This window comes from Streptococcus sp. 27098_8_113 (genome assembly GCF_041432545.1).
Classification (GTDB): domain Bacteria; phylum Bacillota; class Bacilli; order Lactobacillales; family Streptococcaceae; genus Streptococcus.
Window position 1 is genome coordinate 57,672 of record NZ_JAPVZU010000006.1, and the last position, 42,399, is coordinate 100,070.

Annotated in this window: 41 protein-coding genes and 1 tRNA gene (1 of these 42 cut by a window edge); 34 read left to right on the forward strand and 8 right to left on the reverse strand. The window is 41.2% G+C overall.

Features of this window, described 5'->3' with window-relative positions; all coding sequences use genetic code 11:
- From O3644_RS04965 to O3644_RS05070, 22 genes are all read left to right on the forward strand, one after another.
- Nucleotides 1-828, forward strand: the 3' end of a protein-coding gene (locus tag O3644_RS04965) for a polysaccharide biosynthesis protein (protein WP_371595215.1). Its footprint begins 981 nt before the window's first position; 828 of the gene's 1,809 nt are visible here — the last part of the coding sequence; the start codon falls outside the window, past its left edge; its stop codon occupies nt 826-828.
- A gap of 8 nt (nt 829-836) precedes the next feature.
- Complete coding sequence (locus tag O3644_RS04970) at nt 837-1,529, forward strand: sugar transferase (RefSeq protein WP_048791598.1); 693 nt, start codon at nt 837-839, stop codon at nt 1,527-1,529.
- 14 nt (nt 1,530-1,543) lie between these two features.
- Complete coding sequence (locus tag O3644_RS04975) at nt 1,544-2,758, forward strand: DegT/DnrJ/EryC1/StrS aminotransferase family protein (RefSeq protein WP_048791599.1); 1,215 nt, start codon at nt 1,544-1,546, stop codon at nt 2,756-2,758.
- Nucleotides 2,759-2,769: 11 nt separating this feature from the next.
- Complete coding sequence (locus O3644_RS04980; RefSeq protein WP_048791600.1) at nt 2,770-3,522, forward strand: glycosyltransferase family 2 protein; 753 nt, start codon at nt 2,770-2,772, stop codon at nt 3,520-3,522.
- A gap of 11 nt (nt 3,523-3,533) precedes the next feature.
- The gene (locus tag O3644_RS04985; protein ID WP_048791601.1) at nt 3,534-4,640 is read left to right on the forward strand and encodes a glycosyltransferase; all 1,107 of its coding nucleotides are present in this window, start codon (nt 3,534-3,536) and stop codon (nt 4,638-4,640) included.
- Between the two features lie 12 nt (nt 4,641-4,652).
- On the forward strand, nt 4,653-5,855 hold the full coding sequence (locus tag O3644_RS04990; RefSeq protein WP_048791602.1) for a hypothetical protein: 1,203 nt from the start codon (nt 4,653-4,655) through the stop codon (nt 5,853-5,855).
- A gap of 41 nt (nt 5,856-5,896) precedes the next feature.
- Nucleotides 5,897-6,928, forward strand: coding sequence for a polysaccharide pyruvyl transferase family protein (locus O3644_RS04995; RefSeq protein WP_048791603.1), 1,032 nt, complete (start codon nt 5,897-5,899; stop codon nt 6,926-6,928).
- Nucleotides 6,929-6,936: 8 nt separating this feature from the next.
- Nucleotides 6,937-7,851, forward strand: coding sequence for a glycosyltransferase family 2 protein (locus tag O3644_RS05000; protein ID WP_048791604.1), 915 nt, complete (start codon nt 6,937-6,939; stop codon nt 7,849-7,851).
- A 24-nt stretch (nt 7,852-7,875) separates the two neighbouring features.
- Nucleotides 7,876-9,264, forward strand: a complete 1,389-nt coding sequence (locus O3644_RS05005) for a flippase (RefSeq protein WP_371595216.1) — start codon at nt 7,876-7,878, stop codon at nt 9,262-9,264.
- A gap of 40 nt (nt 9,265-9,304) precedes the next feature.
- Nucleotides 9,305-10,543, forward strand: a complete 1,239-nt coding sequence (locus tag O3644_RS05010; RefSeq protein ID WP_048791606.1) for a nucleotide sugar dehydrogenase — start codon at nt 9,305-9,307, stop codon at nt 10,541-10,543.
- Between the two features lie 181 nt (nt 10,544-10,724).
- A complete protein-coding gene (gene comW / locus O3644_RS05015; RefSeq protein WP_371595227.1) occupies nt 10,725-10,952 on the forward strand; it encodes a sigma(X)-activator ComW in 228 nt (75 codons plus the stop codon).
- A 242-nt stretch (nt 10,953-11,194) separates the two neighbouring features.
- Nucleotides 11,195-12,463 (forward strand): CapA family protein, encoded by a 1,269-nt coding sequence (locus O3644_RS05020; protein WP_371595217.1) that lies wholly within the window; start codon nt 11,195-11,197, stop codon nt 12,461-12,463.
- A 134-nt stretch (nt 12,464-12,597) separates the two neighbouring features.
- Nucleotides 12,598-12,969, forward strand: a complete 372-nt coding sequence (locus O3644_RS05025; RefSeq protein WP_048791608.1) for a DUF1033 family protein — start codon at nt 12,598-12,600, stop codon at nt 12,967-12,969.
- A gap of 85 nt (nt 12,970-13,054) precedes the next feature.
- Complete coding sequence (gene comGA, locus O3644_RS05030) at nt 13,055-13,996, forward strand: competence type IV pilus ATPase ComGA (protein WP_048791609.1); 942 nt, start codon at nt 13,055-13,057, stop codon at nt 13,994-13,996.
- Entirely contained in the window at nt 13,944-14,960 is a 1,017-nt protein-coding gene (gene comGB / locus O3644_RS05035) for a competence type IV pilus assembly protein ComGB (protein ID WP_048791610.1), read from the forward strand. The genes comGA and comGB overlap by 53 nt, the downstream gene beginning before the upstream one ends.
- Entirely contained in the window at nt 14,957-15,274 is a 318-nt protein-coding gene (comGC, locus tag O3644_RS05040; protein WP_048791611.1) for a competence type IV pilus major pilin ComGC, read from the forward strand. Before comGB ends, comGC begins: the two co-directional genes overlap by 4 nt.
- Nucleotides 15,234-15,668, forward strand: coding sequence for a competence type IV pilus minor pilin ComGD (gene comGD / locus O3644_RS05045; RefSeq protein WP_048791612.1), 435 nt, complete (start codon nt 15,234-15,236; stop codon nt 15,666-15,668). Before comGC ends, comGD begins: the two co-directional genes overlap by 41 nt.
- A complete protein-coding gene (gene comGE / locus O3644_RS05050) occupies nt 15,634-15,927 on the forward strand; it encodes a competence type IV pilus minor pilin ComGE (protein WP_193389924.1) in 294 nt (97 codons plus the stop codon). Before comGD ends, comGE begins: the two co-directional genes overlap by 35 nt.
- A complete protein-coding gene (gene comGF / locus O3644_RS05055; protein ID WP_048791614.1) occupies nt 15,911-16,348 on the forward strand; it encodes a competence type IV pilus minor pilin ComGF in 438 nt (145 codons plus the stop codon). The genes comGE and comGF overlap by 17 nt, the downstream gene beginning before the upstream one ends.
- A complete protein-coding gene (gene comGG, locus O3644_RS05060) occupies nt 16,329-16,727 on the forward strand; it encodes a competence type IV pilus minor pilin ComGG (RefSeq protein WP_371595218.1) in 399 nt (132 codons plus the stop codon). The genes comGF and comGG overlap by 20 nt, the downstream gene beginning before the upstream one ends.
- Nucleotides 16,728-16,807: 80 nt before the next feature.
- Complete coding sequence (locus tag O3644_RS05065; protein WP_371595219.1) at nt 16,808-17,773, forward strand: class I SAM-dependent methyltransferase; 966 nt, start codon at nt 16,808-16,810, stop codon at nt 17,771-17,773.
- A 35-nt stretch (nt 17,774-17,808) separates the two neighbouring features.
- Nucleotides 17,809-19,002 (forward strand): acetate kinase, encoded by a 1,194-nt coding sequence (locus O3644_RS05070; RefSeq protein ID WP_048766290.1) that lies wholly within the window; start codon nt 17,809-17,811, stop codon nt 19,000-19,002.
- Between the two features lie 323 nt (nt 19,003-19,325).
- Here O3644_RS05070 and O3644_RS05075 read toward each other — a convergent pair whose 3' ends face one another.
- Nucleotides 19,326-20,216, reverse strand: a complete 891-nt coding sequence (locus O3644_RS05075; protein WP_048766293.1) for an RluA family pseudouridine synthase — start codon at nt 20,214-20,216, stop codon at nt 19,326-19,328.
- Between the two features lie 151 nt (nt 20,217-20,367).
- On the opposite strand from O3644_RS05075, the gene pbp2a reads away from it, so the two are divergent.
- The 4 genes from pbp2a (at nt 20,368) to nusG (ending at nt 23,823) form a co-directional block, all read left to right on the forward strand.
- Nucleotides 20,368-22,590 (forward strand): penicillin-binding protein PBP2A, encoded by a 2,223-nt coding sequence (gene pbp2a, locus O3644_RS05080; RefSeq protein ID WP_048766295.1) that lies wholly within the window; start codon nt 20,368-20,370, stop codon nt 22,588-22,590.
- A gap of 60 nt (nt 22,591-22,650) precedes the next feature.
- Complete coding sequence (rpmG, locus tag O3644_RS05085; protein WP_015605910.1) at nt 22,651-22,803, forward strand: 50S ribosomal protein L33; 153 nt, start codon at nt 22,651-22,653, stop codon at nt 22,801-22,803.
- 9 nt (nt 22,804-22,812) lie between these two features.
- Complete coding sequence (gene secE, locus O3644_RS05090) at nt 22,813-22,992, forward strand: preprotein translocase subunit SecE (protein WP_005592084.1); 180 nt, start codon at nt 22,813-22,815, stop codon at nt 22,990-22,992.
- 294 nt (nt 22,993-23,286) lie between these two features.
- Nucleotides 23,287-23,823, forward strand: a complete 537-nt coding sequence (gene nusG, locus O3644_RS05095; RefSeq protein WP_005591544.1) for a transcription termination/antitermination protein NusG — start codon at nt 23,287-23,289, stop codon at nt 23,821-23,823.
- 356 nt (nt 23,824-24,179) lie between these two features.
- Here nusG and O3644_RS05100 read toward each other — a convergent pair.
- Nucleotides 24,180-24,250 (reverse strand) — tRNA-Cys (locus O3644_RS05100).
- Nucleotides 24,251-24,525: 275 nt separating this feature from the next.
- On the opposite strand from O3644_RS05100, the gene rpsB reads away from it, so the two are divergent.
- Nucleotides 24,526-25,308: a 30S ribosomal protein S2 gene (gene rpsB / locus O3644_RS05105; protein ID WP_015605907.1), complete on the forward strand. Its 783-nt coding sequence runs from the start codon at nt 24,526-24,528 to the stop codon at nt 25,306-25,308.
- 81 nt (nt 25,309-25,389) lie between these two features.
- Entirely contained in the window at nt 25,390-26,433 is a 1,044-nt protein-coding gene (gene tsf / locus O3644_RS05110; protein WP_005591546.1) for a translation elongation factor Ts, read from the forward strand.
- An 83-nt stretch (nt 26,434-26,516) separates the two neighbouring features.
- Here the strand turns inward: tsf and O3644_RS05115 are convergent, their stop codons facing one another.
- Together O3644_RS05115 and leuS are read right to left on the reverse strand one after the other, a co-directional pair.
- Nucleotides 26,517-27,206: a VIT family protein gene (locus O3644_RS05115; RefSeq protein ID WP_045500318.1), complete on the reverse strand. Its 690-nt coding sequence runs from the start codon at nt 27,204-27,206 to the stop codon at nt 26,517-26,519.
- A gap of 179 nt (nt 27,207-27,385) precedes the next feature.
- The gene (leuS, locus tag O3644_RS05120; protein WP_048766170.1) at nt 27,386-29,887 is read right to left on the reverse strand and encodes a leucine--tRNA ligase; all 2,502 of its coding nucleotides are present in this window, start codon (nt 29,885-29,887) and stop codon (nt 27,386-27,388) included.
- Between the two features lie 180 nt (nt 29,888-30,067).
- On the opposite strand from leuS, the gene O3644_RS05125 reads away from it, so the two are divergent.
- Nucleotides 30,068-30,769, forward strand: coding sequence for an ion transporter (locus tag O3644_RS05125; RefSeq protein ID WP_048766028.1), 702 nt, complete (start codon nt 30,068-30,070; stop codon nt 30,767-30,769).
- Between the two features lie 72 nt (nt 30,770-30,841).
- Here O3644_RS05125 and O3644_RS05130 read toward each other — a convergent pair whose 3' ends face one another.
- A complete protein-coding gene (locus O3644_RS05130; RefSeq protein ID WP_048766030.1) occupies nt 30,842-32,734 on the reverse strand; it encodes a M13 family metallopeptidase in 1,893 nt (630 codons plus the stop codon).
- A 148-nt stretch (nt 32,735-32,882) separates the two neighbouring features.
- Between O3644_RS05130 and O3644_RS05135 the strand changes: the two genes are divergently transcribed.
- From O3644_RS05135 to tpx, 4 genes are all read left to right on the forward strand, one after another.
- Nucleotides 32,883-33,602, forward strand: a complete 720-nt coding sequence (locus tag O3644_RS05135) for a metal ABC transporter ATP-binding protein (RefSeq protein ID WP_371595220.1) — start codon at nt 32,883-32,885, stop codon at nt 33,600-33,602.
- 1 nt (nt 33,603) lies between these two features.
- Nucleotides 33,604-34,440, forward strand: coding sequence for a metal ABC transporter permease subunit (locus O3644_RS05140; protein ID WP_371595221.1), 837 nt, complete (start codon nt 33,604-33,606; stop codon nt 34,438-34,440).
- A 21-nt stretch (nt 34,441-34,461) separates the two neighbouring features.
- Nucleotides 34,462-35,394 (forward strand): metal ABC transporter substrate-binding lipoprotein/adhesin ScbA, encoded by a 933-nt coding sequence (gene scbA, locus O3644_RS05145; RefSeq protein WP_371595222.1) that lies wholly within the window; start codon nt 34,462-34,464, stop codon nt 35,392-35,394.
- A gap of 151 nt (nt 35,395-35,545) precedes the next feature.
- Nucleotides 35,546-36,037, forward strand: coding sequence for a thiol peroxidase (gene tpx, locus O3644_RS05150; RefSeq protein ID WP_048766040.1), 492 nt, complete (start codon nt 35,546-35,548; stop codon nt 36,035-36,037).
- A gap of 152 nt (nt 36,038-36,189) precedes the next feature.
- Here tpx and O3644_RS05155 read toward each other — a convergent pair whose 3' ends face one another.
- The 3 genes from O3644_RS05155 to gshAB form a co-directional block, all read right to left on the reverse strand.
- A complete protein-coding gene (locus tag O3644_RS05155) occupies nt 36,190-37,446 on the reverse strand; it encodes a toxic anion resistance protein (protein WP_371595223.1) in 1,257 nt (418 codons plus the stop codon).
- A gap of 24 nt (nt 37,447-37,470) precedes the next feature.
- Nucleotides 37,471-38,316, reverse strand: a complete 846-nt coding sequence (locus O3644_RS05160) for a hypothetical protein (RefSeq protein WP_371595224.1) — start codon at nt 38,314-38,316, stop codon at nt 37,471-37,473.
- Nucleotides 38,317-38,540: 224 nt separating this feature from the next.
- Nucleotides 38,541-40,793, reverse strand: coding sequence for a bifunctional glutamate--cysteine ligase GshA/glutathione synthetase GshB (gene gshAB / locus O3644_RS05165; protein ID WP_371595228.1), 2,253 nt, complete (start codon nt 40,791-40,793; stop codon nt 38,541-38,543).
- A 302-nt stretch (nt 40,794-41,095) separates the two neighbouring features.
- Here gshAB and O3644_RS05170 point away from each other — a divergent pair, with 302 nt between their 5' ends.
- Nucleotides 41,096-42,388, forward strand: a complete 1,293-nt coding sequence (locus O3644_RS05170; protein WP_247950986.1) for an adenylosuccinate synthase — start codon at nt 41,096-41,098, stop codon at nt 42,386-42,388.
- Nucleotides 42,389-42,399 lie beyond the last annotated feature (11 nt).

A 42,399-nucleotide genomic window follows, 5' to 3' on the forward strand; every position in this document is an offset into this window, starting at 1 on the left:
CTTGCTCAGTATGGAGATAAAGTCGAAATTGTGCCTCTTATCGCGGATATACAAGATCGAGAACGGATATTCCATATTATGCATGAGTATCAACCTGATCGTGTTTACCATGCGGCAGCTCATAAGCACGTCCCACTGATGGAATACAATCCAACTGAAGCAGTGAAAAACAATATTTATGGAACCAAAAATGTGGCTGAAGCTGCGAAAGCAGCTGGAGTTGCTAAATTTGTAATGATTTCTACAGATAAGGCTGTGAATCCTCCAAATGTCATGGGAGCTACAAAACGTGTGGCTGAAATGATTGTTACGAGTTTGAATGAGGAAGGGAAGACCTTGTTTGCAGCGGTTCGCTTTGGGAATGTTTTAGGCAGTCGAGGTAGTGTGGTGCCTTTGTTCAAGGAGCAAATTGCGAACGGTGGTCCAATTACCGTCACAGATTTCCGAATGACGCGGTATTTCATGACTATTCCTGAAGCAAGTCGTCTTGTTATTCAAGCGGGTGCGCTAATGCATGGTGGAGAAATTTTCGTGTTAGATATGGGTGAGCCAGTTAAAATTTTAGATTTAGCTAAAAAAATGATTACCTTGAGCGGTCATACGGAAGAGGAAATCCAAATTGTAGAAGCTGGAATTCGCCCAGGAGAGAAATTATATGAGGAATTGCTCTCTACCGAAGAGCGAGTTGACGAACAAATCTATGAAAAAATATTTGTAGGAAATGTTCAAGCTTTACCTAATTCAGAAGTAACAGCTTTTATTGCTTCTATTTCCAAATTAGATGGAGCAGAATTGAAAGCTAAATTAATAAAATTTGCGCAACAGTAGGAGTATAAATGATAAAGTTCGAAGATTTGCCAGTTCAGCTTAGAAATGAAGATGTAGAACGTTATTATAAATTGTTGAATAATAAACGAACATCATTGTTTTGTAAATTATTAATGGACCGTTTACTAGCTTTGGTACTTCTCATCCTATTTTCTCCTGTTATCTTGATAATTGGGATTTGGATAAAAATAGATAGTTCAGGCCCAGCTATTTATAAACAAGTCCGAATTACACAATATGGCAGAGAATTTAAAATTTGGAAGTTTCGAACTATGGTAGTGGGAGCGGATAAAAAAGGTTCTCTTGTAACTTCTCACAATGATAATCGCATTACTAAAATTGGAAAATTTATTCGGAAATATCGGATAGATGAACTGCCACAATTGGTTAATGTATTATTAGGAGATATGAGTTTTGTTGGTACCAGACCGGAAGTTCCTAAATATACCGATCAGTATACAGATGAAATGAAAGCAACTTTATTATTGCCAGCTGGGATAACCTCTCCAGCAAGCATTTCGTTCAAAGATGAAGATATTATAATCAATAGATGTGTCGAACGTGGTTTAACGGTTGATGACGCATATGTGAACGAAGTTTTACCCGCAAAAATGCACTATAATTTAGAGTATTTGAGACAGTTTAGTTTTATTAATGATCTAAAAATCATGATTCAGACAGTAGTGGAAGTAGTTAAATAGGAGAGTAATCCATTATGACAAAATATAATATCCCTTTTTCACCCCCAGATATTACAGAAGAAGAAATTGCTGAAGTTGCAGATACCTTACGTTCAGGTTGGATTACAACCGGACCTAAAACAAAAGAATTAGAAAGACGCTTATCAGAGTATACCCATACTAATCGTACGGTATGTTTAAACTCTGCTACAGCAGCTTTGGAGCTTATTCTGCGAGTTTTAGAAATTGGTGAAGGAGATGAAGTCATTGTTCCGGCGATGACTTATACAGCTTCCTGCAGTGTTATCACTCATGTAGGTGCGACTCCTGTTATGGTTGATATTCAAGAAAATTCTTTTGAAATGAATTATGACTTGCTTGAAGAAGCCATTACATCCAATACGAAAGCGATTATTCCTGTAGAGCTAGCAGGAATTATATGTGATTATGATAGAATTTTCGACATTGTTTTTGCAAAACAGCATCTATTTAAAGCGACTGGTAAGTTGCAAGATGTCTTTAATCGGATTGTAGTTATTTCTGACAGCGCTCATGCCTTAGGCGCAACGTACAAAAATGTTCCTGCTGGTAATATTGCTGATTTTTCATCATTTTCTTTTCATGCTGTAAAAAACTTTACAACAGCAGAAGGAGGCAGTGTCACATGGAAAGCACATCCTGGTATTGATGATGATGAATTGTATAAAGAATTTCAGATTTTATCACTTCATGGTCAGACCAAAGACGCATTAGCGAAAACTCAATTAGGAGCCTGGGAATATGACATTGTAAAACCGGCCTATAAGTGTAATATGACAGATATCATGGCTTCAATTGGGTTAGTACAATTAAAAAGATATCCTCAATTACTGGAACGAAGAAAAGCGATTGTTGCTCAATATGATAAGGCATTTGAAGGTACGCCTATTTCACCCCTGAAACATGAGGAGGCGTACTATCAGTCATCTAGACACTTGTATGTTACACATGTTGAAGGAATCAGTTTAGAAGAACGTAACTTGATTATTCAGAAGATGGCAGAAAAGGGTATTGCCTGTAATGTACACTATAAGCCACTTCCAATGTTAACAGCCTATACGGATTTAGGCTTTGATATCAAAGATTATCCAAATGCATATCGCTATTTTGAAAATGAAATTACATTACCTCTACACACTAAGCTCAGCGATGAGGAAGTTGAGTATATTATTAATGCATATAAAAATATAATATTTGAAATTTTAAGATAAGGAGGACATAGATGATAGATGGTTTAGTATCAATTATTACTCCTACATTTAACTCTGCTAATTTTATAGAAGAAACTATAGAATCGGTTTTGTCACAGACATATCACAATTGGGAAATGATAATTGTTGATGACTGTTCCAGTGATAATACAGAAGAAGTGGTAAATCAATATGTTATAAAAGACAACCGGATTAAGTATATAAAGTTGGATAAAAATTCTGGTGCAGCTGTTGCTAGGAACAAAGCAATGGCAGAAGCCAAAGGGGAGTATATGGCTTTTTTAGATTCAGATGATGTGTGGACTGCTGAAAAATTAAGTGAACAACTGTCCTTTATGCATGAGAATAGTATCTCTTTCTCTTGCACTGATTATGAACAGATTAGTGAATCAGGGGAAAAAACAGATAGAATTATTAAAACGCTTCCCAAAGCAAACTATAATAGAATTTTACTGGATTGTCCTGTTGGTAATTCTACAGTTATGTATAGTGTAAGGGAACTAGGAAAGTTTGAAGTACCCGATATAAGAAAAAGGAACGATGATGCACTTTGGCTTCAAATTCTGAAAAAAACAGAGTATATTTATGGTTTGAATCAAGTACTTATGCAGTATAGAATTCGAAACAATTCGATATCAAGCAACAAAATATCACTGATAAAGTATCATTGGGAATTATATAGAGAAATAGAGAGTTTAAGTAGAATAAGGAGTGCTTTTCATATTTTCTTATGGGGAGTAATCAAAATATTAAAAATAAAATGAGGAAATGTTGAGTGAAAATTCTCCAAATATATGATCATGCTGGTATTAGTTCAGGTATTGTATCAGTACTAGTGGCATGGCATAAATACAATATTCATAAGAATGTAGAATTTGATTTTTTGTTTACTAAAAAAATTTCACCTTCATATGAAAGTGAAATATTAAAATATGGAGGTAAAATCTTTTATATTAATGAAGGAGAAAAGAAACTATCTCCATTAAATTTTATATACAAAGTGAGAGGTTTTTTTAAAAAGTATAGTAATAGATATGATGGTGTTCATTTACACTCAGCGAATTTTGCTTTTCCATTTTTATATTATGCAAAAAAATATAAAGTTCCTTTACGAATTTTACATGTACATAGTGCAGTGTTAGGTAATAAAAAAATTAGCAGTATTCGCAATATACCATTAGTTTATTTAAATAAATTTTGGGCAAATAAATTTATTGCTTGCTCAACAAATGCAGCTAAAGTTTGGTTTGATTTGTTGAGAGTTCATGATTTCGATATATTACCTAATCCATTAGAAGTCGAAAAATATAGTGAAAATATAGAACTGAGAGAGAAGGTTCGTCATCAGTTAGGTATTGAAGATAGTACAATATTACTGGGTCATATTAGCAATATGACTCCTTTAAAGGAAGTTCCATTTGTTATTGATATATTACATGAGATGGTGAAAAATAATCATAACTATAAACTTGTTTTAATTGGTAAAGATTCTTTACCATCCGCGGTAAAAGAAAAAATAACTAAAAATAGTTTGGATGAACGGGTAATTAATTTAGGCGTAAGAAATGATTTAGATGTATTGATACATGCGATTGATGTATGTGTGATGCCGTCTAAATCAGAAGGATTTGGGATGGTTCCTTTAGAATGTCAAGCAGCAAATGTACCTGTAATTATATCTGATAATTTTCCTAAAGAAATAAATGTAACAAATAAAGTAAGTGTATTAGAGAATAACCTAGAAGTTTGGTGTACAGCTGTAAGTAAATTTGCATCTGAACGTTTTGTGCCAAATGATTTAAATGAATTAAAAATAAATTTTTCATTACAGACAATTGTTCCTCAATTGTATAGAATTTATGGCAATAAAATTAATGAGTAGAAAGAAATTAAGTTGAAACATAGATTTAAAATTGATATTACTTTTTGTCTTTTACAAATTTTAGTAATGCTACAGTACATTAATATAATATCTGATTTGCTTCCTCAATTTGTACAAGTAATTATTTTTATTTGTTGGTACGTTTCGGCAATTAGAATTAAAGGTTTTTTTCATAAAACTTTTAACTTAAGTATTTTGAGTTTAGGTATATTTTTATTAACGTTATTGAGAACGATTATTGCAGATCAAGTTAATTTGAATTACTATAGTCCTATGCAAGCAGTAATACAGAGATATCAGTTCCTTATCTTTCCTATTATATATATATATATAAAGGGGTTGCCTGCATACAAACAAAAAAGGTTAGTCCATTTGGCCTTACTGTCTATTTTAATAACGATTGGTGTATCTTTTTACTATATATTTAAAGTTGATCCTCAAGCTATTAGAAATACGCAACGAAGTATAAAATTAATAGGTGTAGGAGATTTTCAGCTTATGTATGCTTTGTCTTTTATGACTGGACCGTTATTAATGTTGATATTTAATAGATTTAAAAAAACTGATTTTAAAAGTGTTTTTGGTTTGTTTTTTATATTCAGTTCAGTAATGTTATGCTTGATTCTATGTAATTTAGTTACATCGGTTGTTGTGGCAATATTATCTATAGGAATTTCTGTTTTTATAAATAAAAGAGGGGCAATATTTCGTCTAGCTTTTCTTTCGATAAGTGGATTGTTATATGTATTGAGAGGTATTATATCAGATGAATTGTATGCACTGGCTAATAGAAATATATTTTATTGGAGTACTAATAACAAAATAGTAGCGATAGCTAATGTGTTAATTGGAAATTATGAGCATACTGATACACTATCCAGAAGAGAGATGTTAGCATCACAATCTATGGCGTCATTTTATAGTAGTCCGATTTTAGGGATTAATTTTAAAGATCATGTTTCAGGGCGTATAGGTGGTCATATGCAGTGGGCAGATGATTTAGCTAGATTTGGTATTTTAGGAAATTTAATAATAATTTTGAACTATGCGATTATTGCTATATATACAATAAATACTAGTAAAAATATGTTAGAGAAAAATTCAATGATAGCTACATGGATAATATTTACTATTTTAGGTTTTTTAAATCCATTATTGTCTGGTCCTATTCTGATGATGATTTTTGTTGTCATACCAATATTAAATGAGTATTGATAAAAAATTAGTAAGAGTGTATCCGTTTGAAAGGTAAAGTTATGAAAAAAGTTCTATTAATAAATCAGTTTAATAGTGATAATTTGGGTGATAATCTTCTAAGTAATATGCTTAGCAGATATCTTGAGAAGAAAAATATAGAAGTCAATAATATTGGTTATGCGTTAGATAAAGAGCAGAGAGTGAATTATAATGTTACTACCGTCACTAGTTATCAAAAATTCAAACGAAAAGCACCTAATTTTTTGAAATATCATTTTCTCTTTAAACGAAATCTTAAGAGGACACTTTCTCGCATTAATTTGGCTGACTATTCAGGAATTATCATAGGTGGAGGGCAGCTAATAAAACATAAAACAGTTTTTTCATATTGTTTTAATTTTTGGTCTAGTATAGCTCGAAAAAATAATATTCCATTATTTATTTATGGAGTAGGAGTGGATTCCAATTTGTCTCAGAGTGAAATCAATAGATATTCTAAAGGAATAAAATATGCGAGGTTTATTAATTGTCGTGATTTAGAAAGTCAACAAGCTTTTGAGGAGCTGTTTAACGTTAAAGCAGTAGTATCTCCTGATGTTGCATTTAGTCTTATCGTTCCAAATAAAAGAAAAGAGAATATAATGGTAGTTATGCCATATAATTACGAAGTTGCGAGACATTCTTTTGGTTATGAGATAACTGAAGATAATTACTATACTGACTTGTATGATAAAGTAAGGCAATTCTATAATAACGATTATAAAATAGTGCTGTCAGCAACTACAACGTCGGATGCTAGAGAATGTTTGAATTTTAAAAAATATTTAGAGACAAAAGAAATTTCGGTTGAACTATGCGAGGCACAAAAAATAGATGATTTAATTAATTTATTCAGTCGCTCAAAAGTAATACTAACGGGACGTATGCATGCAATGATTATGGGACTATGTAGTGACAATAAAATAATACCAATTGTAATTTCTCATAAAATTAGAACATTTGAAAAAGAATACTTAAATGATAATTATAATTATGAGCAAATTAAAGAGTATAGTGATTTAGGGATAGAGCAATTAATAAGTAAGTTGTAGGATAAAATATGAGTGATATAGATATTTCTATTGTTATTCCAACGTATAATAGAGAGAAATTTTTACAAGAAGCTATTGAGAGTATTATTCCACAGAGAAAAGTTAGTTTAGAATTAATTGTCATTGATGATGCTTCTACTGATGGGACGGAACGAGTCATAAAAGAAATGTCTCAGCGGCTTCCCTCTAATATTTGTATAGTTTATAAAAAAAATCATGCAAAACAATTTGCCCATATTTCTCGTTTTAAAGGATTATATATTGCTCGAGGAAGTGTAGTTGCTTTTATGGATGATGATGATTTTTATATTAATTCTAGTATTTTTGAATTAGTCAAAGAAGTATTTGAAACTAATAAGGATATAGGAGCGTTTATAGCTTCAACAATCCCATATTCTAATGGATGTTTTTTAAATAAAGTAGATTTAAATATAGAAGGACTAGTAAAGAAAGAGAAATATTTACAATATTTTGATTATAACTATCCGAAGCCTCAGTCAACCCTAAGTAGTTTTTTTAATACCGACTTATTAAAAAAATCGGGAATAGATAAATTCAAAATGGTTAATGATACCTGTATATATTTGAACGGCATTCTATCTGGCGATGTATATATATTTAATGAAGCGGTGGCTGCTTATCGTATTCACGATTCTAATATATCTAAAAAAGCGTTTCCAATAAGTTTCATTATTCAAACCTTGGAAGAAAAAAGGCGTATATATAAAAAAGTTGAAGCGGAACACTTGTTGATTGATTCAGCTGAATGGTATTTTAGAAATTTAAAAAAATCAGTTTATTATTTTATATACAGTTCGAATTATAATTTAAAGATAATGTTTTATCAATTTATGTGGCTGATTTTTAGAGGGAGAGGCGCTAGATTATTATTTTTAAAAGATTTTTTTAAAAGAGTTGTCTGATAAGAAAGTGAGAATGTTATTACTTTGAGAAGAAATTTTATATATAGTTCTCTCTATCAAGTGCTACTATTAATAATTCCTTTGTTAACTACACCTTATCTTTCAAGGGTGTTGGGGCCTCAAGCGCTTGGAGAATTTTCTTACCATAATTCAATAGCATATTATTATGTGATATTTATTATGCTTGGTCTTAATAATTATGGTAGTCGGGAAATTGCTAAGAATAGAGATGATATTACAAGGTGTAGTCGGGTTTTTTGGAATATATATAGCTTACAATTGATATTAGGGGTATTTATAAACTGTATTTACTTATTTTATATATTTTTTATATCTAATAATATTTTATTGAGTTCTCTCTTTTTTATGTATACATTGTCAGCATCTGTTGACATAAATTGGTTTTTTTGGGGAATTGAAGAATTTAAAAAAACAACTATAAGAAATATGCTTTCTAAGTTAATAGTTACAGCATCTATATTTATATTTGTTAAAAAATCATCTGATTTACCAATGTATACATTTTTACTTTGTAGTAATCTCCTACTTACCCAGATTATTTTATGGCCGGATGCGATACGCAAACTTTCATTCTATAAACCTAACTTGAAGGAAGTATTGAGTCATTTAAAACCAAATCTATTTCTTTTTGTAACAGTGCTAGCTGTGAGTATTTATAAAATAATGGCTAAAATTATGTTAGGGGCTATGAATTCTAATGAACAGTTGGGATTTTATGAATCGGCTGAAAGAATTATTCAAGTTCCGATGGCTTTTATTACTGCCTTGGGAAATGTTATGTTGCCCAAGGTTAGTAATCTTGTAAAAAAAGATGAGAAGCAAAGTGAAATCTTAATAGGAAAAAGTATCAGATTTGTAATGTTTCTTTCTTCTTCAATGAGTTTTGGAATTATGGGAGTATCAAAAGAGTTTGTTCCTATATTCTATGGAAAGGGATTTGAAATCTGTGTTATATTATTTTTGATTTTATTACCTAGTTGCTTATTTTTAGCTTTTTCAAATGTTTTTAGAACTCAGTATCTTTTGCCGCTTCAAAAGGATTCTATTTTAATTCAATCTGTAATGGTTGGAGCGTTAGTAAATGTTATAATTAATTATTTTTTGATTCCTTCTATAGGTGCAGTTGGTGCAGCGTTTGCTACTTTGGGAGCAGAAATTGCAGTAACAGTATTTCAGACTATTAGAGTGAATAAAGAATTTAAAATTCATAAATATATTTTAGAAGCTGTTTTAATTTCTATCACGGGACTACCGCTCTTCATGTTTTTATATAATATAGAGTGGCAAGGTATTTCTTTATTTTATAGTCTATGTGTAAAAATAGCTATAGGAATCTTTTATTATTCTTGTATTTTTTCGATGCTTTATAGAAGAAAATTTAAGAGAAAATAATATTGTATTGGTTTTATAGAAAAATAGAAAAAAGAAAATTATGAGAAAACAAATAGCAGTAGCAGGAACAGGTTATGTCGGTCTTTCAATAGCTGTATTATTGGCACAGCACCATCAGGTAACAGCTGTTGATATTATTCAAGAGAAGGTTGATTTGATTAATGCCAAGAAATCGCCCATACAAGATGATTATATTGAGCAGTATTTAGCCGAGAAAGAGTTGGGATTGGTAGCAACCGTAGATGCAGAGACTGCTTATAGAGACGCAGACTTTGTCGTCATTGCAGCTCCGACGAATTATGATCCGAAAAAGAATTTCTTTGATACATCTGCCGTAGAGTCAGTTATTGAAACAGTGCTGAAATATAATCCTGAGGCAATCATGGTGATTAAAAGTACGGTTCCTGTGGGCTATACAGAGTCAGTACGAAAGAAATTTCAGACTGAAAATATCTTGTTTAGCCCTGAGTTTTTGCGGGAGTCAAAAGCGCTTTATGATAATCTGTATCCGAGTCGAATTATTTTAGGAACAGATAAAAATAATGAGCGCTTGGTAAGTGCTGCCGAAACTTTCGCTGGACTGCTTCAAGAAGGGGCTTTAAAAGAAGATATTGATACATTGTATATGGGTTTTACAGAAGCTGAAGCAGTAAAGCTTTTTGCGAATACTTATCTTGCTTTGCGTGTTTCTTATTTTAATGAGCTGGATACTTATTCTGAGATGAAGGGGCTGGACACTCAAGCTATTATTGATGGAGTTTGTTTGGATCCACGGATTGGTTCTCACTATAACAATCCTTCCTTCGGTTATGGTGGCTATTGTCTTCCTAAAGATACCAAGCAACTTCTTGCAAATTACTCTGATGTTCCTCAGGATATGATGACAGCGATTGTACAAAGTAATCGTACAAGAAAAGATTATATTGCTGATCGAATTTTAGATCTTGCTGGTGCTTATGTTGGCAATGAGTCTTATGAACCAGCTAAGGAGCGAGATATTACTGTAGGTGTCTATCGTTTGACAATGAAAAGTGATTCAGATAATTTCAGACAATCTTCTATTCAAGGTGTTATGAAACGTCTGAAAGCCAAGGGTGTCACCATTATTATTTACGAGCCAACGCTTGAGGATAATATCACCTTCTTTGGTAGTAAGGTGGTCAATGACTTCAAAAAATTTAAAGAATTTAGTCAAGTGATTATTGCTAATCGTTTTGATGAAAGCTTGGAAGATGTAAAAGAAAAAGTTTACACTAGGGATATTTTTAAACGAGATTAAGATTATTCATAGTGCTTGAAATATCCCCCACCCCCCAAATGTCAAAAATATTCCCTGAAATGTCATTTTCTAGTGCCTAACCCTACCTTTCAGCTCTTAAATGAGACAAGTTAAGATTCTTGCCCCTAATCCTCTTCTTTTTACGATAAACTAGTGTTAAAGCAAAAAGATTGGAGTTATGATGGAAATTCAAGAAATTTATAATCAATTCAGAGATTACTATAGGGAGCTTGAGGCTGAGTATGCTCATTGTCAAAAGGCTAGCACGGAGTGGGAAAGCCTGCATCTGCGCTATCTGATTTACTACCTGATGCGCTACGGTATCGGGGAGATCAAGTTTTTTAATGCCTATCATTATCGGGCGGCTTATCGCTGGTATTTGCAGTCCTTGATGTTGAGCTCGGCCTGATATTTAGAGAGTGGGACAGAAATCGGTAATTGGTTAGAATTCGATTTCGTCGTCCCACCTCCGCATAGTTGAGTAGGGCTGTAAAAGCTGATGAAATCAGCGTAGTAGAGCCCACTCAACCACTGCGTCTTGCTCGACAATCCAAAGACAATTGAGAGGCTAGGACCTTTGTCCCAGACTCTTTTTTATTCCCTTGGGGGAATAATTTATGATAAAATATAAGTAATATGGAGGTTGGCAAAATGGAGAAAAGATCTGAAATCAAGCGACAAGTAGCATTAAGCAACCGTGCCTTTATCCTTGCCCTGCTGGGAGCGGTATTTGTATCAGCGATTGCCATTTTATTCTTCCAAAGCATCATGGGGCTGCCTAAGGGAAGCGGTAGGAATGCTGCTAAAGATGTTCCTAAGTCTTCCTCGGTTGCAGGAAAGAAGGCTGATTCGAAAACGGTACGGATTATGGCTAATGGCGACCTTTTGTATCATGATGGGCTTTATATGAGCGCTCAAAAGGCCGATAGTAGCTATGATTTTTCGGAAAATTTCACCTATGTCAAGGACTGGCTCCAGCAAGGAGATTTGGTCTTGGGAGATTTTGAAGGGACCATACGCTCAGACTATCCTTTGGGAGGCTATCCTCTTTTCAATGCTCCGGAGGCTGTTGTGCCCGCCATCAAAGATGCCGGCTACCAAGTGGTGGATCTGGCCCATAATCACATCCTAGACTCAGGGCTTGAGGGAGTCTTTACGACTGCCAAAGCCTTTGAAAATCACGGAATTAGCCCAGTCGGCGTCTATACTCACAAAAACAGGGACAAATCGCCCATCCTGATCAAAGAGGTAAAAGGCATCAAGATTGCGATTCTGGCTTACTCCTATGGCTTTAATGGCTTGGAGTCCAATCTCAGTCAGAAGGAGATTGATCATCACCTATCGACCTTTGATGAGGAGAAGATGAAGGCTGAGATTGAGCAGGCGGAGAAAGAAGCGGACATTACAGTAGTCATGCCGCAGACGGGAATTGAATACCAGCTGGAGCCAAATGAGGAGCAGGTAGAGCTCTACCACAAGATGGTGGACTGGGGAGCGGACATCATTTTTGGGGGGCATCCGCACGTAGTGCAGCCTTCAGAAATTCTTGAAAAAGATGGTCAGAAGAAGCTGATTATTTACTCCATGGGAAATTTTATCTCTAATCAGCGGATTGAAACCATGGCTGGTGTGGATACGGCTGAGTGGACCGAGCGTGGTGTCTTGATGGATGTGACCATAGAAAAGACGGACAAGGGAACCATTATCAAAACAGCTCAGGCACATCCAAGCTGGGTCAGCCGTGTGGAAAAGGGAACGTATTCGCCAGAGGGTTATCCGCTTTACACTTATCAAACCCTTATCTTAGAAGATTTCATCGAGGGTGGAAAATATCGCAATCAGCTGGATCAGGCGACCAAAGATCGGATTGATACGGCCTATAAGGAAATGAAAGAGCATGTGCATCTGAATTGGAAATAAGCACAAAAAAGGACACTCCCTTTTGTTTCTTTACTTTTCTTTGATGAGAAACGAACTATTATAAAGCCTACGAGCAAAATAGTTTCGTTATCAAAGAATTTTATATATAATATAGGATACAAAAGGGGACAGGTATGTACAGCGTAATAGAAATGTATGGCGATTATGAGCCCTGGTGGTTTTTAGACGGTTGGGAGGACGATATCATTGAGAAAAGGTATTTCGATGATTATTATACTGCCCTCAAATACTATAAGAACCGCTGGCTAGAGATGTCTGAAGCATCGCCACTTTATAAAAGCCGCAGTGATCTTATGACGATTTTCTGGGATCCGGCCGATCAACGTTGGTGTGAGGAGTGCAATGAAGATATTCAGCAATACCACTCCCTGCTTTTGTTAGAAAATGAAAGCAAGATCCCCAAGAGCAAGTATCGTCCAGGCTACCGCAAGCAAAATGCTACTGAAAAACACCGTATTTGCAAAATTAAAGTGCGGGCTAGATAAGATAGAAGTCAAAGAATGAAGAAAATTTCTTCATTCTTTTTTTATTTTTTCTTATTTTGTGCGAATAGTAAGGTGAGGAGGACTTATGGTTCAAAAAATTGCAAAGGAAATGATTCAATTGGCCAGGCAGGAAGCAGCTCAAGATGTCTATCTGATTCCCAAGAGTTCCTGCTATGAGCTTTATATGCGGGTGGGAGATGAGCGGCGCTTCATTCAGACCTATGATTTTGATTTATTATCGTCAGTCATCAGCCATTTTAAGTTTGTCTCAGGCATGAATGTTGGAGAGAAGAGGCGCAGCCAGTTAGGGTCCTGCGATTATGATTGTGGAGAGGTCACAGTTTCGCTCCGTCTTTCGACCGTCGGCGATTACCGTGGCTATGAGAGCTTGGTGATTCGGCTCTTACACGATGAGGAGCGTGAGTTGCGTTTCTGGTTTGACAATCTGCCTGATCTTCGTAAAAAAGTAAATTCTCGCGGCCTTTATCTGTTTTCAGGGCCAGTTGGCAGTGGAAAGACGACGCTGATGCACCAGCTGGCTCAGATGAGATTTGGGCAGCAACAGGTCATGTCTATCGAAGACCCTGTGGAAATCAAGCAGGAAAATATGCTCCAGCTTCAATTGAATGAAACTATCGGGATGACCTATGACAGCCTCATCAAGCTATCTCTGCGTCACAGACCGGACCTCTTGATTATCGGTGAAATCCGAGACCAAGAAACGGCTCGTGCGGTGGTAAGGGCTAGTTTGACAGGGGCAACGGTCTTTTCAACTATCCATGCTAAGAGTATTCGCGGAGTCTATGAGCGGCTGTTAGAGCTGGGTGTCAGTGAGGATGAGCTGCGCATGGTATTACAGGGCGTTTGTTACCAGCGTTTAATCGGGGGAGGAGGTGTGATCGACTTTGTCAACCAAAACTATCAAAAGCACGAAGCCAGTCTCTGGAACCAGCAGATTGACCAGCTTTTTGCAGATGGACATATCACAGCTGATCAGAGGCAGGCGGAAAAAATTATCTACGCCTAAGCAAAAGAAAATTATCGAGCTGTTTCGTAATCTCTTCACCAGTGGTTTTCATTTGGCGGAGATTGTTGATTTTCTGCGGCGGAGTGCCCTTTTAGAGGAGGCCTATGTCGCGGAAATGCGTTCGGGTTTGGCTGCTGGCCAGTCATTTTCCCAGATTATGAAGCGTTTGGGCTTTTCCGATAATGTGGTCACCCAGCTATCTTTGTCTGAGTTGCACGGAAATCTAAATCTTAGTTTGGGTAAAATCGAAGATTATCTGGAAAATCTATCCAAGGTCCGTAAGAAATTGATTGAGGTGGGGACTTATCCCCTGATGCTGCTTGGGTTTCTAGTACTGATCATGCTGGGCTTGCGTAATTATCTCTTGCCTCAGCTGGACAGTCAAAATATGGCCACTCAGTTCATTCATTATCTACCGCAGATCTTTCTGGGAGGCGCTCTGGTGAATTGCTTGCTGATTTGCGGTGGCTGGCTCTATTATCGCAAGAGCTCTAAGATGAGATTTTTCAGCCGTTTGGCCAAGTTTCCTTTTGTTGGCACCTTAGTGCGGGCTTATCTGACGGCCTACTATGCGCGTGAATGGGGAAATATGATTGGGCAAGGATTGGAATTGAGTCAGATCTTTCTCATCATGCAGGACCAGCCTTCTCAGCTCTTTCAGGAGCTGGGACGAGACTTGGAGACGGCTCTGGGTGCAGGTCAGGGCTACGCCGAGAAGGTCAGCACCTATCCCTTCTTTAAGAAAGAGCTGGCCTTAATCATCGAATACGGCGAGGTCAAGTCCAAGTTGGGTGACGAATTGGAACTGTATGCCGAAAAGACTTGGGAGGAGTTTTTCCTGAGAATCAATCGGGCCATGAATTTGATTCAGCCTCTCGTTTTTGTCTTTGTCGCCCTTGTTATTGTTTTGCTTTATGCAGCCATGTTGCTGCCAATTTATCAGAATATGGAGATTCAATTATGAAAAAATTAAAAACTTTGAAAGTTAAAGCCTTCACTCTGGTGGAAATGTTAGTCGTCCTTTTAATCATCAGTGTCTTGATGCTCTTGTTTGTCCCAAATTTGACCAAGCAGAAGGATGCTGTTTCAGATACGGGCAATGCGGCTGTAGTCAAGGTGGTAGAAAGTCAGGCTGAGCTTTATGAATTGAAGAATGTTAATGAAAAAGCTACTCTAGGAAAATTAGTTGCCGATGGTCGGATTACCGATAAGCAGGTGGCATCCTATAAGGCTTACTATGGAAAAAACAGCAGTGAAGTTCGTGCAGTTGCGGATTAAGGCTTTTACGCTGTTAGAAAGTCTCCTGGCTTTATTTGTGGTCAGTTTCATTTTATTAGGTTTATCTGGCTCTGTCCAGGCTGGTTTCAATCAAGTACAGGAGCAGCTGTTTTTCATGGAATTTGAGTATCTTTATCAGGAGAGCCAAAAGCTAAGTATGGCTGGACATGAAAAGATCAAATTGACCATTTCGGAGCGCAATATCTCCAACGGCTATCAGCAAGTAGAATTTCCCAAGACTTTGCAGGAACATGCTCCTCAGACCATTCAGTTTGATCAGGCTGGCGGGAATTCTTCGCTCAGCAAGATTGTTTTTCAAACGGAGGATAAAAAGGTTGTTTACCAGCTTTATATGGGTAATGGAAAATTTAAAAAGACGACAAATGAAGGCTAGCATTTTGCTGGAGGCTCTGGTGGCAATGGCGGTTTTTGCGGCTATTGCCAGCCTCCTGCTTGGCCAGATTAGTCAGTCGCGGCAGGAACAGATTCGCTTATTGCAGGAGGAGGAAGTCCTACGGGTTGCTCGGATGGCCATGCAGACGGGACAGGAAAATCTGACAGTAAACGGCATTACAGTCCGCCAGGTTAAAACAGACCAGCAATTAACCGTCTATCACCAAGAGGAGAAGGTGCTCAGTGTTAAAAAACGTTAAAATCAAAGCTTTTACACTTTTAGAGACTCTAGTCGCCCTGCTGGTCTTGAGCGGTGGTATATTGGTCTTTCAGTCGATGACCAAGCTTCTGGCTTTTGAACTGCGACATCAACAGGAAAATAAGCAGCAGGAATGGCTCTTATTTGTCGATCAGTTGGAGACGGAGCTATCGCGCAGCCAATTTGACCGAGTCGAAAACGACAAAATCTATGTCAAACAGGATGGCAAACATATAGCTTTGGGCAAATCTCGGAGTGATGATTTTCGCAAGACGGATGCTTCGGGACGTGGCTATCAACCCATGATCTATGGACTTAAAGCTGCTCCGGTCAGTCAGCAGGGGGACCTTGTTCGCTTTCGCTTCCGGTTTGAAAATAATTTAGAAAGAGAGTACATCTATCGTGTTCAAGATAAAAGTTAAGGCAGGCATCTTGCTTTATGCCCTCTTTATGGCAGCTGTCTTTAGCTTGCTCTTGCAATTTTATCTGAACCGGCAGGTGACCAATCAGCGTCTCTTTCAAGCTAATCGAGAGCGGACAGAAGCCTATGCCTTGGCTGTTTTGACCAAGGAGACTGCCATAGAGGAGAGCGGGCAATTAGCCTTCGACCAAGGGAGCACCCATTATCGCAGGCAGGGAAATATGCTGGAAGTCAGCAGCCAACTTGCCAATCAGAAGAGTTATTCTTTCTATTTTGAGAGTAAAAAGGAGCCAGAGAAGAAGGACAAAGAAGCTAAAGACTCCAAAGATACTAAAAAAACTAAAGTGCCCTCTCCTTCAACTGACAAGAGAAGCGACTAATATAAATGTAAAAGATTTGTAATCCGATAGCCCTTGGAAAGAGGGCTTCTTTTTGGTATCATAAGACAACGGAGGATGCCATGAAATTTGAAAAAATAGAACGAGCTTTTCACCTGCTTTTAGAAAATGTGCAAAATATCCAAAATGCGCTGGGAACCAATTTCTATGATGCCTTGATTGAGCAAAATGGGATTTATCTGGACGGAGATACAGAATTACAAGAAATTCTGAAAAACAATGACAAGCTTCGTGCCTTGCATTTGACCAAGGAGGAGTGGCGTCGGGCTTATCAGTTTATTTTTATGAAGGCTTCTCAGACAGAGCCACTCCAAGCTAATCACCAGTTCACACCTGATTCGGTCGGCTTCTTGCTGAGTTTTTTGATTGACCAGTTGGCTCAAGACGAGAGAGTTGATTTGCTGGAGATCGGCAGTGGAACAGGCAATTTAGCGGTGACTCTGCTCAACCACACGCAAAAGAATATGGATTATCTAGGCCTAGAAATTGACGACTTGCTGATTGATTTGTCTGCTAGCATTGCCGAAGTTATGAATTCCAAGGCACACTTTGCTCAAGGAGATGCGGTGCGGCCTCAGGTTCTGAAAGAAAGCGACTTGATTGTCAGTGATTTGCCAGTGGGCTATTATCCAGATGATGCCGTGGCGGCTCGTTATGAGGTTGCCAGTCCAGACGAGCATACTTACGCCCATCATCTCTTGATGGAGCAATCGTTAAAATATTTGAAACCGGGGGGCTATGCTATCTTTCTCGCGCCAAATAATCTGCTGACGAGCCCTCAAAGTCATCTGCTGAAAAAATGGCTACTGTCTAGCGCTCAGCTTTTGGCAATGATTTCCCTGCCAGAGAAGATTTTCGCAAGCCGACAGAATGCTAAGACACTATTTGTCCTGAGGAAACAAGGCGAATCAGACATCCAGCCGTTTATCTACCCTTTGCAGGACTTGCAAAGTCAGGATGAAATCTTGAAGTTTCGTGAAAGTTTTCAAAACTGGGTCAAAGTTAGTGAAATTCAAACAAATTTTTGATATAATAGTTTGAAAACGCTTAAAGAGGTGACGAGATGTCAAAAACTATTTCTATCAATGCTGGAAGTTCGAGTGTAAAATGGCAACTTTATTCAATGCCAGAAGAAAAGGTGCTGGCTAAAGGTTTGATTGAGCGGATTGGTCTCAAGGACTCAATCTCTACGGTTAAATTTGATGGTCGTTCTGAACGCCAAACCTTAGATATTGCTGACCATACACAAGCTGTGAAAATTTTATTGGATGATTTGAAACGGTTTGAAATTATTCAATCTTACGATGAAATCACAGGTGTTGGGCACCGTGTCGTAGCTGGAGGCGAGTATTTCAAAGAATCAGCTCTTGTGACTGACGATGTATTGGAAAAGATTGAAGAGTTGTCTCTGCTAGCTCCTTTACACAATCCTGCCAATGCTGACGGTATCCGTGCTTTCAAGGAACTTCTTCCAGACATCACTAGTGTGGCTGTTTTTGATACATCTTTCCACACAACCATGCCAGAAAAAGCTTATCGCTATCCATTGCCAACTAAGTACTACACTGAAAATAAGGTCCGTAAATATGGAGCACATGGAACCAGCCATGAGTATGTAGCCCACGAAGCTGCAAAACTTTTGGGTAAACCGATTGAAGAATTGAAACTCATCACTTGTCATATCGGAAACGGTGCTTCTATCACAGCAGTCGATAAGGGGTGCTCAGTGGATACTTCTATGGGCTTCACTCCCCTTGGTGGAGTTATGATGGGAACACGTACGGGTGACATCGATCCAGCAATTATTCCATACTTGATGCAACATACAGATGACTTTAACACGCCAGAAGATATCAGTCGAATTCTGAACCGTGAATCTGGACTGTTGGGCGTTTCAGAGAAATCAAGTGATATGCGCGATATTCATGAAGCTATGCGTGCGGGTGATGAAAAGGCACTATTGGCAAATGAAATTTTTGTGGATCGCATTCAAAAATACATTGGTCAGTATTTAGCTGTTTTAAATGGAGCAGATGCCATTATCTTCACAGCTGGTATTGGTGAAAACTCTGTGACCATCCGTCGCATGGTTATCGAAGGAATTTCTTGGTTTGGCTGCGATGTCGATCCAGAGAAGAATTTCTTTGGTGCTACAGGAGATATTTCAACAGAAGCTGCTAAAGTCAGAGTTCTGGTTATCCCGACAGATGAAGAGTTAGTCATTGCGCGTGATGTAGAACGCTTTAAAAATCAATAATCAAAAGCTCGGCCTAGCTGAGCTTTTTCTTGTGACTTTGTGATTATTCTTTGGTCAGATAGGATGATTCAAAGCGGGTCGGGGCTTGCAGCAGTAAGAACTAATAGTTAAGTATGGACTGGAAATCAATTTGGCACAAGGTAGATGATCTCTAAAGAACAAATAGGTGCTTGTTTGTATCTGGCGTGCTATGTTGCTAGCTGGAGGAGAATAAAAAGACGATGTCCGGTAGGGAATCGTCTTTTTGGGGAAAATCTGGTTTTTGAAAGAATTGTGGCTAGTTGGCGATGTGGAGTATTAGTCTTGGGGAATCGGTTATCTGGTTAGCTATCTTTTTTAGATTTGCTTTTGTGCCGTTTAATTTCCGCTTCAAAACTCTCTGACGGTGCTTCCACGTTGATGGTTTCTAGGGTGAATGGATGAGTCAATGTCAAGCGGTGGGCATGGAGCATGAGGCGACCTTGGGGTTGAGGATGGTAGAGGGGGTCACCGACGATAGGATGGCCGCGATGGGCGAGATGGACACGAATTTGGTGAGTCCGTCCTGTTTTCAATTGACATTTGACCAGAGTCGTATTTCCAAAGTCCTTGAGTCGGGTTACATGAGTTTCAGCGTAGAGGCCCTTTTTCGGATCAACGAGGCGTTTCCTTCGGTCATGGCGGTCGCGTCCGATTTTATCTTTATAAACGATAGTCTTGTTGGGAAATTTTCCTTGAGCAAGGGCCCAATATTCACGAGAGATTTCTTTGTTTTCCAAGAGGCGGTTGAGAATGGGGAGGACAAAGGGATTTTTGGCAAACAGGATGGCGCCACTGGTTTCTTTGTCCAGCCGGTGGACGACATAGCAGGTCTGTCCGACATAGCTTGACACATGATTGAGCAGAGCGACTTCTGTCGGCTCATTGCCGTGACTTTTCATGCCGTTTGGCTTGTTGACGATGATGAGATGCTCGTCTTGATAGAGCTCCTTGACCAGATGAGGTTGGCCAGGGGGGAGTTCTTTTTCTGGATAATCCTCTTTGTCAAAAGTTAGTTGAATGCTGTCGCCAGGCTTGACCAAAGTTTGCCAATGGATGGATTCTCCGTTGACTAAGACATGTTTCTTGGTTCGGAGAAAGTGACGAATTTTGCGAGGAATGAGCAGTTGGTCTTCTAGTAATTCTTTGACGGTCATCGGAGGCAGGCTTGCGGGGATGGTAATAGTAAATTTCATGTTTTCATTGTAGCAAAAACTAGCCCATTTGAAAATGCTTCGTTGGAAAGAGGAAAGCAGATCTGCTATTTCCTTAAAGAAAGCTAAAAGGAGTAGAAAGTAGCGGAGTCGTGCCTTGTGTCTGCATGGATAAGGTGATAAAATATGTTTTATGAAGAAATTAAATGATATATTTGAAAAATTAGTCAATATGTTTAAAACGGATCATCCTCAGAAGAAAGTTGCTGAGGAGCTGGAGGGCGAGACGCCTGAGCCTAGCTATAGCCGGTCTGGTAAGAATCGGAAGAAGCCCCTGTCTCAACATCCTTTCCGTCGCTTTTGGCGCAGGTTTCATCTGACCAAGATATTCTTGATTCTCGGCTTGACCTTTGGTCTGGTGGTCGGTGGCTATCTTTTTTATGTAGCTAAGACGACCAATGTCAAAGACTTGCAGAATGCTCTTAAAGCCACGACCTTGATCTATGATAAGGATGGAAATGAAGCGGGCAGCTTGTCTGGGCAAAAGGGAACTTATGTCGAATTAGATGCGATTAGTCAGGACTTACAGAACGCTGTTATTGCGACAGAAGACCGTTCTTTTTATAAGAATGGCGGGATTAACTACAGTCGCTTCTTTCTAGCCATTTTAACTGCGGGTCGCTCTGGCGGTGGCTCGACTATCACGCAGCAGTTGGCCAAAAATGCCTATCTTTCTCAGGATCAGACCATTGAGCGGAAGGCCAAGGAATTTTTCCTAGCTTTGGAAATTAACAAAAAATACAGCAAACAGGAAATCCTGACCATGTACCTCAATAACTCTTATTTTGGAAATGGCGTTTGGGGCGTGGAAGATGCCAGCAAGAAATATTTTGGTGTATCTGCCAGCCAGCTCAGTTTGGATCAATCAGCGGTTCTAGCTGGTATGCTCAAAGGACCAGAGCTATATAATCCCCTGTATTCGATTGAGAATGCGACCAACCGTCGTGACACCGTTCTTCAAAATATGGTGGCGGCAGGTTACATTGATCAGGCAACGGCGGATCAGGCTGCGACGGTTGGTATTGGAGGCCAGCTAGTCGATGCCTACGAAGGCAAATCAGAAGACTATCGCTACCCATCTTATTTTGATGCGGTTATCAATGAAGCGGTCAATGATTACGGTCTGACGGAAGAAGAAATCGTCAACAACGGCTATCGGATTTACACCGAATTGGACCAAAATTACCAAGCTAGCATGCAGGTTATTTATAGCAATGTCGATCTCTTCCCGCAGGCTGAAGACGGGACGCGGGCCGAGTCAGGAAGCGTAGCGCTAGATCCTAAGACGGGTGGTGTTCGGGCTTTGGTTGGCCGTGTCAACAGTGCTGATGGCTCTGCTTTTCGGACTTTCAACTACGCGACTCAGTCTGCTCGTAGTCCAGGCTCAACCATCAAGCCTTTGGTGGCCTACAGCCCAGCTATAGCAGCCGGCTGGTCAACGGATAAGGAGCTAGATAATAGTCGGACAGTTTTTGGTGACTATAAGGTTAATAACTATGGCAATATCCAAAGTTCACCGACGGTTCCAATGTATCAAGCCTTGGCTGAATCCCTCAATATTCCCGCGGTTTCAACAGTGGATGAATTAGGCGTGAGCAAGGCCTTTGAGTACGGCAAAAAGTTTGGTCTTAATATGGATAAGGTAGAACAGAATCTGGGTGTAGCTCTGGGAAGCGGCGTGACGACCAATCCACTTCAGATGGCTCAAGCCTACTCAGTCTTTGCGAATGATGGAGTTATGAATGATGCCCATCTTATCACCAAGATAGAAAATGCTAGTGGTCAGGTTGTCAAAACCCACCGGCAGACTTCTACCCGCGTTCTCAATCGCTCAACCACAGAAAAGATGACCAGTATGATGCTGGGAACTTTCTCAAACGGGACGGGAGTCTATGCAGCTCCGTATGGCTATACAATGGCTGGAAAGACAGGAACAACAGAGACTGACTTCAACCCTGATCTGTCAGGAGACCAGTGGGTCATCGGCTACACACCAGATGTGGTTATCAGCCAATGGCTGGGCTTCCCTAAGACGGATGAAACTCACTATCTGACTGGTACAAGTGCCAATGAAGCTTCGGCTATTTTCCGCAATGTCGCCAACACCATCTTGCCTTATACAGAAGGAACTTCCTTCTCGGGTGAGAAAAATGCTTATGCTGAAAATGGGATTTCCCCAGTCGATACCTACGGGACTGGTCAAACGAATACGACTAGCGAGAATAAAGACTTCCTGAAAGATGTCCAAGAGCGGGCACAAAACCTGGTAGATGATGCCAAGAAAGCTATTGATGAGTCTGGAATTACTGAGAAAGCCAAAAATCTATGGGATACCATTACTGGCTGGTTCCATTAATCGTCTAAACGGCTTGTCAAAGAAGTAGAAAACTGCTATAATAAGGGGAATGGAGGCGTCATGGCATTAAAAAAAGCGAGTCTAGCGTGTACAGTTTGTGGGTCACGAAACTACTCAATCAAACTTAGTAGCACTCCAAAACCTACGCGTCTAGAAGTGAATAAATATTGTAAACACTGCAGTAAATATACGCTGCATAAAGAAACCAGATAGGAGATAGTTGTGAAATTCATTAAAGATGTTTTCGTTTTGCTACGAGATACAACTTGGCCTACCCGTAAAGAAAGATGGACTGATTTCCTTTCCGTAATGGAATACACAGCATTCTTTGCTGTTGTCATCTATATTTTTGATAAGGTAGTTGCCAGCGGTCTCTTCCGCATAATCAACATGTTTTCATAAGAAAGATGAGGCTGGGACAAAAGTCCTAGCCTCTCAATTGTCTTTGTATTGTCGAGCAAGACGCAGTGGTTGAGTGGGCTCTACTACGCTGATTTCATCAGCTTTTACAGCCCTACTCAACTGTGCGGAGGTGGGACGACGAAATCGAATTCTAACGAATTACCGATTTCTGTCCCACTCTCATTTGTCTGTAAAATATTTATCAAAATGCTTTGTAATTTTAGATTTTATGGTATAATAAGGCTAGATATCAAGCAGAAGCCCTAGGCTTTTTTATTTAGGAAAGGACAAAACATGGACAGTTTTGATAAAGGCTGGTTTGTACTGCAAACCTACTCAGGCTATGAAAACAAGGTAAAGGAAAATCTCTTGCAACGTGCCCAGACCTATAATATGCTGGAAAATATCCTGCGCGTGGAAATTCCGACTCAGACCGTGCAAGTCGAGAAAAACGGCAAGAGCAAGGAAGTCGAAGAAAACCGCTTCCCAGGTTATGTATTGGTTGAGATGGTTATGACGGACGAAGCTTGGTTTGTCGTGCGGAATACGCCAAACGTAACTGGATTTGTGGGTTCACACGGAAACCGTTCGAAACCAACCCCGCTCTTGGAAGAAGAAATCCGCAGCATTCTGATTTCTATGGGACAAACGGTTCAAGAATTTGATTTGGATGTCAAAGTGGGCGATACAGTTCGCATCATTGACGGTGCCTTTGCTAACTATACTGGCAAAATCACGGAAATTGACAATAATAAGGTCAAGATGATTATCTCTATGTTTGGAAATGACACGGTTGCAGAAGTCAACCTGAGCCAAATTGCTGAATTATAATTTTTTGAATGCATAAAAAAGAGTCGGAAAGTATTTTCCGCTCTTTTTTGTTAGCAGCCCTGAGATTTTAGATAAAAGCTGGTCATTCTGGTCTCATTGAAATTCATTAAACTTGACCAATGATGTAAAAAAGACAAACAAAAAAGAGAGTGGGACAGAAATCGGTAATTCGTTAGAATTCGATTTCGTCGTCCCACATCCGCACAGTTGAGTAGGGTTGTAAAAGCTGATGAAATCAGCGTAGTAGAGCCTACTCAACCACTGCGTCTTGCTCGACAATCCAGAGACAATTGAGAGGCTAGGACTTTTGTCCCAGCCTCTTGGTTAGTATAAAGTCGGATTTAAACCGATAAAAAAGGCGGTAGACGGATTTGAACCGACGATCAAGCTTTTGCAGAGCCGTGCCTTACCACTTGGCTATACCGCCGCAACTCTTACTATTCTATCGTAAAACGGCCTATTCGTCAAGAGCCTGACCTGACTTAAGTGAGAATTTTTTGAAGGAATTTTAATAGATGAGCTGGATTAGGAAGAGAAAATACTGCTCAAAGACTTGTCAAAAGCTCGAAAATTTGATATGATAGTAGATGCCGTTTAAACGGCAGAAATACTCATTTTAGATGAATTGTGGAGCCGTTGCCGATTGGTAGCTCTGCGAGCTGAAATCTAAAAGAGGAAAAAAACAAAAAGGAGAATTTACTCATGGCAGTAATTTCAATGAAACAACTTCTTGAGGCTGGTGTTCACTTTGGTCACCAAACTCGTCGCTGGAACCCTAAGATGGCTAAGTACATCTTCACTGAGCGTAACGGTATCCACGTTATCGACCTTCAACAAACTGTAAAATACGCAGATCAAGCTTACGACTTCATGCGTGATGCAGCTGCAAACGATGCAGTTATCTTGTTTGTTGGTACTAAAAAGCAAGCTGCTGAAGCTGTAAAAGAAGAAGCAGAACGTGCTGGTCAATACTACATCAACCACCGTTGGTTGGGTGGAACTCTTACAAACTGGACAACTATCCAAAAACGTGTTGCTCGTTTGAAAGAAATCAAACGTATGGAAGAAGAAGGAATCTTCGAAGTTCTTCCTAAGAAAGAAGTAGCACTTTTGAACAAACAACGTGCTCGTCTTGAAAAATTCTTGGGTGGTATCGAAGATATGCCACGTATCCCAGATGTAATGTACATCGTTGACCCTCATAAAGAGCAAATCGCTGTTAAGGAAGCTAAGAAACTTGGTATTCCAGTAGTTGCGATGGTTGACACAAACACTGATCCAGACGATATCGATGTGATTATCCCTGCTAACGACGACGCTATCCGTGCCGTTAAATTGATCACTGCGAAAATGGCTGACGCTGTTATCGAAGGTCGTCAAGGTGAGGACGCTGTAGCGACTGTTGAAGCAGAATTTGCTGCAACTGAAACTCAAGCAGACTCAATCGAAGAAATCGTTGAAGTTGTAGAAGGCGACAACGCATAATTTTCATAAGTCAATTAACCTAAAGGGGCGGGGCTCAGCCCGGCCCCTTTATTTAAAAATAGTAAACATAGGAGAAGAAAAATGGCAGAAATTACAGCTAAGCTTGTAAAAGAATTGCGCGAAAAATCTGGTGCTGGTGTCATGGACGCTAAGAAAGCATTGGTTGAAACTGATGGTGACATCGAAAAAGCGATTGAATTGCTTCGCGAAAAAGGTATGGCAAAAGCAGCTAAGAAGGCTGACCGTGTTGCCGCTGAAGGTTTGACAGGCGTTTACGTGGATGGTAACGTTGCAGCTATCGTTGAAGTCAATGCTGAAACTGACTTTGTTGCGAAAAACGCTCAATTCGTTGAATTGGTAAATGCTACTGCAAAAGTTATCGCAGAAGGCAAGCCAGCGAACAACGAAGAAGCATTTGCATTGACAATGCCTTCAGGTGAAACTCTTGAAGCTGCATACGTATCTGCAACTGCGACTATCGGAGAAAAAATCTCATTCCGTCGTTTTGCTTTGGTTGAAAAGACTGATGCTCAACACTTTGGTGCTTACCAACATAACGGTGGCCGTATCGGTGTTGTTTCAGTGATTGACGGTGGCGATGACGCTCTTGCGAAACAAATTTCTATGCACATCGCTGCGATGAAACCAACTGTTCTTTCATACAAAGAATTGGATGAGCAATTTGTGAAAGATGAATTGGCACAATTGAACCACGCTATCGATCAAGACAATGAAAGCCGCGCTATGGTTGATAAGCCAGCACTTCCACACTTGAAATATGGTTCAAAAGCTCAGTTGACTGACGAAGTGATTGCACAAGCTGAAGCGGATATCAAAGCTGAATTGGCTGCTGAAGGCAAACCAGAAAAAATCTGGGATAAAATCATCCCAGGTAAAATGGATCGCTTCTTGCTTGACAACACTAAAGTTGACCAAGCTTACACACTTCTTGCGCAAGTTTACATCATGGATGATAGCAAGACAGTTGAAGCTTACCTTGAATCAGTGAATGCTTCAGTAGTTGAGTTTGTTCGCTTTGAAGTTGGTGAAGGTATTGAAAAAGCAGCTAACGACTTCGAATCAGAAGTTGCAGCAACAATGGCAGCTGCTCTTGGCCAAAACTAATCTAAGTTTATAACAAAAAAAGATTGAAAAGAAATTATTTCTTTTCAATCTTTTTTATTATGCTTGCCTGAATAGTTCTTCTTTTAAATTGAGAAGAATTGGCCTACGAGATAGGTGACAGCCATGGTCAAAAGTCCGATAGTGAGGTTACGGATCATGGCATTTTTAATGGGTGCCTGTCCCAATTTTGCACTAGTATAGCCGGTTCCCAAGAGGGAAAGAGCTACAACAAGGACGGTCGCTGGAATCCTATAGGCAGCCGGAAGCAGAACGATGGTCAGCATAGGGAAAATTGCACCTATGGCAAAGGCTAGAAAGCTGGATATGGCTGCGTGCCAAGGATTGGTGAACTCTTCGACCTCAATGCCGTACTTTTCCTCTACCAAGGCCTTGAGCGGATCCTGCAAGAAGGCGCGATTGGTCAAGAGTTGGGCAGAAGTCTCGCACTCACCATTTTGGACGTAGGAGGCGTAGAGGGACTGTCTGGCAATATCGGGATTCTTTTCCAAGAGTTCTCGCTCTCTAGCCACTGCAGCCTCCTCAGTGTCCTTCTGAGTGGAGACGGATACATACTCCCCGCCTGCCATAGAAAAGGCACCGGCAAAGACAGCAGCCAGACCAGATAGAAAGATAATCCAAACATCTTCCGTTGCACTGGCCACTCCGATGACCACCCCTGCGATAGAAATAATACCGTCGTTGGCCCCCAAAACTCCAGCCCGCAAAATATTCAGGCGTCCGCTAAAATTTTTGTCAATCTTATGTTCTTCCATTCTGAAACTTTTCTCTTTTCTTTTTATTTATAATGATTATAAATAAAAAGAATAATGAAGGCAAGTGAAAGTCGGAAAATGAGAAAAGTCCGACGATTTAAGGGAAAATTCTTATCAAAAAAGGAGCCGTTTTAAACGACTCCTTTCTTTGTAATCACGATAATGTTGTAGCCAACTGATTATTTCACCACAATATTAACCAGTTTATTTGGCACACTAATGACTTTCACGATTTCTTTACCAGCGATTTCAGACTTGATTTTCTCATCTGCCAGAGCGATTTCTTGCAGTTCCTCACGGCTCAGGTCTTTGGCTACGACTAGCTTAGCACGAACTTTACCCTTGATTTGAACTACGATTTCGACCTCTGCTTCGACCAGTTTGCTTTCGTCATAAGTTGGCCAAGTTACATAGGAAATGCTCTCACCAGTTTGAGCGACTGCCTGCCAGAGTTCTTCAGCCAAATGCGGTGCAAAAGGCGCCAGCAATTGAATAAAGCCTTTGGCATATTCGACATAGAGCTTTTCTTCCTTGTTGGCTGCATTGACAAAGATCATGAGCTGGGCAATGGCTGTGTTAAACTTGAGCTCCTCAATCTGCTCTGTGACAGACTTGACTGTTTCATTGTAGACCTTGTCCAATGCTCCGCTATTTTCAGTGACCAATTCCTTAGAGTTAAGGAGACGATAAACCCGATCCAGGAACTTGCGGCTGCCTTCTAACCCTTCCTCGCTCCAAGCGATGGATGCATCTAGCGGTCCCATGAACATTTCATAGACACGCAAGGTATCAGCGCCGTATTGCTCTACTACATCGTCTGGATTGACCACATTCTTCAGGGATTTAGACATCTTAGCAGGCGCTTGCTCTAGTTCTTCTCCCGTTTCGATATTGAAGAAAGAACCATCGCGTTTTTCCACCTTGTCTGTCGCTACTAGAGCACCGCGGTGGTCACGGTAGCTAGTCCCCAAGATCATTCCTTGGTTAAAGAGTTTTTGGAAAGGTTCTTTGGTCGGAACCACTCCAAGATCATAAAGGAATTTATGCCAGAAGCGAGCGTAGAGGAGGTGGAGCACGGCATGCTCCGCGCCACCGATGTAAATATCAACTGGCAGCCAAGCCTTGAGCAGCTCTTCGTCTGCTAATTTCTCATTGTTGTGCGGGTCAATGTAACGCAGGTAATACCAGCTAGAACCTGCCCATTGAGGCATGGTGTTTGTTTCACGACGACCTTTGACACCGTCTTCCCGAGTCACTTCCAGCCAGTCAGTCAGATTGGCCAGAGGGCTTTCACCAGTACCAGAAGGACGGATATCCTTGGTTACAGGCAGGACAAGCGGCAGTTCATTTTCAGGGACAGCTGTTGAGGTGCCATCTTCCCAATGAATGATTGGAATCGGCTCACCCCAGTAGCGTTGACGACTAAAGAGCCAGTCGCGCAGGCGATAGGTGACTTTTTCATTTCCGACCCCTTCTGCTTCCAGCCAAGAAACCATCTTATCAATCGCGGCAGCCTTGTCCAAGCCATCGAGGAAGCCAGAGTTAATATGCGGACCGTCTTCTGTATAAGCAGCTTCAGCAACATTGCCACCCTCTAGAACCGGAATAATCTCCAAGTTAAACTGCTTAGCAAACTCCCAGTCGCGCTCGTCATGCGCAGGAACAGCCATGATAGCTCCTGTTCCGTAGCTAGCAAGCACATAGTCGGCAATCCAGATTGGGATTTCCTTGCCATTGACAGGATTGATGGCATAAGCTCCTGTCCATACCCCGGTCTTCTCCTTAGCCAAATCAGTCCGAGCCAGGTCAGATTTGAGGCTGGCTGCATGTTTGTAGTCTGCAACTGCTTGGGCTTGTTCTGCACTTGTAATAGCGTCTACCAGTGCATGCTCTGGAGCCAAAACAGCATAGGTCGCACCAAAAAGGGTGTCCGGACGAGTCGTAAAGACGGTAAAGTCCTTGTCAGTGTCCTTAATCTTGAAGGTTACATTGGCACCGATTGACTTCCCGATCCAGTTGCGCTGCATATCCTTGATAGACTCTGGCCAGTCCAGCTCCTCCAAGTCATTGAGCAAACGTTCTGCATAGGCTGTGATTTTCAGCATCCACTGGCGCATAGGCTTGCGGACGACTGGATAGCCACCACGCTCAGATGTGCCATCTGGCAGAACTTCTTCGTTAGCGATAGCAGTTCCCAGCTCTTCCACCCAGTTTACTGGGACTTCAGCTTCATAAGCCAGGCCTTTTTCATAAAGCTTGGTGAAAATCCACTGGGTCCACTTGTAGTAGTTGGGGTCAGTTGTATTGACTTCCCGATCCCAGTCGTAAGAAAAACCAAGCGCATTGATTTGGCGTTTGAAGTTGGCAATGTTTTCTGCTGTAAAGTCAGCCGGGTCATTGCCTGTATCCATAGCGTACTGCTCGGCTGGCAGTCCAAAGGCATCCCAACCCATTGGGTGAAGGACATTGTAGCCTTGGGCGCGCTTGTAACGACTGAGGATATCCGTCGCTGTATAGCCTTCTGGGTGTCCTACGTGCAGACCAGCTCCTGATGGATAAGGGAACATATCCAGCGCATAAAAGTTAGGCTTCTCCTTGTCAGTACCTGTCTTGAATGTATGGTGCTCAGCCCAGTATTTCTGCCACTTGGGCTCGATTTCTTTGTGATTGTAAGTTGCCATAATCATTTACTCTCCAACGATCTTTTCTGTGTTCTAAACACGTTTCTATCTATTATACCATTTTCAAGGGATTTTGAAAGCAACCGACGAAAGAGAATGAAGAAAATCTTTGCGGATCGACCTTGAATTATTTTTAAAAACAGATAGAATGAAAGCAAGTTTAAAAAAGTGAGGTTGAGGATGACAAGAAAGATTTTATTTCAGATTATTGAGCCCCATCAAAAGGAAAATGCGATTGAAAAATCCTATGATGTGCTTATGTTCCTGACTATTATTGTCAGCCTGATCCCTCTGACCACCAAGAGTCACACAGGAATCTTCATGTGGTCGGATTTTGTGTCAACGATTATTTTTATTATTGACTACATTCTTCGGCTTCTAACGGCTGATTATAAATTGGGAAAGGGGAAGCTTTCTTTTTTCCTCTATCCTTTTACCTTTCTGGCGCTGGCTGATTTGCTCTGCATTTTGCCTTCCCTCTTTTTGTTGAATAATAGTTTGCGGCTCTTTAAGATTTTGCGCATGCTTCGGATCTTGCGCGTCTTCAAGTTTATTCGCTATTCTAAAAATATCCAAATATTGACCAATGTCTTAAAAAAGCAGAAGGAGAGTTTGATGATCGTGGGTCTTTTGGCTCTCGGCTATATCTTCATCTCTGCCCTTATCATTTTTAATGTCGAGCCCAGCACATTTCCTAATTTTTTTGACGCCCTCTACTGGGCAACCATCTCCCTGACGACGGTTGGTTATGGTGATATTTATGCAGTTTCAACGACTGGAAAAATTATTACCATGATTTCTTCCTTTTTAGGAATCGCCATTGTGGCTCTGCCTGCTGGTATCATCACAGCAGGCTATATGAAAGAAATCAAAGAACTATAAAAACCTGTTCGGGAAGGCTCTAATGCCCTTCCTGAGCAGGTTTTTTGATTGATTAATTATTATTGAAGTTGCTTACCAAATCACCACGCGCTCTTCTGGACTACGCCACATGCCGTCTCCCTCTTGGACATCAAAGGTCGTAAAGAAGTCGTCAAAGTTAGGCAGTTGGACATTGGTCCGAAGTTTAGCGGGCGCATGGACATCGACGCTGGCTAGAAGCTTCATGTACTCTTCGCGCCCCTTCATCCGCCAGATGCGGGCAAAGTTTGTGAAGAATTCCTCCGCAGAGAAATCGTCTTCTTTCTTGGCTGCTTCAAGAGCTGCTGCAATACCGCCCAAGTCCGCTACATTTTCTGAAACGGTCAGCTTACCATTGACCTTGGCACCGTAAGAATCTAGACCTTCAAACTGGTCGATGACTTTCTGAGTCCGCTCAGTAAAGGCTTGGTAGTCATGCTCCGTCCACCAGTTGTTGAGGCTGCCGTTTTCATCAAAGGAAGCGCCGTTGGTATCAAAGGCATGAGAAATCTCATGGGCAATAACCGCACCGATTCCGCCATAATTGGCTGAAGAGGACTGGTGCAGGTCATAGAATGGTGCCTGCAGGATAGCCGCTGGAAAGACAATCAGGTTTTTCTGAGGATTGTAGTAGGCATTGACCATATGGGCTGGCATTCCCCATTCTTTGTAATCCACTGGCTGGTTCCACTTGCTCCAACCATGCTTGATTTCCACTTGTCGAAGCTTCTGAGCATTTTCGAAGAGGCTGAGATTTTCATCCACAATCTTGTCTGCATAGCGCTCAGGCAGCTCCTCCGGGTAGCCGATATAAGGCTTGATGACATTGAGTTTGACAATGGCCTTGTCCCGAGTTTCTGGTGTCAGCCAGTCATTGCTGGCGAGGCGCTCCTTGTAGACTTGGATCATGTTGGCTACTTTTTGCTCCACATCGGCCTTGGCTTCAGGGGAGAATTTTTGTCCAGCATACCAGAGTCCGATGGCTTGATTGAAAGGCGCTTGAGCTAGGTAAAAGGCAGCTTTTTTCTTGTCTTGCGCCTGAGGTGTTCCAGATAGGGCGCGACGGTAAGCGCCTGCTAGGACACGGATTTCGTCAGTCAAGTAGGCTTCAGCTGACGCGATAGCGTTAAAGATAAGCACGGCCTTGAGCAGGGGCCAAGCCTCTTCGCAGTAGAATTGGTCGGCAGCCTGCCAGAAACGCTCCTCAGGTACGATAATCTGGTCAGGAATTTGCCCGATGAGTTGGGTGAAGATCGCATCTAAAGGTAGATTCGGTGCTAAGGCTTTGAAATCTTCCCACTTGTAAGGGTGGTAGAGCTTAGCATATTCTGAACTTTCCTCCCGTGACAGAACGACTTTGGCAATTCGAGCATCCAGTTCTAAAACTTTATCCAGCAAATCTTGGATTTCTTCTGCTGAAAATTCGAATTTTTGCAGCAAAGCTTCGGAAGATTCGCGCCATTTTTTCAAGAGTTTATCCTTTTGAGGATGCCCATCAGCATAGTAGGTTGTGTCTGGGAGAATAGTACCTGGTGCATCTGCCCAGAGGACATTGATACGGGCGTCCATAAAGTCAGGCGCTACGCCAAAAGGAAAGAAATTGGGCTTACCAGCCAGTTCAAACTCGGCAATCTTTGTGGTAAATTCGGCAAAGGAGTTGAGTGCTTGGTATTCCGCAATCAAAGGCAAAACAGGCTTGACGCCGAGTTCTTCCCGCTTGTCATAGTCAGCTGCTAAACGATGGTACTTGATAAAGTTTTGCAAAATAGCATCATCAGGAACTTCCTCACCCCGCAACCATTGATCGGTGGTGGAGAGCATCAGCTTTTCAATCTCATCTGATAAATCTGTGAAACCGCCGGTGACAGGCTTGTCATCTGGGATAACGGCCGTTTTGGCCCATTCACCATTAATAGCATCATAAAAATCATCTTGTAAACGTGTCATCTTGTTCTCACTTTCCTGCTTTTGATATAACCTTATCAAAATTAACTCCTTTTTTCAAATATTTCCTATATTGATTTTAAGGATTTTTTAAAAATTAACTTGACTTAATTTTCATTTTAATGTATATTAAAACAAAAGAGGTATAACAATGATTGAAATGAAAAATTTAAGTGTCAGTTATCAAGGACAGCTGGCCTTAGAACCAACTTCTTTAACAATAAAAGGACCAACTATCACAGGGATTATCGGACCAAACGGGGCTGGAAAGTCAACTCTCATAAAAGGGATGTTAGGAATTGTTGAGAGTGAGGGGCAGACCTTTCTAGACAGAAAACCCATGAAGCAAGAATTAAACAAGATTGCTTATGTAGAGCAGAAGATTCACATTGATTATCATTTCCCCATCAAGGTCAAGGAGTGTGTGTCTCTGGGTTTGTATCCTAAGATCAAGCTCTTTCAACGCCTCAAAGCGTCTGACTGGGAAAAGGTTGCTCGGGCTTTGAAAATCGTTGGTTTAGAAGAGTTTGCTGAGCGGCAGATTAGCCAGTTGTCTGGTGGGCAATTTCAACGGGTCTTGATTGCCCGTTGCTTGGTTCAGGAGGCGGACTATATTTTCCTAGATGAGCCTTTTGTTGGGATTGACTCGGTCAGCGAAGAGATTATTATGAAAACACTCCGTCAGCTAAGAAAAGCTGGGAAGACGATTTTGATTGTTCATCATGACTTGAGCAAGGTAGTCGCTTATTTTGATCAAGTCTTGCTGCTTAACAAGGAAGTCATTGCTTTCGGATCAACTGAGAGCACCTTCATCAAAGAAAATATGCAGAAGACCTACGGTTCTCAGCTCTTTATGAATGGAGGTGACTAGGATGATCCAGGAATTTATTCAAGGATTGCATGATTTTCATTTCCTGCAAAATGCGTTGATTACGGCCATTGTGATTGGGGTGGTGGCCGGTGCCGTTGGATGCTTTATCATTCTGCGGGGCATGTCACTCATGGGGGATGCCATTTCTCATGCGGTGCTGCCTGGCGTGGCCCTGTCTTACATTTTGGGGATTAATTTCTTCATCGGTGCCATTACCTTTGGCTTACTAGCTTCTATTATTATCACCTACATCAAGGGCAATTCCATTATCAAGAGTGACACAGCTATCGGGATTACTTTTTCTTCCTTCTTGGCTCTGGGGGTCATTTTGATTAGTGTTGCCAAGAGTTCGACCGATCTTTTCCATATTCTCTTTGGGAATATCTTGGCGGTGCAAGACCTTGATATGTGGATTAGTATCGGTGTGGGTATCTTGGTGCTGCTGGTCATTGCTATTTTCTTCAAGCAGCTTTTGCTGACGTCCTTTGACCCGCTCTTAGCCCAAGCTATGGGAATGAAGGTGAATTTTTACCACTATTTACTGATGATTCTCTTGACTCTGGTATCTGTCACAGCCATGCAAAGTGTCGGAACGATTCTGATTGTGGCCATGCTGATTACACCAGCTGCGACAGCCTATCTCTATGCCAAGAGTCTCAAGACCATGATTTTATTGTCATCTGCCTTGGGGGCTGGTGCATCTGTTTTAGGTCTCTTCATCGGTTATAGTTTTAATGTTGCAGCAGGTTCTAGTATCGTTCTAACCTCTGCCCTGATCTTTTTGGTTTCATTTTTTATCGCACCAAAACAGCGGTATTTAAAAAGAAAAGTAAAATAATATATTTATGGAGGATTTCCAATGAAAAAATGTCGTTTCTTAGTTCTGCTTTTGCTGGCTTTTGTCGGCCTAGCAGCCTGCTCTAGTCAAAAAAGCAGTACCGAGACTGGTTCTTCAAAATTGAATGTTGTTGCGACCAACTCGATTATTGCGGATATTACAAAGAATATCGCTGGCGATAAGATCAATTTGCACAGTATCGTACCTGTCGGCCAAGACCCACATGAATACGAGCCTCTGCCTGAAGATGTCAAAAAGACTTCCCAAGCGGATCTGATCTTCTACAATGGGATCAACTTGGAAACAGGCGGTAATGCTTGGTTCACAAAATTAGTAGAAAATGCTAAGAAGAAAGAAAACAAGGACTATTATGCTGTCAGCGAAGGTGTTGATGTCATTTACCTTGAAGGTCAAAATGAAAAGGGCAAGGAAGACCCGCATGCTTGGCTCAACTTGGAAAATGGGATCATCTATGCTCAAAACATTGCTAAGCGTTTGAGCGAAAAAGACCCAGCTAACAAAGAAACTTACGAGAAAAATCTTAAAGCTTATGTGGAAAAACTAAGCGCTTTGGACAAGGAAGCCAAAGAGAAATTCAACAACATTCCTGAAGAAAAGAAAATGATTGTAACCAGCGAAGGTTGCTTCAAGTACTTCTCTAAGGCCTACAATGTGCCATCAGCCTACATTTGGGAAATCAACACTGAAGAAGAAGGGACTCCAGACCAAATTAAAAGTTTGGTTGAAAAACTACGCAAGACCAAAGTGCCATCTCTCTTTGTCGAATCAAGTGTAGACGACCGTCCGATGAAGACCGTTTCTAAAGACACCAACATTCCGATCTACGCTAAAATCTTCACTGACTCAATCGCTGACAAAGGCGAAGAGGGTGATAGCTACTACAGCATGATGAAATACAACTTAGAAAAGATTGCAGAAGGTCTGTCTAAATAATAATAAGAGGTTGGGAAGATAAAACCCCAACCTTTTTATTTATGTAGAAGGAGCTTCACATGGAGTCGCTCTCAAATTTCCGGTCAAATTATTCGAAAAAAATCACTATTCGCAGTACAATGGAGCTATCAAACATGAATGGAGACTTCCTATGACAACTTTTCTCGGAAATCCCGTAACCTTTACGGGCCAACAACTGCAAGTCGGCGACACAGCCCACGATTTTAGCCTAACAGCTACTGACCTTTCAAAGAAAACTTTGGCTGATTTTGCTGGTAAAAAGAAAGTCCTAAGCATCGTACCGTCTATCGATACTGGTGTTTGTTCAACTCAGACCCGTCGTTTCAACCAAGAACTCTCTGACTTGGATAATACTGTTGTGATCACGGTTTCAGTTGACTTGCCTTTCGCTCAAGGCAAATGGTGTGCTGCTGAAGGCATCGAAAACGCCGTTATGCTATCTGACTACTTCGACCATTCTTTCGGTCGCGACTATGCTGTCCTCATCAATGAATGGCACCTATTGGCTCGTGCAGTCCTAGTTTTGGATGAAAATAACACTGTGACCTACGCTGAATATGTTGACAACATCAACACCGAGCCAGATTATGATGCAGCCATTGCGGCAGTCAAAAGTCTGTAAAGAAATATACTTTTCCAAAAAATGCACTCAATTCTTCCTAAGGGTTGAGTGTATTTTTGTCTTCTTGGCTAAAAATTTTGGAAAATACAAAAAGACAAACATCAATTTTGACGTTTGTCTACGATTTGAAAGAGCCATCTAGGCTTTTTTACTTATTCTGAAGTTAATTCTTTCTGGGCTTCTTTGCCTTGGTCCAGCAGGGCTTGGATAATCTTTTGATCACGCAGTTTGACAGAGTTGTTGATAGTTTCTGCGGATTGGATGACGGCCGCTTCTAGCAGAGCGCGTTTTTCCCGACCCTTATCAATAGCTTCGATAATGCCTTGATTTTGAGCAACGAGGCTTTCTGCTAGCTTAGTGACAGACTCAACAGCAATAGTAGGACTTTGGGAAATCCGTTCCAGCTGAGGAATGACTTCCTTGCTGGTCTCAGCGAGCATTTGCAGGGCAGCATTATTCGCATTAGAGATGGCGTCAGCTACCTGACCAGACTTCATCGATTGCTGGAGGATACCTAACTGGGCGATAGACAGTTTCATAGTTGGAATGGTATTTCGACGGAGCATTCCTAGCTTCTGGCGCATATCAGAGGAAACCTTGACCAGATTACGCATTTGAGGCGTTGTCGCCCAAGCCACATAGAGACGGCTGACATATTCAGTGTGTTGCTGCTCTAAGGTATTGACCACCTCTGTCATTCGGGCTAATTCTTGCGATTTGACTTGGTAGTCAACAGTTGTCATATTTAACTGAGCGACTTCAGCCTGAAGTTTGAGCGCTCGATTGCCAGCTTCTCGCTGAGCAGCTTCGATAAAGGAAATAACTCCAACTAGGTTTTCAATCGATTTGGTATTGTCCTCAATCAGCATTTCAGCAGAAACGATGTTACGAGCTAGAATATCTTCTTGTTTGACGACGGTTGCAGCCATGCCATCCATTTTCTGCTCAATATTTTGTGAGTCAAAATAGAATTCTTGAAGCGTGTTTTTGCTCTGTTTGAAGAGTTTTTCCAGGAAATTAGGCTTCTTGTCCAGTTCCGCAACTTGAGCGTCCTTGTATTTTGCGACAAAGCCATTGAGTTCTTTGTTAGTGTTTTTTAAGAGCTCATCTACCTGAGGAATTTGTAATTTTTTCTGCTCGGCTAAGATACGATTGACGGTGCTGTTGACTTCTTCGACCGCAGATTGGCCAAAGTCCAGCAAGGCATTTTGGTCCGATACGAAATTATCCACAAGCTGAGGGGTTTTAGCAGTAATCGCACTCTGTTGCTCAGGAGTCAGCTTTTCTAGAAAAGTGAGCTGGCCATTTTCTTGAGTCGTGTTGGCTTCGATGATTTCTGTTGTTTTGTCGCTTTTGCTGATGGCATTGTTGGCAATTTTATCAATGTCAAAATTAAATTCTTGGCTCATAGTTTCTCCTTTGGTTTATCTAGCTTAAAAGCTGGTGTCTGTTTGCTTTTCTTTGTCTAAGATACGCAGGCTAATGTCAAAGTCCCTCAAATCAGCTTCATTTAACTGGCGCAGCGCCTCGTCTAGGTCCAAGTCAAACTGCTCGATAGCTGCTTTGGCTTTGGCTAGCCGCTCCTCGGCATTATAAAAATCTTTGGGAGAGGCTTTGATTTTGAGGTAGCCTTCTAAAATATCTTCGTAGTGCTCCATCTGGGACTGATGGATGGCAGTCAGTTCTTCCTTGTTATTGCTTTCGGATTGAGAGATTTTTTGAAGAATGGCCTCGTGGTCAATCTGAATATTGCGAACTGTAGCGACTAATTCTGGGGCTAGTTCTTCTAGACTCGTTTTCTTTGGCTGCGCTTCCTTTTGCCTTTTCTCTCGTTCAATCTTTTGCAGTTGTTTATCAATTTCCTCGGTTACAGTAGTAATTTTAGTCTGAATGCGCTGGTAGACAGATGCAGGAATTTCATCTCGCAATTCCTTAGCAACGTTTTTGATATAGGTGAGTTGGGGAAGAATTTGCAGGGCCAAATCTTGGTAGTCTTCCTTCTTGCCGTATTCTTGGTAGCTTTCTAATTCTTTAATACGGCGGTCAGCCTGACCAATCTCTGCTTTTAAATCTTCAATACGGCCAATGCTAGCTTGTTTAGCTTCAATACGAACTCTTTTCTGCTTTTGGTAGCGATAGATTCCGTAGCCAATACCTCCCAAAATAGCAATGGGGATCAGATAGCTGGCTACCACTCCAGAACCAAATATAATTGCAAGTATCCAAATCCAGCTAAACCATTCCGGCTGCTGGTTAGAATTATTCTTTCTTCTCGACATGAACCTTTCTCTTTCTTCTCAATATGATATCTCTATTTTAACATAAAAGCTGGTTTTTGAAGGAGAAAGATTGATATATTCAATCGCACTTTTAGATTTGATGAGAATATTTGCCTCATCAAGAAAGAGTCCTCTTTCCTTTCTCGAAAACAAGTGTGAGAGTTCTTTTTTATCACAAGTGGGCAAGCAAAAATCGCAAGGAATCCCCTGCGATTCTTGTTTTATCAGTCCATTTCTGGGAAAAGTTTGGCCAGTATTTTCGGGGTGATGCTTTGTCCCGGCCCCTCAGCGCAATAGGTGTGCATATACATAGAGGGATTGAAGTTAAGCTCGATGCAGGTACAGTTGGGATTTTCCTTGGTGGAAATAGCATAGCTGTCAGGGATGATGAGGTCAACGCCACAAGCCCAAGCTCCCATAGCACGTGCCATGTCCGCAGCCAGTTTCTTATAAGACGGGTGCATGCTGTCTGTGACATCAATCGAGTCTCCTCCAGTAGAAATATTGGAATTGCGCCGCAAGTCAACCTTGACTCTATCAGGAAGGATATCATCTGGTCCATAGCCTTGCTGGTCCAGCATGAGCAACTCAATGTCTCCCAGTTCAATGATTTCGAGCGGTGAACGATGATCTCGGCCCCGCAGCGGATTATCATTTTTGATGGCAACCAATTCTCTTACGGTGTGTTGACCGTCTCCGACCACATTAGCTGCTACTCGCAAGAGGACTGCCTCACACTGACCGTCTAAGACAAAGAAGCGATACTCCGTTCCAGCGATAAATTCCTCCACCAAGACGGCGGCGTCTTCTGAAAAAGCAATCTCCAAAGCTTTGCGGTAGGCTTCCAGACTAGCTGGTTCTTGGAAGATAGAGATGCCCAGTCCAAAGTTGGTTGACTTGGGTTTGACGACAATTTGTCGATCTTTAATCAAAGGGTAGTAGGCCAGACCATCTTCGAGAGAAGAAAACTCTGCCCCAGCCGGAACAGGAAAATCAGCTGCTGCCAAAATCTTTTTGGTGACTGTTTTATTGGCCATGGCCAGAGGGATGACATAGTTATCCTTAGAGGTCATGTTTCCGTTTTTGACATACTCCACATGCTGACCATGCCAAAGCTTGAGAAATTGGTCATTTTCATCTAGGATTTCGAGATGGAGGCCTTTCTGGAGAGCGTCAAACATAAGCATTTGAGTGGACAGCTCCATCTTTTCGTAGCCCTTGAGGGCGTAGGGTGCAGTCCAGGCGTAATCTCGATATTCCCGTGCTTTTGCAAGTCCAAAAGCTGAGATGGAGTCCTTCTCAATATGAGGCAGTAATTTCCCCGCCAGAGTCAGTTTAGGGTCAGCCAGCGTAGCTTTGACTTGCGCTAGTAATTGACGGTAGGCGTCAGGGAGATTGAAATGCTGAATCACATTTTCCATAGCTTGGAGAATAGCAGAGCTGTCAGCCTCTGCAGGTAGAGGCGTCAAGGGGTGAGCCAGAGCAACGGCATCGTTGAGAGCATGAGCCGCTTTTAGCTGTGTATCGCTATCTGTCACATCATCCAGCCACAATAGAGCCAAGAGAAAGAGGTGGACTGTGTCCAAGGTTCTTTGACTGATGCCCAAAACGTCGAAAGGATTAAGGTCGAAACAGCGCAGTTCTAAGTAAGTAATGCCTTGTTCCAGATAATCTCGATTTCGTTTTTGACCGCGAAAGCGCACAGGCGAGTAAAATTCCTTTTCTGCACTTAGGTCGCCAGACCCGACATAGGCCTCGATGTTCGAGACATAGCTTTCCAGCGAGCGAAATGATACATGGATATGCTCGTCATTGACGTAGCCGTGATGGCTATTGCGTAGTGAGCGGACAGGAGCCTCAACTGGCTCATCGTAAAAGCCAGCTTCTGCCAGTGGAGCTGCACCATAAAGATAGGTCAAGAACCAGCGGAAACGGAGGAAATTGCGAGCTAATTTGAGATAGAGAGCATTTTTAAAATCCTTGAAGGAAGAAAAGTCGCTAGCCTCAAAGAGAGCCGCCATCAAATCTTTTCCTAACTCGATATTGTAATGAATGCCGGAAATGGTCTGGAGCCGTTTGCCATATTTTTCTGCTAAACCTTGACGATAATGGAGTTCGTAGGTATTTTCGAGGTGGGCAATTTCAATCTCGTCTTCTCGGAGTTGGGGAGGCATGGACAAGGGCCACATGAGTTCATCTTGGGGAATGGAGCGTCCAGCTACATCGGTGATGGCACCCAGTAGGCGACGGGCTTCCTGAGTTGAAGAGGCGATGGGCGTAATCAATTCTAGCTGTTGCTCGCTAAAATCCGTCTGGATATAGGGATGAAAACTCCGAGAACCCAGAGAGCTGGGATGGGGAGTTGATGCCAGTGTCCCAGCCTCTGTCACGCGTAGGGATTCTCTCTCCAGTCCAAAAGTCGCCTGTAAGATCGGGCTGGCAGGGTCTAGCTTTTCGAGTAAACGATCAATAGTCATCATGTTTTTCCGTCCTTAGTATAGTACTTTCAGTCTATTATAAAAAAGGCCAGAAAACAACTATTCACTACGTTTTTAATGAATTCCCGAACTTTTATCGCCATTTGTTAGATATATTTCGTGAAAATAGAAAATTTTAAAAAGAATTATTCGCTTTCAAAAGTGAAAATCCAAATTTAAAAGACACCTGACCTTGAAAAAAATTCAAAATTTTCTTATAATAAGGTGTAAGATACGTTTGCAGGTGAAACTCCTGCCTTGTAGATTAAGAAAGGAAGAGCTCTTGTAGCTCAGACGAAATTATGACATCAGTTGTTGTTGTAGGAACCCAATGGGGAGATGAAGGAAAAGGGAAAATTACGGATTTCCTTTCGGCCAATGCTGAAGTGATTGCCCGCTACCAAGGTGGTGACAATGCTGGACATACGATTGTGATTGACGGGAAAAAATATAAATTGCACTTGATTCCGTCAGGAATTTTCTTCCCAGAAAAGATCTCAGTGATCGGAAATGGGATGGTGGTCAATCCTAAATCTCTGGTCAAGGAGTTGGCTTATCTGCACCAAGAAGGTGTTACCACAGATAATTTACGCATTTCAGATCGTGCCCATGTCATCCTGCCTTACCATATCGAGCTGGATCGCCTGCAAGAGGAAGCTAAAGGCGACAATAAGATTGGTACCACGATCAAGGGAATCGGTCCTGCCTACATGGACAAGGCTGCGCGTGTTGGTATCCGTATCGCTGACCTTTTGGATAAAGATATTTTCAGAGAGCGCTTGGAGCGTAATCTAGCTGAGAAAAACCGCCTCTTTGAGAAATTGTATGATAGCCAAGCCATGAGCATTGACGATATTTTTGAAGAATACTATGAATACGGTCAGCAAATCAAGCAGTATGTGACTGACACATCTGTCATCCTCAATGACGCTCTGGATCAAGGCAAGCGTGTCCTCTTTGAAGGGGCACAAGGTGTCATGCTGGATATTGACCAAGGTACCTATCCATTTGTAACCTCGTCTAATCCAGTTGCCGGTGGGGTGACGATTGGTTCAGGTGTTGGTCCAAGCAAGATTGACAAGGTAGTTGGTGTCTGCAAGGCCTATACGAGCCGTGTCGGTGATGGACCATTCCCAACTGAATTGTTTGATGAAGTGGGCGACCGTATCCGCGAAGTGGGCCATGAATACGGTACAACGACGGGTCGTCCGCGTCGTGTGGGCTGGTTTGATTCCGTTGTGATGCGTCACAGCCGCCGCGTATCAGGAATTACCAACCTTTCTCTCAACTCCATTGACGTTTTAAGTGGTCTAGATACAGTCAAAATCTGTGTGGCCTATGACTTGGATGGGGAGCGAATCGACCATTATCCAGCAAGTCTGGAGCAGCTCAAGCGCTGCAAGCCAATCTATGAAGAATTGCCAGGTTGGTCAGAAGACATCACTGGTGTCCGCAGTCTAGAAGACCTCCCAGAAAATGCCCGCAATTATGTTCGCCGTGTCAGCGAACTGGTTGGAGTCCGCATTTCGACCTTCTCAGTCGGACCAGGTCGCGAGCAAACCAATATCTTGGAAAGTGTTTGGTCAAGTTTATAAGCAAGTGAAGA

Excerpts from the sequence above, each read along its gene's own strand:
- O3644_RS04970 (WP_048791598.1), top strand. The coding sequence starts at position 837 with ATGATAAAGTTCGAAGATTTGCCAGTTCAGCTTAGAAATGAAGATGTA.
- O3644_RS04975 (WP_048791599.1), top strand. The coding sequence starts at position 1,544 with ATGACAAAATATAATATCCCTTTTTCACCCCCAGATATTACAGAAGAA.
- O3644_RS04980 (WP_048791600.1), top strand. The coding sequence starts at position 2,770 with ATGATAGATGGTTTAGTATCAATTATTACTCCTACATTTAACTCTGCT.
- O3644_RS04995 (WP_048791603.1), top strand. The coding sequence starts at position 5,897 with ATGAAAAAAGTTCTATTAATAAATCAGTTTAATAGTGATAATTTGGGT.
- O3644_RS05000 (WP_048791604.1), top strand. The coding sequence starts at position 6,937 with ATGAGTGATATAGATATTTCTATTGTTATTCCAACGTATAATAGAGAG.
- O3644_RS05010 (WP_048791606.1), top strand. The coding sequence starts at position 9,305 with ATGAGAAAACAAATAGCAGTAGCAGGAACAGGTTATGTCGGTCTTTCA.
- comW (WP_371595227.1), top strand. The coding sequence starts at position 10,725 with ATGGAAATTCAAGAAATTTATAATCAATTCAGAGATTACTATAGGGAG.
- O3644_RS05020 (WP_371595217.1), top strand. The coding sequence starts at position 11,195 with ATGGAGAAAAGATCTGAAATCAAGCGACAAGTAGCATTAAGCAACCGT.
- O3644_RS05025 (WP_048791608.1), top strand. The coding sequence starts at position 12,598 with ATGTACAGCGTAATAGAAATGTATGGCGATTATGAGCCCTGGTGGTTT.
- comGA (WP_048791609.1), top strand. The coding sequence starts at position 13,055 with ATGGTTCAAAAAATTGCAAAGGAAATGATTCAATTGGCCAGGCAGGAA.
- comGB (WP_048791610.1), top strand. The coding sequence starts at position 13,944 with ATGGACATATCACAGCTGATCAGAGGCAGGCGGAAAAAATTATCTACG.
- comGC (WP_048791611.1), top strand. The coding sequence starts at position 14,957 with ATGAAAAAATTAAAAACTTTGAAAGTTAAAGCCTTCACTCTGGTGGAA.
- comGD (WP_048791612.1), top strand. The coding sequence starts at position 15,234 with ATGGAAAAAACAGCAGTGAAGTTCGTGCAGTTGCGGATTAAGGCTTTT.
- comGE (WP_193389924.1), top strand. The coding sequence starts at position 15,634 with ATGGAAAATTTAAAAAGACGACAAATGAAGGCTAGCATTTTGCTGGAG.
- O3644_RS05065 (WP_371595219.1), top strand. The coding sequence starts at position 16,808 with ATGAAATTTGAAAAAATAGAACGAGCTTTTCACCTGCTTTTAGAAAAT.
- O3644_RS05070 (WP_048766290.1), top strand. The coding sequence starts at position 17,809 with ATGTCAAAAACTATTTCTATCAATGCTGGAAGTTCGAGTGTAAAATGG.
- O3644_RS05075 (WP_048766293.1), bottom strand. The coding sequence starts at position 20,216 with ATGAAATTTACTATTACCATCCCCGCAAGCCTGCCTCCGATGACCGTC.
- pbp2a (WP_048766295.1), top strand. The coding sequence starts at position 20,368 with ATGAAGAAATTAAATGATATATTTGAAAAATTAGTCAATATGTTTAAA.
- rpmG (WP_015605910.1), top strand. The coding sequence starts at position 22,651 with ATGGCATTAAAAAAAGCGAGTCTAGCGTGTACAGTTTGTGGGTCACGA.
- nusG (WP_005591544.1), top strand. The coding sequence starts at position 23,287 with ATGGACAGTTTTGATAAAGGCTGGTTTGTACTGCAAACCTACTCAGGC.
- rpsB (WP_015605907.1), top strand. The coding sequence starts at position 24,526 with ATGGCAGTAATTTCAATGAAACAACTTCTTGAGGCTGGTGTTCACTTT.
- tsf (WP_005591546.1), top strand. The coding sequence starts at position 25,390 with ATGGCAGAAATTACAGCTAAGCTTGTAAAAGAATTGCGCGAAAAATCT.
- O3644_RS05115 (WP_045500318.1), bottom strand. The coding sequence starts at position 27,206 with ATGGAAGAACATAAGATTGACAAAAATTTTAGCGGACGCCTGAATATT.
- leuS (WP_048766170.1), bottom strand. The coding sequence starts at position 29,887 with ATGGCAACTTACAATCACAAAGAAATCGAGCCCAAGTGGCAGAAATAC.
- O3644_RS05125 (WP_048766028.1), top strand. The coding sequence starts at position 30,068 with ATGACAAGAAAGATTTTATTTCAGATTATTGAGCCCCATCAAAAGGAA.
- O3644_RS05130 (WP_048766030.1), bottom strand. The coding sequence starts at position 32,734 with ATGACACGTTTACAAGATGATTTTTATGATGCTATTAATGGTGAATGG.
- O3644_RS05135 (WP_371595220.1), top strand. The coding sequence starts at position 32,883 with ATGATTGAAATGAAAAATTTAAGTGTCAGTTATCAAGGACAGCTGGCC.
- O3644_RS05140 (WP_371595221.1), top strand. The coding sequence starts at position 33,604 with ATGATCCAGGAATTTATTCAAGGATTGCATGATTTTCATTTCCTGCAA.
- scbA (WP_371595222.1), top strand. The coding sequence starts at position 34,462 with ATGAAAAAATGTCGTTTCTTAGTTCTGCTTTTGCTGGCTTTTGTCGGC.
- tpx (WP_048766040.1), top strand. The coding sequence starts at position 35,546 with ATGACAACTTTTCTCGGAAATCCCGTAACCTTTACGGGCCAACAACTG.
- O3644_RS05155 (WP_371595223.1), bottom strand. The coding sequence starts at position 37,446 with ATGAGCCAAGAATTTAATTTTGACATTGATAAAATTGCCAACAATGCC.
- O3644_RS05160 (WP_371595224.1), bottom strand. The coding sequence starts at position 38,316 with ATGTCGAGAAGAAAGAATAATTCTAACCAGCAGCCGGAATGGTTTAGC.
- gshAB (WP_371595228.1), bottom strand. The coding sequence starts at position 40,793 with ATGACTATTGATCGTTTACTCGAAAAGCTAGACCCTGCCAGCCCGATC.
- O3644_RS05170 (WP_247950986.1), top strand. The coding sequence starts at position 41,096 with ATGACATCAGTTGTTGTTGTAGGAACCCAATGGGGAGATGAAGGAAAA.